The organism is Plantactinospora endophytica, from assembly GCF_016862915.1.
GTDB classification, from domain to species: Bacteria; Actinomycetota; Actinomycetes; order Mycobacteriales; family Micromonosporaceae; genus Plantactinospora; species Plantactinospora endophytica.
In genome coordinates, this window is the sequence record NZ_BONW01000004.1 from 115343 (window position 1) to 173013 (window position 57671).

Genomic DNA, 57671 nt, shown 5'->3' on the forward strand with positions numbered 1-57671 from the left:
GGCCTGGACCAGGCCGAGCAGCGTACGCAGGGTGGTTGTCTTGCCGGACCCGTTCGGGCCGAGGAATCCGTGCACCTGGCCCGGCTCGACGAGCATGTCGAACCCGTCCAGGGCCACCCGGCGGCCCCGGCGCACACCCGTGAACGTCTTGCGTAGGCCGTCGATCTGGATCACCGCCGGCATGCCCCACCTCCCGGCGACGTGACATACGACACGGCGCATCACCCTACGGCCCGGACGCTGCTCGCGGGGGGCGCACCGCTGCGTGGTTGGATGGTCGGGTGCGTGATGATCCGGTTTCCGTCCCTGCCGACACCGGCTCCCCGGCACCGGTACCCCCGGACGTGGTGATCGACTTCCACGGCGTCGGCGTACTCCGCTCCGGTACTCCACTGTTGCGCGACGTGACGTGGCGGGTGTCGGCGGACGAGCGCTGGGTGGTGCTCGGGCCCAACGGTGCGGGCAAGACCACCCTGCTCAACCTGGCCTCCGGGCGGCTGCATCCGACCACCGGCCTGGTGCACGCGCTCGGCGAGCGGATCGGGCGTACCGACCTGGCCGAGCTGCGTACCCGGATCGGGCTCACCACCGCGGCGCTGGCCGAACGGATTCCCGCGGACGAGCGGGTCCGGGACGTGGTGCTGACTGCGGCCTGGTCCGTGGTGGGCCGCTGGCGGGAGCAGTACGACGAGATGGACGAGGCGCGGGCCCGCGGCCTGCTCGCCCAGCTCGGCGTGCTGGCCCTGGCCGACCGGGCGTACGGGACCCTCTCGGAGGGCGAGCGGAAGCGTACCCAGATCGCCCGGGCGTTGATGACCGACCCGGAGCTGCTGCTGCTCGACGAGCCGGCGGCGGGGCTGGACCTCGGCGGCCGGGAAGACCTGGTGGCCCGACTGGCCGGCCTGGCACACGACCCGGACGCTCCGGCGATGGTGCTGGTCACGCACCACGTGGAGGAGATCCCACCGGGCTTCACCCATGCCCTGCTGCTTCGCGAGGGCGGCATCGTGGCGCAGGGGCCGCTGGCCGAGACGGTCACCGGGGAGTACCTCTCCAAGACCTTCGGCGTCCCGCTGCTGGTCGAGCGCTCAGGCGACCGCTTCACCGCCCGCGCCGCCTGACCCCTCCGTCGTCAGCGGGTGGTGGCGGCGCGGATCGTCGGCAGCAGGGTGTCGGCGGCCAGGGTCACCTGGGCCACCGCCGACTGGGCGTCCCGGGGCGGCACGAAGACCACCGCGTCCGCGCTCGCCTCCCGGAGCCGGGTCACCGACGCGGCACACTGCTCGACGCTGCCGGCCGCGGTGAACCGGTCGAGGTAGTGCTCGGGCAGCGCCGCCGCCAGCGCCGCCACGCCGGACGAACCGGCCAGCATGGCGGTGATCTCGTCGGCCAGGTCGACGTCGGCCGGCGGCAGCGCCCAGCCACCGGCGAGTTGGGCGGCGAACTCGCGGCGGGCGCTGGCCCGGCCCTCGTCGAAGTCCAGGTGGGCGTAGACGGTGAGCCGGTGCTCGTCGGTACGGCCGGCCTCCCGGCGCCCCTCGTCGATCAGCCCCCGGGCCCACCGGACGTACGCCGGACTGGCGCCCTCGGCCAGGATGGTGCCGTCCGCCACCCGGCCGGAGAGCCGCAGCGACTTCTCGGCGCGTACGCCGGTGGCGATCGGGGGCGGCTGCTCGGGCGGGAACTCCAACGCCACCTCGTCGAGCCGGGCGTGCCGGCCGGCCACGGTGACCCGCTCCCCGGCCAGCAGGGCGCGTACCGCCGCCACGGTCTCCTCCAGCACCGCCAGCGGAGACGGGTGGGCGGCGCCGACCTGGCGTACCCAGAAGGGCATCCCGTGACCGAACCCGGGCAGGATCCGGCCGGGGAAGAGCCGGGCGAGGTTGGCCAGCTCCATCGCGGCCAGCGCGGGATTGCGGAACGCGGCCGGCAGGATCCCGATGCCGATCCTGAGCTTGTCGGTCACCGCTGCGGCGACGGCGGCGCTGGAGACCGCGCCGCCGAAGAAGCAGTCCTCGACCACCCACAGCTCGTCGTAGCCCAGCCGTTCCACCAGCCGGGCGTACGCCGGAAGCTGCTCCGGGGCGGTGTCACAGCGGTACATCACTCCGATCGGCATCTGTCCCATGTCTGGCAGCCTGCCAGAAGACGCCGACAACGGCGCGGCCTAGACTCGGGCGGTCGCCGAAACGGGAGGTGCCGCCGGTGAGCCGGCCACGGGTCGTAGTCCTGGGCAGCGCGAACATGGACCTGGTGGTCACCACCGCTGCCCTGCCGAAGCCCGGCGAGACCGTCTTCGGCACCGACTTCGTGATGGTGGCCGGCGGCAAGGGCGCCAACCAGGCGATCGCGGCGACCCGGGCCGGTGCCGACGGGGCACTGCTCGGCGCGATCGGCTCGGACTCGTTCGGCGTGACGCTCAAGGCCCGGATCTCGGCCGCCGGAGTGGACACCGAGCGGGTCCGGGTGGTCTACGGCGCCTCCGGGGTGGCGGTGGTCACGGTCGACGCCGATGGCGAGAACACCATCGTGGTCACCCGAGCGGCGAACTCGGCGTTCGTCGGGCTGACCGAGGACGAGCTGACCGCCGTACGCGAGGCGGACGTGCTGGTCGCGCAGTTGGAGGTGCCGCCCGCCACGGTGACCGAGGCGGCCCTGGCGGCCCGGGATGCCGGTACCCGGGTGGTGCTGAACGCGGCCCCCGCCCAGCCGGTACCTGCCGAGCTGCTGGACGCGGTCGACCTGCTGGTGGTCAACGAGGCCGAGGCACGGGCGATCACCGGACGCGGCCGGGAGGACCCGGCGGCGCTGCTCGCGGTGGTGCCCCGCGCCGTGCTGACCCTGGGCCGGCACGGCGCCTGGTACGGCGACCGGGACGGCACCGCCGTGCACGTACCCGCGGTCAAGGTGGACCTGGTCGACTCGACCGGGGCCGGTGACGCCTTCACCGGCGCGCTGGCGGTGGCCTGGGGCGAGGGGCGGGAACCGGTCGACGCGGTCCGCTGGGCGAGCGCGGCCGGTGCCGCCTGCGCACGTCGGCTCGGTGCCTCGGTCTCGCTGCCGCTACGGTCCGAGATCGACGCCCTGTACGTCCCAGCCTGATCGCGAGGGGTCCGCATCGAGATTGATCGGGAGGGCGCGTGGCCCGGCTCGATCGGAGAACACGCGACTCGGCTTGATCGGAGGGCGCACGATGGAGGCATGGTGCGATTTGTTCTCAACCTGCTCTGGCTGATCTTCGGTAGCGGCATCGCCCTCGCCATCGGGTACGGCATCGCCGCGCTGATCTGCTTCGCGCTGATCGTGACCATCCCGTTCGGAGTCGCCGCGCTGCGGTTGGCGTACTACTCGCTCTGGCCGTTCGGGCGGACCCTGGTGGCGAAGCCCGGTGCCGGGCTCGGATCCGGGGTGGCCAACCTGCTCTGGGTGGTACTCGCCGGCTGGTGGCTGGCGCTCGCGCACATCGTCGCCGGGATCGCGCTCTGCGTCACGATCATCGGCATCCCGTTCGGCATCGCCAACTTCAAGCTGGTCCCGGCGGCGTTCTGGCCGCTCGGCCGCGAGGTGGTAGAGGTCGACGACCTGCGTCGCCCGGGTACCACGGCCGCTCCGGTGGGCTGAGACCGGGCGCGGTGTCGGTCAGCGACTCCCGGCGCCGGCGCAGGAACTCCCGCTGCACCGCGTTCCCGGTCAGCGCCTCGGCAGTCGCGTAGGCGAGGGCGGCCTCGGCGGAGCGGCCCAGCCGGCGCAGCAGGTCGGCCCGGACGGCGTGGAACACGTGGTACCCGCCGAGGTCGAGGTCGTCGACCAGGGCCAGTGCCGCCGCCGGCCCGGCGACCTCGGCGACCGCGACCGCGCGGTTCAGCATCACGACCGGGCTCGGGGCGAGCACCAGCAGATGGTCGTAGAGCTGGATGATCTGACCCCAGTCCGTGGCGGCGGCGGTCGCCGCGTCGCTGTGCACCGCGTTTATCGCGGCCTGGATCTGGTACGGCCCCGGCCGGTCCCGCCGCAGGCAACGCCGTACCAGCGCCTGCCCCTCGGCGACGAGCCGGCCGTCCCACCGCGTACGGTCCTGTTCGGACAGCCGTACCAGTCCGCCGGCCGGGTCGGTGCGGCTCGGTCGGCGCGACTCGACCAGCAGCATCAGGGCGAGCAGCCCCAGCGCCTCGGGTTCGTCCGGCATCAGCTCGACGAGCAGCCGACCGAGGCGGATCGCCTCCACCGCCAGATCCGGCCGGCCGAGCTGGTCACCCGAACTGGCGGTGTACCCCTCGTTGAAGACCAGGTACACCACGGCGAGTACGGCATCGAGCCGGTCCGGCAGGTCGGCCTCGTCCGGCACCCGGTACGGGATCCGGGCCGCCCGGATCTTGCCCTTGGCGCGTACCAGCCGTTGGGCCATGGTCGGTTCGGGGACCAGGTAGGCGGCGGCGATCTGCGCGGTGGTCAGCCCGCCCAGCAGGCGCAGCGTCAGCGCCACCCGGGCGGCGGGGGCGAGCGCGGGATGGCAGCAGGTGAAGATCAGGCGTAGCCGCTCGTCCCGCACGGGTCCCTCCTCGGCCGGTTCGCCCCCGGGGTCGGCGGCCGATCCGCCGGGGGCGTGCAACAGGGCTGCCCGGGCATGCCGGTCCGCCTGGGTGGACTCCCGGCGAAGCCGGTCGACGGCCCGGTTCCGGGCGGTGGTGATGATCCAGCCGGCCGGGCTCGGCGGCGTGCCGTCGGCCGGCCAGCGCCGGATCGCCGTGGCGAACGCGTCCTGTACCGCGTCCTCGGCGACGTCGATGTCGCCGAAGGCGCGGATCAGGACGGCGACCGCCCGGCCGTACTCGGCCCGGAACACCCGCTCGACGTCGGCAACGGTCGCCCGTCCCGGCCCGGCCGGTTCAGCCGGTCCAGTCGGTTCAGCGGGTCCAGTCGGTTCAGCGGGTCCAGTCGGTTCAGCGGGTCCAGACGGTTCAGCCGGCCGAGTAGGCCCGGGCGGTTCAGGCACGGGGTGGGTCGCAACTGTCGGCCTCGTCGGCCAGCGGGCGTACCTCGATCGGCAGCAGTCCGATCGCCCGGGCCAGCTTGCCGCCCCACTCCAGCGCGGCGTCGAGGTCGGGAGCCCGGATCACGGTGAACCCGCCGAGGTGCTCCTTGCCCTCGGCGTACGGCCCGTCGGTCATCAGCACCTCGCCGTCGCGCGGCCGGAGCACCGTCGCGGTGCTCGGCGGGTGCAGTCCGGCGGAGAAGACCCAGGCGCCGGCGGCCTTCATCTCCTGGTTCAGGGCGGCGAGGTTCGCCATGACCGGGTCGAGGATCTCCGGGCCCGGCGGCTCCCCGTCCGGCTGGTAGATGCTGAGCAGGTACTGCTGCATGGTCGGAACCTCCTGGTCCGCGCCGCCGGCACCGTACCGGCGGCCTCTCCACCTCTACACGTTCGGCGGCCGGCCGAATCGACACCACCGCCGGTGAAATTTCGTCCCAGCGGGCGGCAGCGTGCCGGCGTCGTCGCGCTGAGCAGGGACGAAACGTTTTCGTAACGGGGTCTTGACGGCTCGCGGCTACCGGAGCAAACTCCCCGGAAACGTTTACAAGTCAGGAGCGGAGGTTCGGTGCATGGGTCGTAAACGTTTACAGCCCTCGCCCGACGGCCGGCCGACCGTGCACACCGTGGCCGCCCGGGCCGGTGTCTCGATCGCCTCGGCCTCCCGCGTGCTGAACGGGATCGGCGGCAGCGCCGAGACCGTCCGCCGGGTTCGCGAGGCGGCTGCCGAGGTCGGTTACGTGCCGAACGCCATCGCCCGGTCCCTCCAGTCGCAACGCACCGGCCTGATCGCGCTGGCCGTTGCCGACATCGGCAACCCGGTCTACGTGGCGATGATGCGGGCGATCGAGGCCGTCGTCGCCTCCTCCGGTCGGCAACTCGTGGTGCACGCCACCGGGGGCGAGATCGACAGCGAGACCGCGCTGCTGCGCCGGCTCGCCAACCGGTACGTGGACGGCATGATCATCTCCCCGATCCGAATCACCGACAGCCACCACGCCGCGATCGTGGGCAGCCCGGTCCCGGTGGTCGTGGTCGGACAGTTGCCCGACGACACGCCGGTGGACAACGTCCGGACCGACTCCCGGGCCGGTGTGGCGCTCGCCGTCGACCACCTGGTCGCGGCCGGCCGGCAACGGATCGGCTTCGTCAACGGCCCGCTCGACACGGTGCCGGGCGCGGCCCGGGACGCCGGATTCCGCGCCGCGCTGGCCCGGCACGGCATCCCGGTCGACGAGGACCTGATCGAGATCGGCGACTTCCAGTACGCCGCCGGCCGGGCCGCCGCCGCCCGGCTGCTCGACCGGGCCGACCCCGACGCACTGCTCTGCGCCAACGACCTGATCGCGGTCGGCGCCCTGCACACGCTGCTCAGCGAGCAGCGCCGGGTACCCGAGGACGTCGCGCTGGTCGGGATGGACGACACCGAACTGGCACAGATGGCCTTTCCACAGCTCTCCAGCGTCTCGCTCGGCTCCGAGGCCCGAGGCCGGCGGGCGGCGGAACTGCTGCTGGAGCGGATCGCCGACCCCGACCTGCCGCCCCGGCGCGAACACGTCGCGCCGAGCCTCGCCGTACGCGCCTCCAGCACCGTCGGCGGCCCGACGGCCGGGAACGGCCCGCCAGCGAGCCGGCGTGCGCCGGCCGACGGCACCGTGGAGGTGATCTCGTGACCACCCTGACCGGACGACCCGACGTCGAGCGGTCCGCCCCGGACAGCCGGTCCCGGCGCCGCCGCTCCGACCGGACCACGGTCTACCTGCTGCTGCTCCCGTCCCTGCTGCCGGTGCTGGTGCTGTCGGTCTTCCCACTGCTGCGCGGCATCTACCTCGGCTTCACCGACGCCCGGGCCGGCCGGAACGTCGAGGTCAGCTTCACCGGCCTGGCGAACTACCAGGAGTTGCTCGGCGACAGCCTGTTCTGGAGTTCGTTCCGGATCGGCCTGCTCTGGGCGTTCGCGGTGACGGTGCTCCAGTTCCTGCTCGCCCTCGGGCTGGCCCTGCTGCTCGACCAGCGGCTGCGGTTCCGAGGTGTGGCCCGGGTGCTCGCCGTGGTGCCGTGGGCGATGCCACCGGTGGTGGTCGGCATCCTGTGGCGGCTGGTCTACCACCCGGACGCGGGACTGCTCAACGAGTTCCTGCACCGGATCGGTGCGGACGGGCTCCGGACCACCTGGCTCGGCGACTTCAACACCGCACTGCCGGCGGTGATCATCGTCGGGGTCTGGGCCGGCATGCCGCAGACCACCGTCGTACTTCTGGCGGGGTTGCAGGGGGTGCCGCGCGAGCTGCACGAGGCGGCGGCGATGGACGGGGCCAACGCGTGGCAGCGGTTCCGCAGCGTGACGCTGCCCTCGCTGATGCCGGTGATCGTCGCCATCACCTCGCTCGACTTCATCTGGAACTTCAACTCGTTCGGCCTGGTCTACGTGCTCACCGCAGGTGGGCCGGGCGGTCGCACGATGCTGCCGATGCTCTTCGCCTACGAGGAGGCGTTCCGGTACGGCAACTACGGCTACGCGGCGGCGCTCGGCAACGTGATGGTGGTGATCGTCGTGGCGTTGCTCGCGGTGTACGTGCGTCGCCGGTTACGGGAGGCGAACTGACGATGACGCGTACCGACATGACGCGGGTCGACGGAACGCGGCGGGGCCAGAATCGGAGCGGCGTGACGCGCAGGCCGCAGCGCCGCCGGCGGGTCGGCCGGGGGCTGCAATACCTGGCGCTCTCGGCGTACCTGGTCTTCCTGGCCTTTCCGCTGGTGTGGCTGGTCTCCACCTCGTTCAAGCCGCCACCCGAACTGGTGCGGCTGCATCCGACGCTGATCCCGGACAACCCGACGCTGGGCAACTTCGTGCAGGCGTTCACCGAGCAGGAACTCGGCCGGGCCGCCTGGAACAGCATCCAGGTGTCGCTCGCCTCGGCGCTGCTCACCGTGCTGATCGCCACCCCGGCGTCGTACGCGCTGGCGCGCTTCCGGACCCGGCTGGGCACGGTCGCGCTGGGCTGGGTACTCCTCTCCCAGCTCTTCCCGTTCGTACTGCTGATCATCCCGATCTTCCTGGTGCTCCGGCAGGCCGGACTGGCCAACACGCACGCCGGGCTGGTGCTGATCTACGTGGTCTGGGCGCTGCCGTTCGCGCTCTGGATGCTCCAGGGCTTCGTCCGCAACATCCCGCGCGAGCTGGAGGAGGCGGCCTCGGTCGACGGCGCCAACCGGCTCCAGACACTGCGCCGGGTGATCTTCCCGCTGCTCACCCCGGGGCTGGTCGCCACCGCGCTGTTCGCGTTCATCTCCGCCTGGAACGAGTTCTTCTTCGCCCTGGTGCTGATCAAGACTCCGGAGCTGGCGACCCTGCCGGTCGCGCTGGCCCGGTTCGTCGGCATCGAGGGCACCGCCCGGCTCGGGCCGCTGGCCGCCGGCTCACTGCTGGCCACCATCCCGAGCCTGGTCTTCTTCGCCGTCATGCAGCGCCGGCTGGCCTCCGGGTCGCTCGCCGGAGCCGTCAAGGGATAAGCACAACCACCACAGGGAGGTACCCCCGTGCTCGATAGAGTCAACCGACGAAGAGTTACCCGACGACTGGCCGCCGCCGCGCTGGCCGGCGTCGTCGGACTGGGCGCGCTCGCCGCCTGCGGCGGCGGAAGCGACGACGGAAGTTCCGGCCCGGTCAAGCTGCGGTTCCTGAGCCTGGCCTGGCAGAAGGAGTCGCTCCAGGCCAACAAGGACCTGGTCGCCAAGTGGAACGCCGAACACCCGGACATCCAGGTCGAGTACGTCCAGGGCGACTGGAACTCCGTACACGACCAGTTGCTGACCGCCTTCGAGGGCGGTGACGCCCCGGACATCGTGCACTACGAGGCGGCGTCGATCGGCGAGTTCAGCAAGCAGGGCTACTTGGCCGACCTCTCCGGCCTGCTCTCCGACGACTTCAAGGGCCAGATCGACAAGGGCATCTGGGACACCGCGACCTTCGACGGCAAGGTCACCGGCGTGCCGTTCCTGCTGGAGTCGCAGGTCGTGATCGCCAACAAGAAGCTGCTGGACGCCGCCGGTGTCGCCGTACCGCCGGCCGACGGCGGCTGGACCTGGGACGAGTTCCAGGCCAACGCGCAGAAGCTGACCGGCCCCGGGAAGTACGGCGTCGCCTGGGCGCTGAAGTCGCCGACGAACCGGGTGCTGAACCTGGCCCTCAACTTCGACGGCAAGTACTTCTACACCGACGGCGGCAGGACCGAGGTCCGGATCGGCGACGCCGAGAAGGAGGTGCCGAAGCGGATCCACGACATGCTCTACGGCAGCAAGACCGCCTCGCCCGAGGCGCTGGGAATGAGCGGCGCCGACACCCTGCCCGGCTTCTTCGCCGGCAAGTACGCGATGCTGCCCGGCTCGGTCTCGCTGCGCCAGCAGATGGTGGAGCAGGCGCCGGCCGGTTTCGAGTGGGTGACGATCCCGCCGGTGAAGGGCGTCTCCGCCAACCAGGCCGCCAACCCGCAGACCCTCTCGGTCGCCGCCGAGTCGGAGCACCAGAAGCAGGCGGCGCAGTTCCTGGAGTACTTCCTCAACCCGGCGAACATGGCCGCGCTGGCCAAGGGCGACTGGCTGGTGCCGACCGGCAAGCAGGCGAACGAGGAACTGGTCAGGGCGACCGGCGGCAAGCAGGGCTGGGACGTCGCGGCGGACAGCGCCAGGGACCTGACCGTGGCGCCGTTCCAGATGGTCGACGGCTATCCGGAGTGGAAGTTGAAGTACGCCACCCCGGCCCTCCAGCAGTACTTCGCCAACAAGATCACGCTCGACCAGCTCGGTACCCAGCTCGTCGACGGTGGGAAGCAGGTCCTGAGGTAACCATGGAACACTTGCTCGACAAGTCGGTCGGCTGCCTGGTCGGCGCCGCCGTGGGTGATGCCCTCGGCGGAGCCACCGAAACGGCGCTGCCCGAGCAGATCCGGGCCCGGTACGGCGACTGGGTGCGGGGGATCGCACCGCCGTTCCACGCCGACTGGGCCACCGCGCGGCCACTGGCGCCGTACCACAAGGGCGACGGGCATCTCACCGACGACACGTTGATGACCCACGCGCTGGTGCGGGCGTACACGAGGAAGCGCGACCACCTCGACGCGTACGACGTGGTGGAGCTGCTCGTGCCCGACCTGCTGGAGCGGGTGGTCTACATCCCGGACCTGGAGCGGGAGGGGGTGACCTTCCACCGCCTCGCCGCCGCCGAGCGGTGGCTGGTCACCCGCCTGCACCACGCGCACGCCGACCCGAGGGAGGGCGGCGTCGGCAACATCGTCAACTGCGGCGCGGCGATGTACATGGCTCCGGTGGGGATCGTGAACGCGGGCGACCCGGCCGGCGCGTACGCCGAGGCGATCGAGATCGCCGGGGCGCACCAGCACAGCTACGGCCGGGAGGCGGCGGCGGTGCTGGCGGCGGCGGTGGCGGCGGCGATGTCGCCCGGCGCCGGCGTGCACGACGTGCTGGCGGCAGTGCTCGACCTGGCCCGGGACGGCACCCGCGCGGCGATCGCCGCCGTGGTCAAGGAGGCCGAGGGGTACGCCGACTGGCGTGACGCCATCGCGCCGCTGCGCGCCGCCGTCGCCCCGTACGACACGGTCGGCGAGGAGTACCGCAGCCCCGGGCTGGGTGCCCGGCGGCCCAGCCGGCTGCACTCGATCGAGGAGTTGCCGGTGGCCCTCGGCATGCTCGTGGTGGCCCGGGGGGACCTGCGCGAGGCGGTGCTCGGGGCGGTCAACTACGGCCGGGACGCCGACTCGACCGCGACGATGGCCGGGGCGATCGCCGGGGCGCTCGGCGGCGCGGCGGCGGTACCGGACGAGTGGTCGACGGTGGTCGCCGAGGCGTCCCGGACCGACCTGGTCGGCCCGGCCCGCGAGTTGGCAGAGGTGGCGGCCGAGGTCTTCGCGCTCGACCGGGAGCGGTTCGCCCGGCGTGCCGAGCGGTTCGCGGGGCTGTCGTGAGCCCCGGCGTCCCGTCGCGAGCGGTGCACCGGGCTGCCGGTGGGCGCCGTGCGGCCGGGAGGCGGCGGTGAGACTCACCTGGGTGCAGCCGGAGGACCTGCTGCCGCACGAACTGGCGGCCGGCGCCGACGAGGGCCGGGACGTCTCGGCGGTGGCGCAGCGCTGGGTGACGGCCGGCGGTTCGGTGCTGCCGCCGGTCGGCGGGGCGTCGGCCGAGCCGGCCGGACCGGAGTTGCGGGCGCTGGCGGCGGAACTGCTCGACGAATGCGACGCGCTGCCACCGGCCGGCTCGGCCGACGAGCCGACCGAGCTGGCCGCGATCCGGGCGAGCTGGCCCACGTCGTACGCGCTGCCGACCGGGCCGGCCGACCAGGACCGGGTGCACGGCGGCTGGCTGGGGCGGTCGGTCGGCTGCCTGCTCGGCAAGCCGGTGGAGAAGATTCCCCGGGCCGGCATCCGGGAGATCCTGACCGCCACCGGGCGGTGGCCGCTGGCCGGCTACTTCACCGGGGTCGGGTTACCGGCCGAGGTCGCGGCCCGCTGGCCGTGGAACCGGCGCAGCGCGCCGACCAGTCTGGCCGAGAACATCGACGGGATGCCGGAGGACGACGACCTCAACTACGCGCTGCTGGCACTGCGGGTGCTGGAGACGCACGGTCGGGAGTTCACCAGCGCCGACGTGGCCCAGGCGTGGCTGGACTGGCTGCCCGGCGGGCGGGTCTTCACCGCCGAGCGGGTCGCGTACCGGAACCTGCTGCTCGGGCTGGCGCCACCGGCGACCGCGCTGCGGCACAACCCGTTCCGGGAGTGGATCGGCGCCCAGATCCGCACCGACGTGTACGGCTGGGTGCACCCGGGCCGGCCCGACCTGGCGGCCGAGCTGGCGTACCGGGACGCGGTGGTCAGCCACGTCCGGGGCGGGGTGCACGGGGCGCTCTGGGTGGCGGCGATGACCTCGGCCGCCGTGGTGGCGTCCGATGTGGACACCGTGCTGGACACGGGTGAGTCCGTGCTGCCGCCGGGGAGCCGCTTCGCGGCCACGGTCCGGGAGGCACGTTCCCTCGGTGCCGAGGCCGCGGCCGGTACGACGGACTGGGAGTCGGTGCTCGACACCCTGTACGCCCGGCACGGCCACCTGCACTGGGTGCACGTACGCAACAACGCCGCCCTGGTGGCGGCGGCGCTGGCGTACGGCCGGGGCGACCTGGTCCGGTCGATCTGCGCGGTGGTCGGCGGCGGCTGGGACACCGACTCCACCGGGGCGACCGTCGGCTCGGTCACCGGGGCGTTGACCGGTGCCGCCGGACTGCCGACGGAGTGGACCGGGCCGCTGCGCGGGCGGCTGCGCAGCAGTATCGCCGGCTTCGACGGCGTGACCTTCGCCGAGCTGGCCGAACGGACCGGACGGCTGTCCGCGAGGCGCCGGGACACCGACGAGCCCGGAGCGGGCGGAATCGTGAGCGCGACGAGTGAGCCGGTCCTGCGAACCCCGCAGGCGCGAACGGAAGGTACCTCGGCATGACGACGGCCGGAGCCGGCGAGGTCCGGGTGGTGGTGGTCGGCAGCGCGAACCTGGACCTGGTGGTGTCGACACCGACGCTGCCCCGGCCCGGCGAGACGGTGCTCGGCGACGCGTTGCGGACCATCCCCGGCGGCAAGGGCGCCAACCAGGCGGTGGCGGCGGTCCGGGCCGGGGCCAGGTGCGACTTCGTCGGCGCGGTCGGCCAGGACGGTTTCGCCGACCAGCTCCGGGCCAACCTGGCCGAGGCGGGGGTGGACCTGCGGCGGCTGCGTACCGTTCCGGGGCCGTCCGGGGTGGCGCTGATCGCGGTGGACGCGCGGGCCGAGAACCTGATCGTGGTGGCGCCGGGCGCCAACGGCGAGCTGACCAGCCTCGGCGCGGACGACCGGGCCGTGGTCGAGGCGGCGGACGTGCTGCTCTGCCAGTTGGAGGTGCCGCTGCCGGCGGTCGCCCAGGCCGCCGAGTGGGGCCGGAACGCCGGTACCACGGTGGTGTTGAACGCCGCGCCGGCCCGTCCGCTGCCGGCGGACCTGCTCGACGTCGTCGACCTGCTGGTGGTCAACCAGGTCGAGGCGGCCGTGGTGGCCGGCGTCGCCGCCGAGACCGACGTGGAGGCGCTGCTGGACGCGCTGCTGGCGCTGGTACCCCGGGTGGTGCTCACGCTGGGCGCCGACGGCGTCCGCTACGCCGACCGGCTCGGCCTGCGGCTGGCGGTGGCGGCGCCGACGATCGAGGCGGTCGACACCACCGCCGCCGGGGACGCGTTCACCGGCGCCCTCGCGGTGGCCTGGGCGCAGCGGCGCGGCCCGGTCGAGCCGGCGGCGGTGACGGCGGTACTGCGCTGGGCGTGCGCGGCCGGCGCCGCCTGCGCGCGGCGGCCCGGCGCCTCCACCGCGCTGCCCACCCGGGCCGAGATCGACGACCTCTACGCACAGAGCTATCCGGAGCCGTCATGACCTTCAACCCCTACGTTCCGAGGCCGATCGACCTGCCCACGGCGGTGCCGCTGGCGCCCGACGCCGACCTGTCGGTGCTGGACGAGGCGAAGATCTTCGCCGCTCCGGACGACCCGGCGGACTGGCCGGCCTGGCGGGACCGGCTCGACCGGTGGCGGGTCGAGGCGCGGCAGCGGGTCGGCTACGACGGCGGGCACTACGCCGAGATCGCCGGGGACTGCTTCACGGTCTGTCTCGCCTGGCTCTGGGACGAGACGCTCTACGACGCCGACCGGGGCGTCTTCACCGTCGACGCCTTCCTGGACGCGGCGGAGCGCGACTTCGGCGGCTTCGACGGGGTGGTGCTCTGGCACGCGTACCCGGTGATCGGGCTGGACGACCGGAACCAGTTCGACTACTACCGGCAGGTACCGGAGCTGCCGGAGGTGGTCCGGGCGTTCCAGGCGCGCGGCGTACGGGTCTTCGTCGACTACAACCCCTGGGACGTCGGTACCCGTCGGGCACAGTGCCCCGATGCCGACGAGGTGGCCGCGCTCGCCGGCTGGCTGGGCGTGGACGGGATCTTCCTGGACACCCTCAAGGAGGGCGCGGGCGAGCTGCGCAAGACCCTGGACGCGGCCCGGCCCGGAATCGTGCTGGAGGGGGAATCGCGGGTACCGCTGCGCCGGATCGCCGACCACGCGATGTCCTGGGCGCAGTGGTTCGCCGACTCGCCGGTGCCGGGAGTGCTCCGGGCCAAGTGGTTCGAGCGGCGGCACATGCTGCACCACACCCGGCGCTGGCACCGCGACCACCTCGACGAGCTGCACTCGGCCTGGCTCAACGGTGCCGGAGTGCTGGTCTGGGAGAGCGTCTTCGGGGTCTGGGTCGGCTGGAACGAGCGGGACCGGTCGGTGTTGCGGGCCATGCGCCGGGTGCAGCGCAGCCACGCCGCCTGGTTGCGCGCCGAGGACTGGACCCCGCTCGCCGACCACGTGGCCGGCACCGAGGTGTACGCCTCCCGCTGGCAGCACCAGGACACTCCGCTGTGGACGGTGGCGAACCGGGGCGGGGCGTACGACGGGCCATGGCTGGTCACCGACGAGCGCCCGGGACACCGCTGGTACGAGCTGACCACCGGTACCGAGTTGACCGCCACCCCGGCCGGCCCCGGTCGGGTGGCGGTCGGCGGGGCGCTGCCGGCGGGTGGCATCGCCGCCGTGCTCGCCACCGTCGAGGAACTGACGCTGCCCCGGCACGCCCCGGCCGGCGGTGACCCGAACTTCCCGGCCCGGGCGGCGGTCCGGGTGCCCGCCCCGGTGCGGCGCCAGGCTGACGTACCGGCGGGAATGCGGGCGGTCGACGGCGGGCGGCGCGACCTGCTGGTCCGGTACCGGCAGCGGGAGACCGGCCTCTACGGCGAGGCGCCGTACGTGGACGAGTGGAAGCCGCTGCCGCCCCGGCTGCACCAGCCGGTGACCCTGCACCGCACCGTCCACCTCGGACGGTTCGCGATCGCCGAACGCGAGGTGAGCAACGCCGAGTACGCCGAGTTCGTCCGGGTCACCGGCTACCGCCCGGTCCGGGTGGAGCGCTGGCCGTGGGCCGACGGCGGGGTGCCGGGGCCGGCCGACGCGCCGGCCACGCACGTGGAGTTGGCTGACGCGCGGGCGTACGCGGCCTGGGCGGGGCTCCGGCTGCCGACCGAGGACGAGTGGCAGGTCGCCGCCGAACTCGGACTGCTGCGTCGGGCCGAGCCGCTGGTCTGGAACCTGACCGAGAGCGAGCACACCGACGGGCGTACCCGATTCGTGCTGCTCAAGGGCGGCGCGGCGTACCGGGCGGACGGCTCGGACTGGTATCTCGACGGCGGACCGCAACCACCGGAGGTGTCGGTGAAGCTGCTGACCCTCGGTGCCGGACTGACCCGCTCGGAGTCGATCGGCTTCCGCTGTGCCGTCGACCTGTAGCCGCCGTCGCGGTGGACCTGACGCCTGTCGTGCCGTGGAGTCGAGGTTGGAGTGCGGCGGTGCCGAGGCTGTCGTGCGGTGCTGCCGAGGCTGTCGTGCGGTGCGGCCGAGGGCGTCCTCGGGAAGCGGACCTGACGCTGTCGTCCGTGTGGTGGGAGTGGGAGAAAGGAACTCGATGAGGAGATTCTGGCGGCTCGGCGGTGCGGCCGGGGTACTGCTGCTCTCGGCCGGCCTGGTCGGCGCGGTGCCCGGCGGCGCGGTGGCAGGCCGGGACCGGGCCGGGACGGTGAGCACCGCCAGCGCGCCGTCGGCGGCGCTCGGCTCGACGATCGACTACACCGTCTACCTGCCGCACGGCTACGCCGACCGGCGCAACGCCACCGTCCGGTACCCGGTGCTGTACCTGCTGCACGGCCGGGGCGACACGATGTCGGCGTGGACCCGGGTGAAGGCCGACCTGGACCGGATGATCGCCGACGGCGAGGTGCCGCCGGTCATCGCGGTACTTCCGGACGCGCCGTGGAGCAGCCGGGGAAGCTGGTACGTCGACTCCGGCTACACCGGAACGGACGATCCGGGCCGACCCGTCGAGACCGCCCTCACCCGTGACCTTGTGTCCTATGTAGACGCCACCTACCGTACGGCAGCTCACCGGGGTGCCCGGCTCGTCGGCGGCTACTCGATGGGCGGGGCCGGTGCACTGCGCTACGCGCTGGCCCACCCGGACCTCTTCGCGAACGCGCTGGTACTCAGCCCGGCGGTCTACAGCCCGCTGCCGCCGGCCGACTCGTCGGCCCGGGAGTACGGCGGCTTCGGCGCGGGCGACGAACGTTTCTCGGCCGAGGTCTACCGCCGGTCGAACTATCCCGCGCTGCTGCCGACCCTCGACTCCGACCTCCCGGTGCGGCTGTACGTCGCGGTCGGCGACGACGAGTGGGCCAACCCGGATCCGGCGGAGGCGGCGCACGACCTCGACTACGAGGCCGCCACGCTCTACAACACCGTCCGGCGGGCCGAGGCGATATCCGCGCAGTTCCGGGTCGTCGACGGGGGCCACGACTGGGACGTCTGGCGTCCGTCCTTCGTGGACGGTCTGCGGCAGCTCGCCCCGACGCTGAGCGTCACCCCGCCGGCCGCGCTGCCCGGACCACTGCACGGTACCCCCGGCACCGACTGGGCCGGTGGCGTTGCGGCGACCCCGGACGGCGGCGCCGTCATCGGGTACGCCGCCTCCGGCCCGGTGGCCGGCCAGCCGTACGCGGGCGGGCTCGACGCCGTACTCACCCGGCTCGGCCCGGACCGGCGTACGCCACAGTGGACGGCGCAGTTCGGCACTCCGGCGAACGAGCGGCTCTACGGTGTCGTACCGGTCGCCGACGGTGGGGTGCTGACCGCCGGCTACACCCGGGGCGACCTGGACGGGGCACATCCGGGCAGCCCGGCCGACGACGGGTTCGTGGCCAAACTGACCGGCACCGGCCAGCGGGCCTGGCTGACCCAGCTCGGCGACCCGACCAAGGCGGACCGGTTCTACGGCGTCGCACCCGCCCCGGACGGCGGCGCCTACGTCGCCGGCTACACCAGCGGCGCGTACGCCGGCACCAGCGCCGGGGACAAGGACGCGATCCTGGTCCGGCTCGGCCCCGACGGGCGGGTCGCGTGGAGCCGACAGTTCGGCGGCAGCGGTGAGGACAAGGCGTACGCGGTCGCGGCCGACGCCTCCGGTGTCTACCTCGCCGGCAGCAGCTCTGCCGGGATGCCCGGCAGTGCTCGCGTCGGTGGCACGGACGGCTGGCTGGCCCGGTTCACCCCGGACGGCACTCGACAGTGGACGGTCGCTGAGGGCGGCACCGGCGACGACCTGCTGACCGGGCTCGCCGTGACCACCACCGGCACCGTGGTCGCCACCGGCGGTACCGGTGGGGACGCCACGGCCGGCGGCACCGACGTGCTGACCGTGGCGTACGACGCGAACGGCCGGCAGCGGTGGCGGACCGTCAGTGGCGGGTCCGGCGACGACGCCGGCGCCGAGGTGCTGGCGCTGCCTGGCGGCGAGGTCGCGGTCGTCGGCTTCACCCACAGTGCGCTCGGCGTACCGGCCGGCGCGGCGGACGTGCTGACCCTGCGCCTCGACTCGCGCGGCCGGCAGACGCTGGCGGCACAGTACGGCACGGCCCGGGACGACGCGGTGGACGCCTTCGGTGAGGAGAACGTCTACGCCACCCGGGCCGACGACGGAAAACTGCTGGTCAGCGGCTTGACGATGGGAAGCGTGGCCAGTGGTGCCGCGCTCGGCAACGGCGACGTCTTCCTGGCGTCGGTCGACTCGACGGGAGGACTGCCGTGACGGTGGAGGGTTCTGGTCCGACCGTGCCGGCGGGGAGTTCGAGTCCGCCCGGGGCGGCGGGCTTCAGTCCGGCCGGGGCGGCGGCGGGCTCCGGTTCGGCCGAGGCGGTGGCGGGCTCCGGTTCGGCCGAGGCGGTGGCGGGCTCCGGTTCGGCTGGGGCGGTGGCGGGCTCCGGTTCGGCCGCGTTGGCCGGGGTGAGGGTGGTGGAGTTGGCGACCCTGTTCGCCGGGCCGCTCGCCACCGCGTTCCTCGGTGACTTCGGGGCCGACGTGGTCAAGGTGGAGCACCCGGCGAAACCCGACCCGTCCCGGGGACATGGGCCGGCGAAGGACGGAATCGGGTTGTGGTGGAAGGTGCTCGGTCGCAACAAGCGGACCGTCACCGCCAACCTCTCCGACCCGGCCGGCGCCGAGGTGCTGCGCCGGCTGGTCGCCGACGCCGACGTACTGGTGGAGAACTTCCGGCCCGGCACCCTGGAACGCTGGGGGATCGGCCCGGCCGAACTGCACGCGGTCAACCCCCGGCTGGTGATCGCCCGGATCAGCGGCTTCGGCCAGTTCGGCCCGTACGCCCGGCGGCCCGGGTTCGGCACCCTGGCGGAGGCGATGAGCGGGTTCGCCGCCGCGACCGGCGAGCCGGACGGCCCGCCGACGCTGCCGCCGTTCGGGCTGGCCGACTCGGTGACCGCGCTGGCCACCGCCTACGCGGTGATGCTGGCGCTGCGCGCCCGGGACGTTACCGGGGCCGGGCAGGTGGTCGACCTGGCGATCATCGAACCGATCATGGCCATGCTCGGCCCGCAGATCACCTGGTACGACCAGCTCGGCTACATACAGCCCCGGCTCGGCAACCGGTCGAACAACAACGCACCCCGGAACACGTACCGGTGCGCGGACGGGCGCTGGGTGGCGGTGTCGACAAGTGCGCAGAGCATCGCCGAACGGGTGCTCCGGCTGGTCGGCCGCCCCGAACTGGTCGACGAGCCGTGGTTCGGCAGCGGCAGCGGCCGGGCCGCGCACGCCGACGTACTCGACGACGCCGTCGGGTCCTGGGTGGCGGCCCGGAACCGGGACGAGGTGGTGGCCGCGTTCGAGGAGGCGCAGGCGGCGGTCGCGCCGATCTACGACGTACCGGACATCCTCGCCGATCCGCAGTACACCGCGTTGGGTACGGCGGTCTCGGTGCCGGACCCCGACCTCGGGCCGGTACGGATGCAGAACGTGCCGTTCCGGATGTCGGCGACGCCGGGGCGGATCCGGCACACCGGCCGGGCGCACGGCCAGGACACCGACGAGGTGTTGACGGCGCTCGGCTTCAGCGCGGAGGAGGTCGCGGAGCTGCGGGCCGGAGGGGCGATCTGATGCTGCTGACCCTGCTCTACGTACCCGGCGACCGGCCGGACCGGTTCGACAAGGCGGTCGACTCCGGTGCCGACGCGGTCATCGTGGACCTGGAGGACGCGGTGGTGGCGGCCCGCAAGGGGTACGCCCGGAAGGCCGCCGCCGAGTTCGTCGGAGCCCGCCATCGGGTGCCGGTTTTCGTCCGGGTCAACGAGCTGACCGGCCCGGATGTGGCCGCAGACCTCGACGCGCTTGCCGGTGTGCCGGGGTTGGCCGGGCTGCGACTGCCCAAAGTGGAGTCTCCAGAGACGGTGCGGAGGGTGGCCGAGCGGGTGTCGGTGCCGCTGCATCCGCTGGTGGAGTCGGCGGTGGGGGTGGAGCGGGCGTACGAGATCGCCGGGGCGCATCCGGCGGTCGCCTCGATCGGGCTCGGGGAGGCAGACCTCCGCTCCGATCTCGGGGTGACCGCCGAGGAGGGGCTGTCCTGGGTACGCGGCCGGATCGTCGTCGCCGCCCGCGCCGCCGGCCTACCTCCACCGCTCCTGCCGGTGTACCCCAACGTCACCGACCTGGCCGGACTTGCCGAGTCCTGCGCGACCGGCCGCCGGATGGGGTTCGTCGGCCGGACCGCGATCCACCCCCGGCAGCTACCGGTGATCGTGACGGCGTTCCGGCCCACTGCCGAGGAGGTGTCCCGGGCCCGCGAACTGCTGGACGCGGTCGCCGAGGCGCAGACCCGGGACTCCGGCACGGTGGTACTCCCGGACGGCCGGTTCGCCGACCGCGCGATGGTGGCGGCGGCCCGCCGTACGGTTCAGCTTGCGCAGCGGTTTGCGGCTGGCCCGTGATCGCGGTGTGTGTGGGCGCTCATCGGATCAGGTTTCGGTGCGCGGCCCACAACCGGTCCGGGTCGACGCCCGCCTTCTCCAGTTGGGCGTCGAAAATGAAGTGGGTGTCCGAGAGGAGCTGCGACCTCCGGCTGAACTCGGTGTAGAGGTCGACGGCCTTCTGACGTCCGCCGACCCGCTCCGCCGCGTGGTAGAACGCCGCCGACAGTTCGTAGTTGAACGAGGTTCGGAGGTCGTCGGAGGAGAAGAAGCGGGGATTCTGCGGCAACGGCACGTCCTGGTCGCCGGTCATCGGGTTGTACCGGGACCAGTTCCGCCTGACGAGGCTCATCCCGGCCTTGGTCTCGGCCGGGCCGCCGGCGATGTTCTCGACCCACTCGGCGAAGCCTTCGGCGGCCCAGGTCGGTGCGTTCAGCCGTTCGGCGTCGTCGCCGTGATAGAAGTTCCGCAGCAGGTGCGGTCCGATCGCGTGCGCCATTTCGTGCACCATCAGGGTGTAGGCGCGGTGGTCGTCGTCGACTGTCGACATCCGGAGCACGATTCGACAGCCGGCAAGCGACTCCTTGTAGGGGATGATCAGCTTCCGCAGCCCGCTCGGCTCGGAGATGTCGGGACAGTTGACGTACCCGGCGTGATCGGTGTCGGGCTCCTCACTCGCGTACGCGAACCATCGGTCGAACTCGCGATCGTCCGCCAGGAAGACGGCGAAACCCTTCGGTGCGGGCCGGCTGCCCCAAAGCTTGCGGACGAAGCTGCTGGCCCGGACGGCGGTGCCGATATATCTCGCCGGGTCCCACCTGCTCTTCTGTGAGGCGAAGACGACCACCTCGCCACGCCGGGCCGCCCGCAGCGGTTCGGTGTCCCAGGGCGCGTCGCGGACGGTGGGGCCGTCCTTCCGGGTGTCATCGGCGAGCGTCTTCGCGTTCGGGGCCAGTACGTCGACGATCTGCACCGCTTCCGCGCTGACGGCGATCTGGTAGTTGTAGGCCGCGAAGTGGGGTTGGACGTCGGACTCAAACTGCATCAGGGCATTGACCCAGGCCCGCCTGGCGACCGGCGGTGCCGTGGTGCTGGTCGGCAGCGACGCGAGGCCGAACTCGCTCCTGACGCCGGAACTGGCCAGATCGAACCTGGTCGGCCGGAGTTGCCGCAGGTTGCGGAACCGCATCCGTTCGCGTTCCCGAACCGCCGGTCGCTGCTGGTCGATGTCCGCGAGCCAGGCATCCTCGTCGCCTCGAAGCATCGCGGCGGATCGCCGGGCGACCATCTCCGCGATCCGTCGGTCCATGCGTTCTTCGGGAAATTCGAACGACACGGGGCCGGTCTGGTCGGCCGTCGGCTGCTGCCGCTCGTGCCCGGTCAGCACGATCACGGTCCCGGCCAGCATCAGGATCAGGACGAGGGCACCCGCACCGATGCCCGCCCACGCCCAGCGCGACAGCCGACGCCTCGGCGCCGGCGGTGGTGCGTACGAAACCGTCGCCCGGCCGGGGCGGATCGGCGGCACCGGCGGCAGCGGTGGGCCCGGCATCGGGTCTGCCGAATTCGGCCACTGCCAGGGCTGCTGCGTGCCGTCGGTCGGCCCTCCCTCTTGGTGACTGTGCACTTTGTCCCCCACGATCGTTACTTGATCTGTTATCGGGCGATTACTCAGCGCGGATCAGGATAGGGGATGATCGATATGCGGGTGGGGTGCCTGTGGATAACTATGTGCGGCAGCCCGGTGCCGCCGCCGGCTACCGCCGTCGGATGTCACGACGGCGGTGGGGCGATATCGTGTCCGCGTGTTGGTGGCAGGTGTGCGAGGCCAGGTGCTGACCGCCTGCGGCGGCGGTGGCTGCCCTTGCCGCTGCCGGATGTCCGGCCAGGATCCGTACGAGCTACTGCCTCGCCCGGTGGTGAGGTGAGGACGCATGGCTGGGATCGGCTCGTCACGATGGGAGGCAACGGCGCCCATCTGCCGTCACTGATTGATGCGCTCGATGATGACGATCCATCGGTCCGTGATCGGGCCTATCGTGATCTGACGCACGATGTCGGCTGGAACGGCAACCTGCTTCCGGCGGCTCCCGCAGTCGTGGGCACGCTCGTCGATCGCCTGCGACGGAATGAGTGCGCGCATCCCGAGGCTGCTCTGGGGATTCTCGAGGGACTGCTGTACGCGCAGTCCGCAGTCGGTGTCACCGAGGTGACTTGGCGCGGTGAGCGGGAGGACCTGGTCCCGTTGGTCCGGAGAATGGTGGAGGGCGAGATCGGCCTCTACGCCAGAATTGCCATTGACGCTTCCTCTTGGCTCGACCGCAAGGCGGCCATCTCGCTTCTCAGGAGCTTCCGGGTCGATCAAGGTCCTGCCCGTTCGGTTCTCGATCAACTTTTTTGCTGCCGCCAGCGACCCCCTCGTGGTCCGGGAGGTCCAGGAGGCCATCCTGAATCTTGACGATATCGTTGCCGAGACGAAGGATTCGGAGCCCGGAGGCTTCCCGGTGGACGTTGATCCGGACTACGTGGCCAGGCGGCTCGAGGAACGGAGCGCCGTGATCTATGCCCTGGTGGGCAGAAGCGTGTCCGGCGTCAGGGCGACGAGGAAAAGGAACTGGCTGCTGAAGCTCTTCCGGCGTTCGTAACGGCGCCTCGGGTGAACAGTCGGAGACCGCTGTCATCTCGACGGATTCGAAGATGCCTTTACTCCTCCGGACTGTGCTGTTCGATGGCGCGCTGGATCGCCCGGTAAATCTGCCCGAACCGCAACGCGTCCGAGCTGCGGAGTAGCAACGCCTCCTCGCCCCGGTACTGCACCCACAGCTCCTGCACCTTCGCGCCGCGCTCGTACGAGCGGTCGAGCCAGTGCAGCGGTATCTCCAGGAACGGGAAGAGGGCCAGCGCACCGACGACACAGACCGCCAGCACGATCAGGGCGAGCCGCCACTCGCCCCGGTCCTGTGCCGAGTACGCGAGCGACAGCACACACACCATCGCGACCAGTGGCGGGATCGACAGCAGGAAGATGAGTACGCCCCGCCCGGCGAGCCGTCCCCGGGTTCGGGCCGTACCCCGGCCTTTGGCGTGCCAGACGTACGACACCTCGGCGACCGGCACGCTGCGCCCGTTGACGTGGATGGTCTCGGAGGTAACCCGTACCGTGTCGTCCCGGTAATAGAGCGTCACCGTTCCAGCAAAGCGCGACGACCCACGGAAGCGCCACCGATCGACACGGTCGGATTCGGGTCAGCCCGAGGACTGGACACGCCGGACACGACCACAGTTGAACCCTCAGCCCTTGTTGGCGCCCAGGGTCAGCCCGGCGACGAACTGCCGTTGCAGTACGAAGAAGACGATCAGTGTCGGCAGCGCGACCAGGATCGATCCGGCCGCCAGCAGGTTGTAGTCGGTGAAGTAGACCGACCGCAGGTTGTTCAGCGCGCTGGTCACCGGCAGCTTGTCGCCGGTGGACATCAGCACCACTGCCCAGAGGAAGTCGTTGTAGATCCAGGCGAACTCCAGCGTGCCGAGCGCGCCGAGCGCGGGCCGGACCAGCGGCAGCACCACCTGCCAGTACTGCCGCCACACCCCGGCCCCGTCCACCGTCGCCGCCTCGATCAGCTCGCGCGGGATGGTGTCCATGTAGTTGCTCAGCACGAAGACGCAGAACCCGGTCTGGAACGCGACGTGGATCGCGATGATCCCCCAGTACGAGTCGTAGACCAGCTCCGACGGCCAGCTCATCCACCACGGCAGCGGGATCTTGGTGTACATCAGGTAGAGCGGGGTCAGCACCACCTGCTGCGGCAGCAGGTTGCCGGCGGTGAAGAGGATCAACAGCAGGCGCCCGCCGGGGAGCCGGCGCCGCGAGATCAGGAACGCCACGAACGAGGCGAAGAAGAGCGTCAACACCACCGCCGGTACGGCCACCAGCAGCGTGTTCAGGAAGTGCCGGGGCAGGTTGCCGCCCTGCCACGCCTGCACGTAGTAGTCGAAGTTCAACGTCTTCGGCAGCGAGAAGTACCCCTCGGCAGCGGTCTCGGCATACGGCCGCAGCGACGCGTAGAGCGGCAACAGCAACGGCACCAGCCACCCCAGCGCCATCGCCCAGAGGAAGACCCGGATCACCACCCGCCACGGGCCGACCGGACGTCGGTTCCGCCTGCCCACCGGCTGCGTATCCCGGTCGCCGCTCATGCCTGGTCCTCCTCCCGGCGGAATACCTGCACCAGATAGGTGGCGATGAAGCCGGTGGAGATGAGCAGCAGGATCACCGCGATCGCCGACCCGTACCCGATCCGGCTGGCCTCCCCGACGATGTTGTCGGTGACCAGCACCGACAGCAGCTCCAGGCCATTGCGCCCCCGGTTGATCGCGTACACGATGTCGAACGCGCGCAGCGCCTCGATGACGGTGATCACCAGCACGATCACGTTGACCGGGCGCAGCGTGGGGAAGACCACCCGGAAGAAGGTCTGCGGCTCGTTCGCCCCGTCGATCGCCGCCGCCTCCTTCAAACCCGGGTCGACGGCTTTCAGCCCGGCGAGGTAGAGCAGCATGACGTACCCGACGTGCCGCCAGCCGACCAGCAGCAGCACCGACCAGAGGTTGATCGACGGGTCGCCGAGCCAGTCGACCGGGTTGTCGGTCCGGCCGAGGAGCGCGTTCGCCGCCCCGTAGTCGCGGGAGAAGATGAGCTGGGCGAGGAAGCCGACCACCGCCAGCGACAGCACCACCGGCAGGTAGAACGCGGTCTGGTAGAAGCGGGTGAACCGCATCTCCCGGTCCAGCAGCACCGCCAGGAAGAGCCCGAACGGGGTGGCGACCAGGCCGAGGAAGGCGAGCCAGAGCAGGTTGTGCCAGACCGCCGGCCAGAACGGCGGATAGTTGCTGACGATGTTGACGTAGTTGTCCAGCCCGACCGGGCGGATCTCGCCCAGCCCGTCCCACGAGGTGAACGACAGCCCGATCGAGGCCAGCGCCGGCCCCCAGATCAGCACCAGGTCGAGCAGCAGCGGCAGGCCGAGCAACAGCCCGATCACCGCGATGTCGCGCGGGGTGAACCGGCCGATCCGCCGCCGCCGCCGTCGAGGCCGGCCTTGCTTTCCGGGTACGTCTGCCGCCCGCCCAGCCTCGACCGGCGGCACCGTCGGAGTCGGTGGCGGAGTCGAAGTCACCGGCAACCGCCGATCAGGAGGCGAAGATGGTCTTCTTCTGCGACTCGATCCGCTTACACAGCCCGTCGACGTCGTCCGGTTTGTTGAGGAAGCTCTGCAACGACGGGATCATGACCGTGGAGGCGAAGTCCGGCCGGGTGTCCCGGTCGAGGAACTGGGAGATCTGCTTTGCCCCGCCGACCAACTCGACCGCCTTCTTCTGCAACGCGCTGTACCCGCTGGTGTCGGCACCGTTGTGCGTGGCGACGTTGTTCGGGTCGCTGCGCAGGTACGCGTTCTGCGCCTTCGCGCTGGCCAGGTAGCGGAGCAGTTCCTTCGCCCCGTCGACGTTCTTCACCTTGCTGGAGATCATGAAGCCGTCGATCGGCGCCTCGACCGCGTCCTGGCCGTGCGCCTCGACGATCTGCGGGAACGGGAAGAAGTCCATGTCGGCCGCGACCTCGCCCTGGAACTGCTGGCCGACGAACATGCCGAGCAGGTACATCCCGGTCTGCTTCTGACCCAGCGACTGCGCCGCCTCCTGCCAGGTCCGCCCGTTCGCCCCCGGCTGGCAGTACGGCAGCAGTTCCCGCCAGAGCGTGAAGACCTGCTTGACCCGGTTGTCCTCCCAGGACTCCTTCCCGGCCATCAGGCTGACGTGGAAGTCGTACCCGTTGCTGCGCATGTTGATGTAGTCGAAGGTGCCCATCGCGGGCCAGCCGTCCTTGTCGGCCATCGCGATCGGGATCAGCCCGTCCGACTTCATCTTCGTGGCCAGCGCCTTGAGGTCGTCCCAGGTCTTCGGGACCTGGTAGCCCTTCTCCTGGAACACGCTCTTCCGGTAGAAGACCGCCCACGGGTAGTAGTAGAACGGCACGAAGTACTGCTTGCCGTCGGTACCGGTCGAAGCCTGTTTCATCGCGGCCGAGAAGTCGCCGCCGATCGACTGCCAGATGTCGGAGATGTCGGTGGCCAGCCCCTGGGCGGCAAAATACTGCATCCGGAAGCCGGAGAACCAGGTGAAGACGTCGTCCGGGGTCGCCTGGAGGTAGCGGGTGATGTTCTCCTGGAAGGTGTTGTGGTCGACCGTGTTGATTTTCACGTCGAGCCCGGACGCCGCGAGTACCTCGGCGACCGCCTTCTTCGGTACCTCGTCGGAGTAGTTGGAGCCGAAGGTCACCGTCCCGCCGCCACCCCCGCCATCGGTCGGCTTCTCGCAGGCCGCCAACCCCACCGGCAGGGCCAGCGCACCGGCCGCGTACGCGGCACCGCCGAGCAGGCGACGCCGGTTGAGCGGACCCGGCGTGGGGCGGGCGCGCATCGCGGGAACGGTTCGGCCGGGCTGCACAGTCGCCATCGTGTCTCCTCGCGCCGCTGCGGGTGGGATCGACCACCGCTCCGCAACGGCCGATCCGCGCACGAAACCTGCTGGCAACAGTAGGAGGGTAGACGGAAGAGGGTCAAGAACTTAGATCAATCGATGCCCGTTCGACGCTCGTCTCAGCGAAGGGCGATGCGGTCAGGAGCGGTTGCCGTCCCCGATGTGGGGGCGACCTATCCGCCGAGAACGTCGTCGACGCTCGTGGCGTTGCCGGCGCGGCGCAGCCAGGTGTCGAGTTGGGGCAGGTCGGTGCAGGCGAGGATCTGCTCACGGGCCTCGGCCGGTACGGCCACGCCACGACCGTCGAGCACGGTCAGGATCGCCCGGGCCTCACCCCGGGCCTCGCCCTGCTTTTCGTATCGGGCGGCAAGCTCCCGCAGCAACTCGCTGCGGAGTTCGTAGTCCGCGGTGGTGGTCATGAAGGCCTCCCAACGAGTCCGGACCGCCGCCGGCAGTCCGGCCAGTACGACGTCATAATACAAGATTGCCGCTCTCGGGCCGACCGAGCGAAGTGCCTCCATCAGCGCCGGAAAAGTGGCTTCCACCTGGGCATTCTGGCCGTGGCAGATGGCCGAGAGGACGGCCAGTGCCGGGTTGGTCCGGGCAAGGTCCACGTCCACGACCAGCGGTACGTCGTTCGGCGTGAAGATGAACGGCCGCAGCGACAGGCTCAACCCGTCGAATTCGAACAGCCCCCGATAACGGCGGGCGGTCCGGGGATCGGGGCAGTAGACCAGCAGCGCCGCGTCGACATCCAACTCGGTTTCGAGCTGGGCCACGTAGAGCTTCCAGGTACGTCGTTTCGTGGCGTCCCAGCGACGCTGGATCTCGAATACCGCCGCGAGCAGTGGCCGGTCGGCCGGGTCGCAGAAGAGCAGCATCCCGTCCGCGTGGTACGTACGCGGGACCAGGACCCGTACGTCCGTGGCGTGCGTGCGGGCGTGATGGTAGTCGGGCACCTTCACGTTGAACACGTGCGTCAGTAGCCAGGCGACCAGGCTCGGATCGAGCTTGGCCAGGGCCACCGGGGACTCGTGCTCGGCACTCGGCATGGTGAGCACCGTACGAGAGGGGTACGACACTGCACGTGACGGCTCGGTGCCCCATCCGCCGGGTCACCGGCTGCGGATGGTCGCCTCAGTGTCGGGCGGTGCCGATCGAGGTCTGCTCGACGGCCCGTTCCAGGGCTCGGTAGACCTGCCCGAACCGCAGTGCGTCACCGGTGCTGAGCAACCGGACCGGCGTACCGCGCCACTGCGCCCAGATCTCCAGCCGGTGCGTGCCGCGCACGTAGCTGCGGTCGACATGTTCCAGCAGGTAGTCGGCGACCGGGGCGGCGGCGAGCCCGACCAGGACGGAGGCGCCGACGATCGCGATGGTGACGGTGAGCGAGGTGTGCAGGCGTACCGCGATCACGATGCCGAGCACGGCGGCGACCAGCGGGCCGGCGAGCCCGGCCAACAGCGCGCCCCGGCCGGCCAGGATGCCCCAGGAGCGGGCGCCTCGGACGTGCCAGACCTGGGCGACCTCGACCAGCGGATAGGCCCGGCCGTCCACCCGGATCGCCTCCGAGGTGATCCGTATCGTCCGATCGTCGTAGTACGTGGTCATCGTCATTCCACCTGGCCGAGTCCGACGTGCTCAGCGTATCCGGAAACGGTACCCCGCAGGGTCCACCCGGAATCCCTCCCGACCTGCCGGGGTCGGCATAACGCCCGTTAGGGTGAGCCTCGCGACTTCGACGTGGAGGTGGGCTGTGGGCGACTTCGTCCGGGTGGAGACCAACGAGGGTATCGGCACGATCCGGCTGGACCGGCCGCCGATGAACGCCCTGAACACCCAGGTGCAGGAGGAGTTGCGGGCCGCCGCGACCACGGTCTCCGCCGATCCGGACGTCCGCGCGGTCATCGTGTACGGCGGGGAGAAGGTCTTCGCCGCCGGCGCCGACATCAAGGAGATGGCCGACATGTCGTACGTCGACATGGCGGAGCGGGCCGCCGACCTGTCCAGTGCGCTCGGCGCGCTCGCCCGGATCCCGAAGCCGGTGGTCGCGGCGATCACCGGGTACGCCCTCGGCGGCGGCTGCGAGCTGGCGCTGGCCTGCGACTGGCGGGTGGTCGCCGAGGACGCGAAACTCGGTCAGCCGGAGATCAAGCTCGGCGTCATCCCGGGCGCCGGCGGCACCCAGCGGCTGGCCCGGCTGATCGGCCCGGCCCGGGCCAAGGACCTGATCATGTCCGGTCGGATGGTCGACGCGGCCGAGGCGCTCCGGATCGGCCTTGCCGACCGGGTGGTCCCGGCCGACCAGGTGTACGCCGAGGCGGTGGCACTGGTCCGGCCCTACCTGCACGGGCCCGCTCAGGCGCTTCGGGCGGCCAAGCAGGCCGTGGACGGCGGGCTGGAGATGGATCTCGCCTCCGGACTGGCCTGGGAGAGCCAGCTCTTCGCGGCACTCTTCGCCACCGACGACCGCCGGGAGGGGATGGCCGCCTTCGTTGAGAAGCGCCGCCCCGACTTCACCGGCCGATGACCTCCGCCCGATGCCCGCGTCGGTGACCCCGGCGAGGGGACGCACCGGTCGATGACATCGACCCGGAATAGGTGAGTGTCGCTCACGTTCTTTCTGACCGGCCGGTAACCTTCGCAGGAACCACGGCGGACGACAGGAGCGGCGATGACGGAACGGATCGAAGGACACGGCGGCGACCTGGCCCTGGCGGCCCTGCGGGCGTACGGCGTGCGGGAGATGTTCACCCTCTCCGGTGGCCACGTCTTCCCGCTGTACGACGCGGCGCACCGTACCGACTTTCCGATCTACGACGTCCGGCACGAGCAGTCGGCCGTCTTCGCCGCCGAGGCGGTCGCCAAGTTGCAGCGCCGGCCGGGGCTGGCCGTGCTCACCGCCGGCCCCGGGGTGACCAACGGGATCTCGGGCCTGACCAGTGCGTACTTCAACGCCTCCCCGGTGCTGGTGCTCGGCGGCCGGGCGCCGGCCTTCCGGTGGGGCTCGGGCAGTCTTCAGGAGATCGACCACGTGCCGCTGGTCGCCCCGGTCACCAAGCACGCGGCCACCGTCTGGTCGCCGGACGACGTACCGGGGGCGGTGGCCGGGGCGCTGACCGAGGCGTTGACCCCGCACCGGGGGCCGGTCTTCCTGGACCTGCCGCTGGAGGTGATCTTCTCCACCGGTGAGGTGGAGCCGCCGGCCGGACCGGCGATCGCGCCCGTCGAGCCGGATCCCGACCAGGTGGCGGAGGCAGCCCGGCTGATCGCCGGAGCCGAGCGCCCGGTCATCATCGCCGGCTCCGACGTGTACGCCGGGAACGCCGTCGACGCGCTGCGGGCCGCTGCCGAGGCACTCCGGGTGCCGGTCTTCACCAACGGGATGGGCCGCGGTGCGCTGCCGCCCGGCCATCCGCTCAGCTTCGCCAAGGCCCGCCGGGCCGCCCTCGGCGGTGCCGACGTGGTCGTGGTGGTCGGCACCCCGCTGGACTTCCGGCTCGGCTTCGGCGACTTCGGCGACGCTCAGGTGGTGCACGTGGTGGACGCGCCGAGCCAGCGGGCGGCACACGTCGAACCGGCCGTCAGCCCGGCCGGCGACCTGCGGCTGATCCTGACCGCGCTCGCCGACCACTCCGGTGACCGGGCCGACCACGAGTCGTGGATCGACGGGCTGCGCACTGCCGAGGACGCCGCCCGGGCCAAGGACGCGGCGGCGATGGCGGCCGAGACCGATCCGATCAAGCCGGCCCGGGTCTATGGCGAACTGCGTCGGGTACTCGCCCCGGACGCGGTCACCATCGGCGACGGCGGCGACTTCGTCTCGTACGCCGGCCGTTACCTGGAGCCCGCCCAGCCTGGTACCTGGCTCGACCCCGGCCCGTACGGCTGCCTCGGCACCGGAATGGGCTACGCGATGGGGGCCAGGGTCAGCTACCCGGACCGGCAGATCTGCGTGTTGATGGGCGACGGTGCGGCCGGCTTCTCGTTGATGGACGTCGAGTCGCTGGTCCGGCAGAAGCTGCCGGTGGTGATCGTGGTCGGCAACAACGGCATCTGGGGCCTGGAGAAGCACCCGATGCGCGGCATGTACGGCTACGACGTCGCCGCCGACCTCCAGCCCGAACTCCGCTACGACCAGGTGGTGACCGCGCTCGGCGGTGCCGGCGAGACGGTGTCGAAGGCGGCCGATCTCGGGCCGGCGCTGGAGCGGGCGTTCGACTCCGGCGTGCCGTACCTGGTCAACGTCCTGACCGACCCGTCCGACGCCTATCCGCGCTCGTCCAACCTGGCCTGACTCTCGGGCCGACGCGCCCACCGCCCCGGGTCGGCGACATCGACCCGGGCGGTCATCGAAACCGGTCAGCGGGGCACGGCAGCCCATCCGGGTCAGCGGGACCGGTCAGCGGGGTCCGTCCACCACTCGGCCGGGCCGATCGGCGGCGCCCGGAATCCCGGCTCGTCCGCCGCGTCGACCTGGTCGTTCCGGTCGGACCAGCCGTCCGACCCGCGCCGCCCCGCCGGCTCGACCTCGTCCGCCGGCTCGACCCGGTAGACCCGCTCGACCTGGTAACCCGGCTCGACCTGGTACGCCGGGTCGGGTCGGCCCGGTGCGTCGGGTGGTCTGGTCGGGGCGAGGGTGTGGTCGGCGAGGTCGGCCGGCCCCCTGCCCCTAGGTTCGGCGACCACCGTCAGGTCGGTGACCCGCAGCGGTGGTTGCCCGCCCGGCGTTGCCGACTCCCTGCCCCACCAGGTCCGCCCCGTGTCCCGCCCGCCCGGCCCGGGCCGACCCGGACCACCCGACGCGAGCAGCGGCAGCAGCAGTACGCCGAGTACGAAGGGTGCGGCCATGTAGCGGGCGGCCTGCGCGTTGTTGACCGCCAGTACCGAGAGTTGGTTGCCGAGGCTCAGCGTGGCCAGCGCCAGCAGGGTCCGGTCCCGGCGGCGCCAGGCCAGCAGTCCGATCGTCAGGTATCCCAGGTAGGCCCAGGTCGCGCCCCGCCACAGCAGCCACTCGGGCTGGCTGACCCGGCTGGACAACACGTCCGCGACCTGGCTGGCCCGCTCGCTGAGCGGCCGGCTGTACGCGACCGCCAGCACCTCCGGGCGCTGGAACCTCGGCTCCCGCTCCAGATAGATCGGCAGCGCCCAGGCGGTCGGGTTGGCGCGCAGCCCGCCGGACGGGGTGGGCCGCCAGGCGATCGAGCCTCGGCAGATTCTCGCCGCCAGCACCGTTGCCGGCGACCGGCGTACCAGGCGCCGCCAGGCGGAGAGCAGTTCCTCGTGGTGCGCCGCCGCGACGGTACGGTCGAAATCGGGGTGGTAGACGGTGGAGTCGACCGTGTGGCAGTCCGCCGACGTGCGCCAGTGGGCCAGCGGGGCCACCTTCGCCAGCAGGGTCAGGTCGGCGGCGGAGAACTCGGCCGGCTGCTCGGCGTACCCGATCGCGAGGTCGGCGAGGAATGCCTCGTAGGCCACGATGGACTCACTGTCGCGTACCCCGAGGGCGGGCAGCAGGGCCCAGTTGGTCAGCAGCGCGGCCGTGGCGGCCAGTACTCCGGCGAGCAGTACCCGGAACGCCATCCCGCGCAGCAGTACGGCCAGCAGTACGGTGACGATCGCCACCACCACGAAGCCGTTCTGCCGGAACAGGCAGATCAGGGTCAGCTCGGCCAGCAGGACGGCGAGCAGTTCCCGGGGTACCGGTCGGATGCCCCGGGCCAGCCGCAGCGCGGTCCATGGTGCGGGGGCGGCGTGTCGGACGACGGCACCCGGAGCACCGCCGGGTTCCGGGCTCCGTCCGCCGCGAGCCGGACGGAGCGGTACACCGGACCAGGCCGCTGCCGGGGCGGTCGAGCCGCCTGGGCCGGTGGCCGACGGCCGGGGGCGGGCGAGCAGCCGGGCCACCGTGCCGAGCAGGAAGACGTGGCAGATGACGTACGGCACGTCCTTCCAGACGCAGACCGCGAAGATGCCGACCGGCGGCAGCGCGACCACGACCACCGCCGCCGTGGCCCAGCCCCAGGCCGGGCCGCCGATCCGACGCAGACCCGTGACCGCGTACGCCAGGCCGGCGGCCAGGGCGGTGGTCTGCACCAGCGTCAGCGCGCCGATCCCGCCGGTGAGCCGCACCGACAGCCAGACCAGCGCGGTGTAGCTGACCGGGTGGTGGGTGTTCCACGGTCCGATGACCGCCTGCCGGACGTGGTCGAGCGAGTCCGGGCTGAACAGGCCGGGATAGCGGGCGGCCCACCAGAACAGCAGCACCGCCTGGACCAGCGCGAAGGTCAGTACGCCGAGCCTGCTCGGCTTTTCCCGGTCCCGCCCCGGCCGGTGGTCGTCGGGCTCCGGCGACCCGTCCGTCGCCGGCCATGTCGGCCCGGTCACCACCCCGTGTGCCATGCCCATCGTCCTTCGCCCCAAGGCGCGCGGCAGCGCCGACCAGCGGTGCGAGGGGTGGTGGCACCGATCGGGGCCATGCTAAGGCCGCCGCCGGCCCCGGGTACCCGGAACGGCGGACTCCGCACCCGCACGGTCGCCGATCCGGCCCCACACGGTCGCCGTTCCGGATCCAGACGGTCGCCGGTGTGCCGTGTCAGCGGGCTGTCAGCGCTGAAAGTGCGGTGTCAGCCCCGTCTCAGAGCGGTTGGACATGGTGGTGGCACCAGCGCAGACCGACGGGAGACAGTTGATGAGTCACGCCATCCGGGCCGAGGGGTTGGTCAGACGCTTCGGCGAGACCACCGCGCTGGCCGGAGTGGATCTGGAGGTCGGGGCCGGCAGGGTCTTCGGCCTGCTCGGTCCGAACGGGGCCGGGAAGACCACGGCGGTACGGGTGCTGGCCACCCTGCTCCGGCCGGACGCCGGCACCGCCACCGTCGGCGGGTACGACGTGCTCCGGCAGGCGCACCAGGTGCGGCAGGTGATCGGCCTGACCGGCCAGTACGCCTCGGTCGACGAGACCCTGACCGGCACCGAGAACCTGCTGCTTATCGGCCGGCTCCTCGGGATGTCCCGGGGCGACGCCCGGGCGCGGGCCCGGCAACTGCTCGCCGAGTTCCACCTCTCCGACGCGGCGGACCGGGCGGCGAAGACGTACTCGGGCGGGATGCGGCGGCGGTTGGACCTGGCGGCGAGTCTGGTCGGCCGGCCCCGGGTGCTCTTCCTGGACGAGCCGACCACCGGGCTGGACCCGCGCAGCCGGACCGAGCTGTGGGGCATCGTCCGGGAACTCGTCGGGTCGGGGGTGACGGTGCTGCTCACCACGCAGTACCTGGAGGAGGCCGACCAGCTCGCCGACGAGATCGCGGTGATCGACCACGGGCGGGTGATCGCCCAGGGCACGTCGGAGGAGTTGAAGGCGAAGGTCGGCGGGCAGGCGCTGATGGTCCGCCCGGCCGACCCCGCCGATCTGGCCGTGGTGCGCAGCGTGCTGCGGGAGGTGACCGGGGTCGAGCCGGACCTGACCCAGTACGCCGCGACGGTGCCGGCGGGCGGCGGCGACGTGCTGCCCACCGTGGTACGCCGGCTCGACGACGCCGAGGTCACCATCGCCGAACTCGCGCTGCGCGGTGCGAGCCTGGACGAGGTCTTCCTGTCGCTGACCGGACACCGGGCCGACGACGGCACCGGCAGCGACACCGGCACCGGCGCCGGCACCGAGAAGGGAACCGGTTCCGGTGCCGGAACCGGGGACGGGACCGAGTTGGCGGAGGTGTCGGCATGACGACGATCAGCGCACCCGCGCCGCTGCCCACCCGCCGGGTCAGCCCGCTGGTCGGGCTCCGGCACACCATGACCCTGGCCTGGCGGAGCCTGGTGCAGATCAAGCACAACCCGATGGAACTGCTCGACCTGAGCATCCAGCCGTTGATGTTCGTGCTGCTCTTCACGTACGTCTTCGGTGGCGCGATCGCGGACAGTCCGAGTGACTACCTGCGGTTCATGCTGCCGGGGATCATGGTGCAGAACGCGCTCTTCGCCACCATGACCACCGGGTTCGGGTTGAACATGGACCTGACCAAGGGAGTCTTCGACCGGCTCCGGTCGCTGCCGATCGCCCGGTGGGCGCCGCTGGCCGGGCGGATCATCGCCGACACGGTGAAGCAGGCATGGTCGATCGCGCTGCTGCTGGCCATCGGCATGGTGCTCGGCTTCCGGATCGGCACCGGCCCGCTCGGCGTACTCGGCGCGTTCGCGCTGCTGCTCGTCTTCTCGCTGGCCGCCGCCTGGATCTCGGTGCTGGTCGGCGTACTGGTCAGCGAGCCGGACAAGGTGCAGATCTTCGGCTTCATGGTGATCTTCCCGCTGACCTTCACCAGCAACGTCTTCGTGCCGACCGAGAGCATGCCCGGCTGGCTCCAGGCGTGGGTGAAGGTGAACCCGGTCTCCACCCTGGCCGACGCGCTACGTGGGCTGCTGGTCTCCGGCCCGGAGTCTGGGCCGATCGTGACCTCGCTGCTCTGGGGGCTCGGCATCGCGCTGGTCTTCGCCCCGCTGGCCGTCCGGGCGGTACGGCGACGGGTGTGAACCGGCCCCACCCCGCCGGTATCTCGGTCGAGCGGGTGGTGGCGGGTCAGCCGACCGTCTCGTGGATCAGTTCGGGCAGGGCCGCCGGCGGTCCGGCGGTCAGCCGACCCTGCCGGAACGCCTCGGCGAAGGCCGCGTCGCCGAGCGCGTTCCGGGCGGCGGTCTCGACCCGGGCCCCGTCGAGCAGCGAGCGGTCCGGCCCGCCCCGGATGTCGTGCGCGGCGCCGAGCAGGCGGGCCGCCTGGGCCGGTCGGCCGAGCCGGAGCGCCAGGTCGGCGAAGCCCGCCAGTACTCCGCCGAGCACCGGGGCGTCGTAGAACTCCAGCGCGAAGCCGAGTGCCCGGTCGTGGTGCTGCCGGGAGTCGGGAAGGTCGCCGAGCGCGGCGCTCACCGCACCGTACGAGGAGGCGAGCATCGCCCGCCACTGCGGGGCCATCCTGCACTCGCTGACCAGCGCGGTGGCCCGGTCGAGCCGTTGGCGGGCACCGACGAGGTCGCCCCGGACCCGCAGGATCTCGGCGTACTCGTGCGCGACCGCCGCCCGGCACTCGTCCGAGCCGATCCGTTCGGCCTGCCGGTCGGCGTCGACCACCAGATCGAGCGCCCGGCCGTGCTCGCCGAGCTGCCACAGCTCGTGTGCCAGTCGTACCTGCATAACCGGCAGGTCCTCGGCGGCCCCGACCAGGCGGATCAGCTCCAGCGCCTCGACCTGGAGACCGGCCGCCCGGGCGTGGTCACCGCCGCGCCCGGCCAGGTCGGCGAGGGCCGCGAGGGCGTACGCGGCGCCCCACCGCTCGCCGATCGACCGGAAGCCATCGAGCGCGGCGGTCATGTTGGCCTCGGCGGCGTCGACGGACCCGCCGCCGTTCAGTTCGGCGTGGGCGTGCGACATCCGGGCGGTCGCCCGGACCCACGGGTCGGGATCGTCGAACCGGGTGGCGAGGACGTCCAGCGCCGGTTCGGTCAGGTACGACTCGAACATCACCGAGATCGGTTTGATCAGGCGGAGCAGCGGATGGTCCGGCTCGTGCCCCTCGGCGGTCCGGGCCGCCCGGGCCAGCCACTCCCCGCCCCTGACGAACTCGCCGTTCGCCGCGAGCAGGTTCATCCCGGTCAGCAGTTCGGCGATGGCGACCTCGGCCGGGGGCAGCCGGTCGACCCCGGGCAGGGCCATCGCCGACACGGCCAACTCGACGCCCTCGACCCGCATGCCGCGCATCCACCAGTACCAGCCGAGGGCGGCGACCAGACCGACCGCGTGCGCGGTGGAACCGGTGCCGATCGCCCAGCGCAGCGCGGCGTGCAGGTTGTCGTGTTCGGCGGCGAGCCAGCCGAGCCAGCGAAGCTGCTCCGCGCCGCGCAGTTCGGCGTCGGCGACCCGGGCGACCGCGAGGAAGTCGTCCGCGTGCGCCCGCCGGAACCGGTCCGCCTCGCCGGCCTCGGCCAGCCGGCGCAGGCCGTACTCGCGGATGGTCTCCAGCATCCGGTAGCGCGGCTCACCGTCGCCGCTCACCACCACCACCAGCGACTTGTCGACCAGCGCGGAGAGCCGGTCGAGCACGTCGGCCCGGTCGAGCACGTCGGCCCGGTCGAGCGCGTCGGCCCGGTCGAGCACGTCAGCCTGGTCGAACACGTGGACCCGGTCGAGTACGTCCGTCGGTCCGACGTCGGCGGGTGCGCAGATTCGCTCGATCGCGTCCAGCGTCGCCCCGCCGCTGAACACCGCCAGCCGGCGCCACAGGGCCCGCTCGGCGTCGTCGAGCAGGTCCCAGCTCCAGTCGAAGACCGCCCGCAGGGTCTGGTGCCGGGGCAGCGCGGTGCGACTGCCGCCGGTCAGCAGCCGGAACCGGTCGTCCAGCCGGGCGGCGACCTGGGCGGCGGTCATGCTGCGCAGCCGGGCGGCGGCCAGCTCGATGGCCAGCGGCATGCCGTCGAGGGACCGGCAGATCCGGACGACCGCGGCGACGGTGTCGTCGTTCACCGTGAAGTCCGGGCGTACCGCGCCGGCCCGGTCGGCGAGCAGCCGGACCGCCGGGTACGTCAGCGCGCGTACCGGGTCGGCCGGCGGGGGCGGCAGCGGGAGCGAGTCGACCGGGTGGAGCGTCTCGCCGGTGATGCCGAGCGGCTCCCGGCTGGTGGCCAGCACCCGCAGTTCCGGGCAGGCGCCGAGCAGCCGGTCGGCGAGGGTGGCGGCAGCATCGATGACGTGTTCGCAGTTGTCCAGCAGGAGCAGCATCGGGCGGGATCCGATCGCGCCGGCCAATCGGCTGGTCGGGTCCGTCGCCTCGGTGGCCGGTACCCGACTGCGGGTGGCGGCGAGGAGGCCCTGCTCGCGCAGCCCGAGTACCTGGAGGATGGTCTGCGGCACCTCGGCGCCGTCGGTCACCGGGGCGAGTTCGACCAGCCACAGGCCGTCGCGGACGCGGCCGGAGAGGGTACGCGCCGACTCGATCGCCAGCCGGGTCTTGCCGGCGCCGCCCGGACCGGTCAGGGTCACCAGCCGCGACCCGGCGAGGAGTTCGGTGACCCGCCTGATCTCCAGCTCCCGGCCGACGAAGCTGGTCAGCGGCGTCGGCAGGTTGTCGGCCGCCCTGCCACCGGGCCGCGCCCCGCCATCCCGAAGCTGCTCGCCGTCGTGGTCCGGGCGCCCTCCGGTGTCCTCCCGGAGCAGTTCGAGGTGCAGCGCGGCGAGTTCGGGGGCGGGTTCGGTGCCGAGGGTCTCCGCCAGGATCCGCCGCAGCCGGGCGTACGCGGCCAGCGCCTCGGCGGGGCGGCCGGTGGCCCGCAGTGCCTGGATGAGCTGCCCGGTGAAGCGTTCCCGGACCGGATGAGCCTCGGTCAGGGCGCGCAGTTCCGGTACCAGCACGGCGGCCTCGCCGGTGGCCAGTCGGGCGTCGATCCGCTCCTCGATCGCGGTCAGCCGCAGTTCGTCGAGCCGGGCCGCCGGCCCCCGGGCGAACCCGGACTGCGCGACGTCGACCAGCGCGGGCCCCCGCCAGAGGCCGAGCGCCTCGGCCAGCACCTCGGCGGCACCCGGCGGATCGGAGCGGAGCAGCGTACGCCCGGCGCCGAGCAGCCGTTCGAACCTGCGTACGTCCACCGCGTCCGGTCCGACCGCCAGCCGGTAGCCGGTCGGGTGCGACTCGATCGCCGCCTCCGGCACGGTACGCCGGAGCCGGGAGACCAGTGCCTGCAGGGCGTTCGCCGCTCCCGCCGGTGGTTCGCCCTCCCACAGCCCGTCGATCAGCCGGCCGGTGTCGACGACCCGGTCGGTGTCCAGCGCGAGCAGGATCAGCAGCCGGCGTAGCCGCGGACCGCTGACCGGCACCGGTGCCCCGCTGTCGGCCGTGACCTCCAGCGGCCCGAGCATGGCGATCTGCACGCGGTCGATTGTGCCTGGCGCGGTCACCGGACAGCTTCCGATATCAGCCGGCGCTCCCGGCCACCCGCCGCCCAGGCGCCCCTCGATCAGCGGTCAGACGTCCGGCTTGTCGCCCTCCCGGGGTGGTTCGCTGTCCCGGCGCCGCAGCTCGTCCTCCCGTCGGCGGAGGTCCTGTTCCCAGCGGTCGAGCAGCTCGCGGTCCCGCTTCGACCGCTCGTTGTCCAGCGAGCGCAGGAACTCCGGGTCGTCGTCGGGAGCGAGTGGCGCCCGGCTGTCCCGGCCGCCGGCCGGACGGCCGCCGGCCACCGGCCGCTCGGCGCTGACCGGGCGGCCGGCGACGAACCAGGCGATCGATCCGATCAGCGGGAAGAACAGGATGATCAATACCCAGGCGAACCGGGGCAGTGCGCGGATCTCGTCGTCCTCGGCCGAGAGGCAACTGATCAGTGCGAAGACGGCAAGGATGAGTTGCCCGATGGCGAGGAGCGCGTAGAGGCGGACCATCTCGCCATGATGACGCACCCGGTCCCGTCAGCGCATCGACGCCAGCACCAGCAGCAGGCCGAGTACGGCGAAACCGGCGGTGACCAGGGCGGTCACCGGCAGCGCCCGACCCGGGTGGCTCCGCCGGCCGGCCACCTTCGGAAAGGTCGCCACCAGTACGCCGGCCCAGCCCAGTCCGGCCAGTACGACGACCACCGCGCCGACCGTCCCGTACGGCAGCGCCAGCCGGGCGGTGAGTACGGCCACCACGCCGACCGCCAGTGCGGTACGCCGCCAGGCCAGTCGGGTCCGCTCACCGGCCAGCCCGACGTCCCGCCCCGGCGGCGTGGACTTCCCGCTCACCGCCAGCAGCTCACGGGTTCCGGACGCCCTGCACCACCACCGCCACCATGAGCAGTACGGCGCCGAGCCCGACCAGCAGGGCGAGTACGGCGGGGAACCGCGAGGCGGGCAGTTCGTCGCCGAGTCGGATGGCCCGCTCGGTACGGGCCCAGTGGTCGACCGCGCGGACCGCCACCGTGCCGCCGAGCAGCAGCAGGGCGATGGCGAGCGCCTCGCGCAGGTGCGGGACCGGCATCGGCGGCAGGAACTGCGCGACGGCGAGCCCACCGGCGATCAGCGCCAGCCCGGTACGCAGCCAGGCCAGGAAGGTGCGCTCGTTGGCGAGCGAGAAGCGGTAGTCCGGCGTCTCGCCGACCTCCCGCAGCTCGCGCGGGTCGAACCACCGCCGGACCGCCTCGTACACGTTCGGAGATTATCCGGTGGACGTCGGCCGTAGCCTGGGCGGGTGACAGACCTCGACGCCGATCTGCTGCGTACGGCCTACGACAACCAGTTGCGGGCCCGCCCGCCGGAGCCGGTACCGCCGGGGGTGACGCTGGAGCAGGACGGTCCGCTGCTGCGGATCGAAGGGCTGGACCGGGGCGGCTTCCTCACCTACCGCGACCTCGGCGGGCTGACCGGGGCGGCACTGGACGAGTTGATCGCCCGGCAGCGGGACCACTTCGCCGGGCTGGGCCAGTCGGTCGAGTGGAAGCTGCACGGCCACGACCAGCCGGCCGACCTGCCTGACCGGCTGGCCGCCGCCGGGTTCGTGCCGGAGGAGCGGGAGACCGTCGTGATCGGTCCGGTCGCGTCGCTGGCGGCGACGCTGCCGGTGCCACCAGAGGGGGTACGCCTGCGTGAGGTGACCGACCGCGCGGACCTGGACCGGATCGCGGAGCTGAAGTTGCGGGTCTGGGGTGGTGACGACGACGGGAGCTGGCTGGCCGACGGGCTGGAGCGGGAGTTGGCCGCCGGTGCCGAGCTGGACCAGCCGCCGCTGACCATCGTGGTCGCCGAGACCGACGACGAGCTGGTCAGCGCCGCCTGGGTACGGTTCGTGCCCGGGACCCGGTTCGCCACCCTGTGGGGCGGGGCGACGTTGCCGCACTGGCGCCGCCGGGGCATCTACCGGTCGCTGTTGGCCCACCGGGCCCGACTGGCCGACGCCCGGGGCTTCAACCTGTTGCAGGTGGACGCCTCCGAGGACAGTCGGCCGATCCTCCAGCGGCTCGGCTTCGTCGCGGTCACCACCACCACGCCGTACGTCTACACTCCGAATTCGTGACGCAACCGCTGACCGAGGAGGAGCGGGCGACCCTGAAGGGCGCCGCGTTCGGTGCGGTCTTCCTGGTGTCGAGTGCCGAACCGGGCGCGTTCTCCATGATCAAGGAGAGTCTCGCCGCGTCCAACGCGTTTGCCGGCACCACCGGCCTGGTCCGGGAGCTGCTCACCACCGGTGGTCTGCCCCGGCTCCCCGGCGGGTCGCCGGCCGAGGTGCCGGCGACGGTGCTGCCGGCGCTGCGCCGGTCGGTCGAGATCCTCCGGTCGAAGGCTCCGGACGAGGTGGCCAGTTTCCGGTCGGCGGTGTTGCGGGCGACCGAGGAGGTGGCCCGGGCGCACGACGGGATCAGCCCGAGCGAGGCGGCGATGATGGCGACCGTCCGCGAGGCGCTCGACGCGGCGGGCTGACTCCACGGGTACGGTCCGGGTGGGTCGGGCGACGGTGAGCCGGGTCACTCCGGCACGGCCGGAGCCCTAAGCTACTTGCGGGTAACATTGGCCGTAAGTAACGCCACACCTTCTCGTACGCCAGGGCGTCGGTCGTCAGTTGACCGATCGTTAAGGAACGCGGGAGGCTGCTCCCGAGCAATCGTGCAACCGGTCGGGATCGCCACGAACAGCGGGGATCGCCAACAACAGGAGGGTCGTCGAAGCGCGATGAACATCGTCGTACTCGTCAAGCAGGTGCCCGACTCGGGCGCGGACCGCAACCTGCGCAGTGACGACAACACCGTCGACCGGGGGTCGGCAAACAACGTCATCAACGAGATGGACGAGTACGCCATCGAGGAGGCGTTGCGGATCAAGGAGGCGCACGGCGGCGAGGTGACCGTGCTGACCATGGGCCCGGAGAAGGCCGCCGAGTCGATCCGCAAGGCGCTGTCGATGGGGCCGGACAAGGCCGTGCACGTGCTCGACGACGCCCTGCACGGCTCCTGCGCGGTGGCCACCTCCAAGGTGCTCGCCGCGGCGCTCGGCCAGCTCGGCGCCGACCTGGTCCTCTGCGGTGCCGAGTCGACCGACGGCCGGGTGCAGGTGATGCCGCACATGCTGGCCGAGCGGCTGGGCATCGCCGCGCTGACCGGCGCCCGCAAGCTGACCGTGGACGGCGACAACCTCACGGTGGAGCGGCAGACCGAGGAGGGCTACGAGGTGGTCGCCGCCGCGACCCCGGCCGTGGTCTCGGTCTGGGACACCATCAACGAGCCCCGCTACCCCTCCTTCAAGGGCATCATGGCGGCCAAGAAGAAGCCGGTGCAGACGCTCTCCCTCGCCGAGCTGGGCATCGGAGCCGACGAGGTGGGCCTGGCCGGGGCCACCAGCACGGTGCTCGCGCACAGCCGCCGTCCGGAGCGGTCCGGTGGCGAGCGGTTCACCGACGACGGCAGCGGCGGTACGAGGCTGGTCGAGTTCCTCGCCACCGAGAAGTTCGTCTGAGTACGACCGGGAATCAGGAGGAATGATCATGTCTGAGGTTCTCGTCGTCGTCGAGGCGACCCGCGAATTCGGCGTCAAGAAGGTCACGCTCGAACTGCTCACCCTCGCCCGCGAGCTGGGTACGCCGGCCGCGGTGGTGCTCGGCGGTCCCGGTGCCGCCGCCGCGCTCGGCGACAAGCTGGGCGAGTACGGCGCGGAGAAGATCTACGCGGCCGAGCACGAGGAGATCGACGGCTACCTGGTGGCGCCGAAGGCGACCGTACTGGCCGAGCTGGTCCGCCGGGTACAGCCGGCCGCCGTACTGCTCGCCGCCAGCCAGGAGGGCAAGGAGATCGCCGCCCGACTGGCGGTCAAGCTGGACAACGGCGTACTCACCGACGTGGTCGGACTGGCCGCCGACGGCACCGCCACCCAGGTCGCCTTCGCCGGCTCGACCATCGTCACCTCGAAGGTCACCCGAGGGCTGCCGCTGGTCGCCCTGCGGCCGAACTCGGTCACCCCGAGCCCGGCCGCCGCCACGCCCACCGTCGAGCAGCTCGACGTCGCGCTCGGCGGCGCCGACAAGCTCGCCCGGGTGGTGGAGCGGGTGGCCGAGCAGAAGGGCAGCCGGCCGGAGCTGACCGAGGCGTCGGTGGTGGTCTCCGGCGGGCGCGGTGTCGGCAACGCCGACAACTTCAAGCTGGTGGAGGAGCTGGCCGACCTGCTCGGCGGCGCGGTCGGCGCGTCCCGGGCGGCCGTCGACTCCGGCTTCTACCCGCACCAGTTCCAGGTCGGCCAGACCGGCAAGACCGTCTCGCCGCAGCTCTACGTGGCGCTCGGCATCTCCGGCGCGATCCAGCACCGGGCCGGCATGCAGACCTCGAAGACGATCGTCGCGGTGAACAAGGACGCCGAGGCGCCGATCTTCGAGCTGGCCGACTTCGGCGTGGTCGGCGACCTCTTCAAGGTCGTACCGCAGGCCGCCGAGGAGATCCGCAAGCGGCGGTAGCCGGCGGGCGCCGTCGGCGGTGACCACGTCGGCGGCGACTGTGTGACCTGCGATACCCGGCCGGGGCGCCCCAGGGGCACCCGGCCGGGTTCCGTTGCTGGTTGGGCCGGGTCGGGTCGGCCTGCCCCGGGCGGCGATCCGGCAGGGCCGGCCCGGCCGGCCGAGTGAGCGGCCCATTTCCTGGCATTAGGCTGGACGCTGATGACTTACCTTGATCACGCGGCCACCACTCCGATGCTCGAAGAGGCGTTGGAGGCGTACGCCGCGACCGCTCGCGAGGTCGGCAACCCCTCGTCACTGCACGCTGCCGGACGGTGTGCCCGGCGCCGGGTGGAGGAGTCCCGCGAGCGGGTCGCCGCGGCCCTGGGCGCCCGGCCGTCCGAGGTCGTCTTCACCGGCGGCGGCACCGAGAGCGACAACCTCGCGGTCAAGGGCATCTTCTGGGCGCGGCGGGCCGCCGACCCGGGCCGGAGCCGGGTGGTGGCCAGCGCTGTCGAGCACCACGCGGTGCTGGACTCGGTCGAGTGGCTGGCCGGCCGGGAGGGCGCGACCGCGCACTGGCTGCCGGTCGACCAGACGGGCCGGCTCGACCCCGACCGGCTGGCCGCCGAGCTCGACGCGCACGCCGCCGAGGTCGCCCTGGTCACCGCCATGTGGGCGAACAACGAGGTGGGCAGCGTCCAGCCGGTGGCCGCGCTCGCCGAGGTGGCCGCCGCGTACGGGATTCCGTTCCACACCGACGCGGTGCAGGCGGTCGGCCAGGTGCCGGTCGACTTCGCCGCCAGCGGGGTGGCCGCACTGACCGTCACCGGGCACAAGCTCGGCGGACCGGTCGGGGTGGGCGCGCTGCTGCTCGGCCGGGACGTCGCCTGCACCCCGGTGCTGCACGGCGGCGGGCAGGAGCGGGACGTCCGGTCCGGCACCCTCGACGCCGCCGGGATCGTCGCGTTCGCCGTCGCGGTGGAGATCGCGGTCAAGGCCCAGCAGGAATACTCGGCCCGGGTCGCCGCGCTCCGCGACGACCTGGTGGCCCGGGTCCGGCAGGCGGTGCCGGAGGCGCTCTACAACGGCGACCCGACCGACCGGCTGCCCGGCAACGCGCACTTCTCCTTCCCCGGCTGCGAGGGGGACGCCCTGCTCATGCTGCTGGACGCGCAGGGGATCGCCTGCTCGACCGGGTCGGCCTGCTCGGCCGGGGTGGCCCAGCCCTCGCACGTACTGCTGGCGATGGGTGCCGACGACGACCGGGCCCGGTCGTCGCTGCGCTTCTCGCTCGGGCACACCTCGACCGCCGAGGACGTCGACGCGCTGGTCGCCGCGCTGCCCGGGGTCGTCGAGCGGGCCCGCCGGGCCGGTGCGATCAAGTCCGCCCGGGGCTGACTCGTCCCGGCCGGTGCCTGCTGTCCCGGCCCGTCCGTCCGGGTGCTGTAGGGCTCGACCGGCCTGCCTCGGTGCTGACCGTCCCGACCGGGCCTGCCTCGGTGCTGACCGTTCCGGCTCTTCTCGCCGCTCGGGCTCGACCTCCGGCTGCGGCCCGCCGGGGTGGTGGCCGGCAGGGTCCGGCGGCCGGGCCGGCTACGCTCGTCGGGTGGAGGGGATGGACCGGTGAGGGTACTGGCAGCGATGTCCGGCGGGGTCGACTCGGCGGTCGCCGCCGCGCGGGCGGTGGAGGCGGGTCACGACGTCACCGGCGTGCACCTGGCGTTGGCCCGTAATCCGCAGACGTACCGGACCGGGGCCCGGGGCTGTTGCACCCTGGAGGACTCCCGGGACGCCCGGCGGGCGGCTGACGTGCTCGGCATCCCGTTCTACGTGTGGGACCTGGCCGACCGGTTCCACGAGGATGTGGTGGAGACCTTCGTCGCCGAGTACGCGGCGGGGCGTACCCCGAACCCCTGCCTGCGCTGCAACGAGAAGATCAAGTTCGCCGCCGTACTGGACCGGGCGGTGGCGCTCGGCTTCGACGCGGTGGTCACCGGTCACCACGCCCGGCTCGGCCCGGACGGGCTGCTCCGGCGAAGCGTCGACCTGGCCAAGGACCAGTCGTACGTGCTGGCGGTGCTCACCCGCGAGCAACTCGACCGGTCGATCTTCCCGCTCGGCGACTCGACCAAGGCACAGGTACGCGAGGAGGCGGCCCGCCGGGGCCTCGCCGTCGCCGACAAGCCCGACTCGCACGACATCTGCTTCATCGCCGACGGCGACACCCGGGGCTTCCTCGCCGACCGGCTGGGCGAGGCGCCCGGCGAGATCGTCGACGCCCGCACCGGTGCGGTGGTCGGCGCGCACAGCGGCGCGTACGCCTACACGGTGGGCCAGCGCAAGGGGCTGTCGCTCGGGGTACCGGCCCCGGACGGGAAGCCCCGGTACGTCCTCTCGATCACCCCGAAGACCAACACCGTGACGGTCGGCCCGGCCGAGGCGCTGGAGGTGTCCACGGTGGCCGCCGAGCGTCCGGTCTGGACCGGCGGTCCCGCCCCGGACGCCGCGCTCGACTGCGAGGTGCAGTTGCGGGCACACGGCCAGGTGGTGCCGGCCACCGTCCGGCTCGACGGTGCGGAGCTGCGCGCCGAGCTGCGCGAGCCGGTCCGGGGGGTGGCGGCCGGGCAGGCGATCGTGGCGTACCGGCCCGATCCGGCCGGCGACGTGGTACTCGGCTCGGCCACCATCAGCGCGACCGCCTGAGCAGCCGGCCCGGCCGGCGTCACCGGACCCGTGGACCCTCCGGGGCGTCGACCTGACCAGCCCGCTCGGTCGGTCGAAGTGGCGGCGGTGGTCGGCGGATGACCGCCGGTCGCACTCGTCCGCCGGGCCGCTGCGCGACGCTTCCCGGGAATGTTCGTTCGGCCCGAACCCCGGCGTCGCCCCGTGATACGAATACCGGGGCGGACCAGGCAAGGCGGATGAATTGGCGGAGGGGCGGCGACCGGAACGGTCGGGACCGGCACGGCTGCTCCGCCAGCGCGAGCACTCCCGTCAGGCGTCCTTCCTCGAACTCTTCTTCGACCTGGCCTTCATCGTCTCGTTCACCCTGCTCTCCACCCGCCTGGTCGGTGACCTCGACTGGCGCAACACCGGGCAGACGCTGATCCTGCTGGCCGCCATCTGGTGGTTGTGGGTGGCCACCGCCTGGTCGACGGACTGGTTCAACCCGAACGAGCCGCTGATCCGGCTCCTCGTCGTCAGCATCATGTTCGTGGGCCTGGTGGCGTCCGCCGCCATCCCGGAGGCGTACGGCCGGCACGGGCTGCTGTTCGCCGGGGCGTACGTCCTGGTCCACCTCGGCCGGGCCGCGCTGCTGCTGCCGGCGCTGCGCGGTCATCCGATCCAACGCCGGAGCATGCTGGTCGCGGTCTGGTTCACGGTCTCGGCGGTTCCGTGGATGGCCGGGGCGGTCCTGACCGGGGCGGCCCGGGAGATCCTCTGGCTGGTGGCGATCCTGATGGACTACTTCATCGCCTCGCAGGGCTGGCCGGTGCCCTGGCTCGGGCGCCTGCAACCGGCGCAGTTGCGGGTGGTCGGCGAGCACCTCTCCGAGCGGTACCAGCAGATCTACATCGTCGCGCTGGGCGAGATCATCCTGGTCGGCGGCCTGACGTACGCCCGGGAGGGGGCGGGGCTGACCCAGACCGTGGCACTCGCCCTCGCCTTCGGCAACGCCGGACTGATGCTGTGGATGTACTTCGTGCCGGTCGGCGGGCGGCTCAGCGGGGCGATCGAACGCAACCAGCCCCGGGGTGCCGTCTACGCGGCGTACTTCCACGCGATCATGATCGCCGGAACGGTGCACACCGCGGTCGGTGCCGAGCTGATGATCATGCACCCGCTCGACGAGACCCGGGCCTCCTGGTCGCTGACGATCGTCGCCGGTGCCGTGCTGTTCCTGGTCGGGCGGACGCTGATGGGCCGCCTGGTCTACGCCCATCCGATCCGGCGCAGCGTCGCGGCGTTGGTTCTCCTGCTGGCCGCCGTCCCGGGCCTGGTCCGGCTCCCGCCCCTGGCGGTGGGTGCGGTGACCTTCACCGTGCTGTTCTGCGTGCTCGTCGTCTACGTCTACCTGCCCAGCCGCAACGAGCGCGTCGCCCGGCGCCGGGAGGCACGGCGCCAGGAGCGCGAGACCGAGCAGGAGGAGCGGGACGTCGAGCGCGAGGAGCGGGCGGCGGAACGGGAGGAGCGGGAAACGGAACGGCAGGAGGACGAGGACGAGCGCCGGTAGGCCGTGGCGGAGCGGCGAGCGGACGAGGAGACGCGGGAACAGCGGCGGGTGGACGAAGTGCAGCGGGAGCAGCGGCGGGACGGCGCTGGCGTGGGGCCGGACGGGGAGGAGGCCGACGGCCGCCCGGCGCCGGGATAACCTGCCGACGTGACCGATCAACAGCAGACGGCGGAAGCGGCGGGGACGACCGGACCAGGATGGCCGTGGCCGGCCGGAGCGGCGACCGGCATCGGGTCGATGCCCGGTACCGAGATCGCCGAGGCGCAGCGGATCGTGCTCGGCGAGCTGCCCGTACCGCACCTGCCCGAGCTGCCTGGCCGAGGGCCCGGCGCCGACCTGGTGGGCCGGAGCGCCGGGCTGCTGGTGGACCTGCCGGTCGAGCTGTACGCCGCCCGGTGGCGGATCGCCGGCCGCCCGGGGCGGGACCTGCGCAACGCCCTCGACCTGCTGGAACGTGACCTGGACCAGATGACCGAGCAGGCCGGTGAGTTCACCGGCACGTTCAAGGTCCAGGCGGCCGGTCCGCTCACCCTGGCGGCCAGCGTCGAGTTGCCGGTCGGCGGCCGGATGCTCCGCGACCCGGGCGCGGTCAGGGAACTCGCCGAGTCGCTCGCCGACGGGCTGCGCGAACACGTGGCGCAGGTCCGCCGCCGGCTGCCCCGGGCCACGGTTCTGCTGCAACTGGACGAGCCGGCGCTGCCGGCCGTACTGGCCGGGCGGATTCCGACCGAGAGCGGGCTGGGGGCGTACCGGCCGGTCGAGTCGGGGACGGCGACCGGACTGCTCCGTCGGGTGGTGTCGGCGGCCGGAGCGCCGGTCGTGCTGCACTGCTGCGCCCGGGACGTACCCCTGGAACTTGTCCGGTCCACCGGCGCGGTCGCGGTCGCGCTCGACCTGGCCCTGCTGGACAAGCTGGATCCGGTCGGCGAGGCGATCGACGCGGGGCTCGGCCTCTTCGCCGGGGCCGCGCCGACGCTGCCGCCGACGGCCGGGCGCGGGCCGTCGTCGGCCCAGGTCGCCGACCGGGTACGCCAGCTCTGGGACCGGCTCGGCTTCCCTCGGGCCCGGCTGGCGGAGCAGGTGGTGGTGACCCCCGCCTGCGGGCTGGCCGGCGCCACCGACGAGTACGCCCGGACCGTGCTGACCGCCTGCCGGGACGCGGGCCGCCGACTCGCCGAGGAGTAGGTTTTTCTGTCACATTCCATGGGCAGGATGGACCCATGATTGGTCAACTGCGTTCTGTGGTCATCGACTGCCCGGACCCGCGGGCCCTGGCCGGCTTCTATTCCGAGGTGCTCGGGCTGCCGATCGACGATCGCGGTGCCGACGACGAGGACGGCTGGGTGGTGCTCGGCGGCGGTCCCGGGCAACATCCCCGGCTGGCCTTCCAGCGCGCGGTCAACCTGCGCGAGCCGCGCTGGCCCGATCCGGACCGCCCGCAGCAGTTCCATCTCGACGTCACCGTCGAGGACGTCGACGCGGCCGAGGCGAAGGTGCTGGCGCTCGGCGCCACCCGGTTGCCCGGCTCGGGCGAGGGCTTCCGGGTCTACGCCGACCCGGCCGGCCACCCGTTCTGCCTCTGCTGGGACGACTGAGCGGTCCGTCGGGCGGGTGGCGGCTCCGGGACCGCTCGGGGAGGATGGCCGCCATGCACGATCAGGTTGCCGCGCCGACCCCCGCCCGCGCCTCCGGTTCGCTGTTCGGGCTGGCCTACGGTGACGCGCTCGGCGGGCCGACCGAGTTCCTGCCGGTCGCCGAGATCCAGCGGCGGTACGGCCCGGACGGTCCCCGCGAGCTGACCGGGCAGCCGGCGCGGGTCACCGACGACACCCAGATGGGACTGGCGGTCGGCTGGGCCCTGCACGACGCCGGCCCGGCGGTCACCCCCGAGGTGCTGGAGCCGCTGCTCCGGCAGCGCTTCGTCGCCTGGGCACAGAGCCCGGAGAACAACCGCGCCCCCGGGATGACCTGTCTGCGTGCCTGCGGCGGACTGGCCGACGGGCTGCGCTGGCAGGCGGCGACGGTGGCCGACTCGAAGGGGTGCGGCGCCAACATGCGGGTCACCCCGGTCGGCCTGATCCCCGGGTACGACCTGGACACGCTCGCCGGAGTCGCCCAGTTGCAGGCCGGGCTGACCCACGGTCATCCGACCGGGCTGGCCGCGAGCGAGTTGACCGCGTACGCGGTCCGGGTGCTGCGGGACGGTGCCGCGCTGACCGAGTTGCCCGGCCTGCTGCGGGATCGGGCGCAGCGGCAGCGCGCCGTCTACCGGGCGGACTGGCTCGGCGACCTGTGGCAGCGGCCGGCGGTCGACGACCCGGTCACCTTCATCAGCCGAGGCTGGGACGAGTGCCTCGGCGTGCTCGACGCGCTCGACGCGGCACTGGCGTCGCCCGACGACGGGACCGACGCGTGCGCGGCCACCGGTGCGGGCTGGATCGCCGAGGAGGCGCTGGCCACCGCCCTGTTCTGCGCGATCCGGCACCACGACGACCCGGTGTCGGCCCTGGCCAGGGCGGCCACCACCTCCGGCGACTCCGACTCGATCGCCTGCCTGGCCGGCGCGTTCGTCGGCGCGGCGTACGGGATGTCGGCCTGGCCCGCCGACTGGCGCGACCGGATCGAGTACGCCGACCAGCTCGCCGCCCTCGGCGCCGCCTGGGACTGAACCGCCCCGTCCCGGCCCGCTTATCCCGGTACGACGGCGTCGGCCGGGGACTCGGTCGGCCGCGTTTCCGGCTGCCCCGATCCGAGCTGCCCCGGAGCGGGTTGTTCCGGGTCGGGTTGCCGGGGCAGTTCGCGGCGGGTACGGACCGGTGAGACGAAGACGGGTAGGAAGGCCGTGGCCAGCAGCGCGGCACCCACCCACAGGGTGACCCGTACGCCGACCAACTCGCCGAGCAGTCCGGCCACGGCCGCGCCGAGGGCGAGGGCGCCGGTGAGCAGGAACCGGAAGGTGGCGTTCACCCGGCCGAGCAGGGCGTCCGTGGTCATCCGCTGCCGCAGGCTGACCCCGAGCACGTTGTCCAGACCGATCTTGGACATCGCCAGCAGCCAACCGGCGCCGGCCAGCCACCACCACGGTCCCCGGTCGACGGTCGGCACCAGCAGGGCTGCGGGCGCCATGCAGATTCCGGCGAGCCCGAGGGCGCGACCGTGGCCGAGTCGGCGGGCGACCGGCCGGGCGCACCGGGCGCCGAGCAGCAGGCCGACCCCGCCGGCCGCCCAGAACAGGCCGAGTGCGCCGGCCGGCAGGTCGAGGTCGCGGACGAACAGTACCGGCAGCATGGTGTTGATCATTTGTGAGCCGAGGTTGCCGACCGCTGCGGTGAGCGCGAGGGCCCGGAGTTCCGGGTTGCCGAAGACGTGCCGGAGTCCCTCTCCGATCTGCCTGCCCAGCCCGGCGGGTCGGTCCGGTCGGGGCGGCGGCGGAACAGGGCCGATGGCGGTGAGCCGGAGCGCCGACCCGAGGTGGCTGACGGCGGCGCAGGCCACCGCGACGGGTGCGGTGAGGAGCTGGACGAGGCCGCCGCCCGCGCCCCGCCCGGCGACGTTGGCGACGGCGATCAGGCTCACCACGGCGGCGTTCGCCTGCACCAGGCCCGCGCGGCCGACCAGCCGGGGGAGCACGCTCTGCGAGCCGACGTCGAAGAAGACGGTCGCGGCGCCGGTGAGCAGTACGACGACGTAGAGCTGACCGAGCGTGAGGGCGTCCAGCCACCAGGCCAGCGGGATCGAGCCGAGCAGCCCGGCGCGGGCCAGGTCCGCCGCGATCAGCACCCGTCGTTGGCGCATCCGGTCCAGCCAGGCTCCGGCGGGCAGGCCGATGAGCAGGAAGGCGGCGGTGCCGAGGGTGGCGAGCGCCCCGACCTCGCCGGGGCTGGCGTGCAGCGCGGCGACGGCGATGAGCGGGACGGCGACGTACCCGACGTTGGTGCCGAGCTGGCTCAGCGTGGTGGCGGTGAACAGGGTACGGAAGGCGGCGATCCGCCACGGGGAGTGCGGGTGCATGGTCCGTTCGTCCGGCGCGTTCGTTCGGTGTGTGTTCAGTTCGCGTGTTCGGTCGAGGCGGGGACGGGCACCGTGCGGCCGGGCTGGTGCGTGCCGTCCGGGGTCCGGGGCCGGAACCGGGTGAGACCGACCCCGAGGAGTACGACGGTCATGCCGGTGACGACCCGCGCGCTGAGCTGTTCGGCGAGCACGATCGCGCCCAGCGCCACCGAGACCACCGGGAGCAGGTACCCGACGGTGGCGGCGGTGGTCGGCCCCTCCTCGGCGATCAGTCGGTAGTTGAGGTGGAACGTGATCCCGGTACCGAAGACGCCCAGCACGACCACGGCGGCCAGCGCGGTCGGGGTGGGTGCGGTCGGTGCCGTCGGCGCGGCGGCCAGCGCCGGCACGGCCAGCCCGGTCGCGGCGAGGAGTTGGGCGGCGGAGAGCGCGAGCGGACCGGTCCGCCGCCCGGTGAGGTGTCGGGCCATGTAGGCGAACGCGACGGCGTAGCTGGCCGCCGCGCCGAGCAGGGCAAGGGCGCCCGGGCTGGTCAGCCCGTGTTGCCGCCAGGGCGCGAAGATCAGCAGGGTACCGGCGAAGCCGAGCAGCAGACCGGCGAGCCGGAGCGGGTGACCGGCCCGCTCGCTGCCGAGCACGAGCCCGATCAGCAGTGACCAGAGCGGCGTGGTGGCGTTGAGTACGCCGGCCACGCCGGAGTCGACCGTCTGCTCGCCGACGCCGAAGAGGAAGAACGGCAGGGCGTTGCAGAACAGCGCCGCCACCACGAGATGTCCCCAGGTCCGGCGGTCACGCGGCAACCGTTGGCGGGCGGCACGGGCCAGCAGGAGCAGGACGGTGGCGCCGAGGGCGCAGCGGGCGGCGGTGATCTGGATCGGGGTCAGGCCGCCGTTGAGGGCGAGTTTGATCCAGAGGAAGCCGGAGCCCCAGAGCAGGGCGAGGACGGCCATCCGGAGAACGGTCCTGAGCTGGCCGCTGCGCACGTACGCCTCCTGTCGGGTGGTCGGGTTCCACCGTGGCCCGGACCGCTGTTGTTAGACAAGAGAAAAGATCTGCACGCGGTGTTAAGCTGCCCTACATGCTCGACGTACGCCGGTTGCAGGTGCTGCGGGCGGTGGTGACCAGCGGATCCGTCACCGCCGCCGCACGCGGGCTGGGTTACACGCCGTCGGCGGTCAGCCAGCAGATGGCGGCGCTGGAGAAGGAGGCCGGGATCGCGCTGCTGGAGCGGACCGGGCGGGGCGTCCGGCCCACCGAGGCCGGCCGGGTGCTCACCGAGCACGCCGCCGAGATCGACCGGCACGTCGCCGAGGCGGAGAGCGCGCTGGCCGACCTGCGGGCTGGCCGGGCCGGGCGGGTCACGGTCGGCTACTTCGCCACCGCCGGAGCCGCCCTGGTGGCCCCCGCGCTGGCCGAACTACGCCGCGACCACCCCGGCGTACGGGTCGAGCTGCGGCTGACCGACCCCGAGGATCCACTGCTGGAGGTACGCGCCGGCCGGGCCGACCTGGCGCTCGTGGTCCGCCCGCCGGACCGGCCGCCGGTGGACGGGATCCGTTTCCTGCGGCTGTGCGACGACGGCTACCGGGCGGTGTTGCCCGCCCGGCATCCGCTGGCGAGTCGCCGGGTCCTCGACCTGGCCGAGTTGGCCGGCGAGCCGTGGGTCGGCAGCGAGTGGCCGGGTCCGTGCCTGGACACCATCCTGGACGCCTGCGCCTCGGCCGGCTTCCGCCCCGAGTTCGCGGTGCAGAGCGAGGACTACGCCACCGCCCAGGGTTTCGTCGCCGCCGGGCTCGGCGTCAGCCTGGTGCCGGAACTGGGGCTGGGCAACCGACATCCGGCCGTGGCCGTCCGCCGGGTCCGCAACCCCGAGCCGGTACGGGCGATCTACGCTGCGATCCGCGAGTCGGCGCCGGCCCAACCCGCCGTGCACGGACTGCTCGACGCGCTGCGCCGGGCCGCCGCCCCGGAGCCGGCCACGAGCTGACGGCACCGGACCGGCCGTGGTCGGGGGTGGCGGAGCAGCGGTCGGGCCGGGGCGGTTCGGGCCGGCTGCGGTGTGCGTACCGGGGGCGGCGGTTACGTTTGCGGGGAGGTCGAGGAGGTCGAGGTGTCCGAGGAAAGCATTCCGCAGCAGGTCAGCGCCGAGCAGGAGGCGGCGGCCGGCGAGGAGCCGACGGCCGGGGCGCGGGACCGGCACGCCGAGCTGAGCACCGAGATCACCGACCACCAGTACCGCTACTACGTGCTCGACGCGCCGATCGTCTCGGACGCCGAGTTCGACACGCTGCTGCGCGAGTTGGAGGCGCTGGAGGAGCGCTATCCGGCGCTGCGTACCCCGGAGTCGCCGACCCAGCGGGTGGGCGGCACCTTCTCCACGCTGTTCACCCCGGTGCCGCACGTCGAGCGGATGATGTCGCTGGACAACGCGTTCACCCAGGAGCAGTTGACCGGCTGGGTGGAGCGGATCGAGCGGGACGCCGGAGGTCCGGTGGACTTCCTCTGCGAGCTGAAGGTCGACGGCCTGGCGATCAACCTCACCTACGAGCGGGGTCGGCTGGTCCGGGCCGCCACCCGGGGCGACACCCGGATCGGCGAGGACGTCACCGCGAACGTACGCACCCTGAAGGAGGTGCCGGAGCGGCTGACCGACGGCACCGAACCCGTACCCGAGCTGCTGGAGGTGCGGGGCGAGATCTACTTCCCGGTGGCCGCCTTCGCCGACCTGAACGCAGGACTTGTCGAGCAGGGGAAGGCGCCGTTCGCCAACCCCCGCAACGCGGCGGCGGGCAGCCTCCGGCAGAAGGACCCGAGGATCACCGCGAGCCGGCCGCTGCGGCTGGTCGTACACGGGCTGGGGGCGCGGGAGGGGTTCGCCCCGGTCACCCAGTCCGAGGCGTACGCGGCGCTGCGCGGCTGGGGGCTGCCGACCAGCGACCGCTGGCGGGTGGTGCCGGACCTGGCCGGCGTCCAGGACTACGTCGACCACTACGCCAAGCACCGGCACGACGTCGAGCACGAGATCGACGGGGTGGTGGTCAAGGTCGACCCGGTCGCCATCCAGGGCCGGCTCGGCTCCACCAGCCGGGCGCCCCGCTGGGCGATCGCCTTCAAGTACCCGCCGGAGGAGGTCACCACCGAACTGCTCGGCATCGAGGTGAACGTCGGCCGGACCGGCCGGGTCACCCCGTTCGCCGACCTGCGACCGGTGAAGGTGGCCGGCTCGACGGTGGCCCGGGCCACCCTGCACAACGCGCACGAGGTGGAGCGCAAGGGCGTGCTGATCGGCGACACGGTGGTGGTACGCAAGGCCGGTGACGTGATCCCGGAGGTGCTCGGCCCGATCGTCGAACTGCGGCCCGAGGGCGCCCGGAAGTTCGTGATGCCGACCCGCTGCCCGGCCTGCGGCACCGCGCTGGCGCCGTCCCGGGAGGCGGACGTGGACATCCGCTGCCCGAACACCCGGACCTGCCCGGCCCAGCTCCGGGAGCGGATCTTCTATCTGGCCAGCCGGGAGGCGCTGGACATCGAGGTGCTCGGCTTCAAGGCGGTCGGTGCGCTGCTCGACGCCGGGGTGATCGCCGACGAGGGGGACATCTTCGACCTGGACGCCGAGCGGCTGGGGCAGGTGCCGTTCTTCGTGAAGAAGGACGGCAGCCTCGGCCGGAACGCGCAGAAGCTGCTGGAGAGCCTCGCCGCCGCGAAGGACCGGCCGCTGGCCCGGGTGCTGGTGGCGCTCTCGATCCGGCACGTCGGCCCGACCGCCGCCGAGGCGCTGGCCCGGGAGTTCGGTTCGGTCGCGGCGATCGAGGCGGCCGGCGAGGAGGAACTGTCGGCGGTGGACGGTGTCGGCCCGACGATCGCGGTCAGCCTGCGTGAGTGGTTCGAGGTGGACTGGCACCGGGAGGTGCTGCGCAAGTGGGCCGAGGCGGGCGTACGGATGGCCGAGGAGCGGGTCGAGGCGGGTCCGCGCCCGCTGGAGGGGCTGACCGTGGTGGTGACCGGGACACTGTCGGAGTACACCCGGGACCGGGCGGCCGAGGAGGTGCGGGTCAGGGGTGGCAAGGTCAGCGGGTCGGTATCGAAGAAGACCGACTTCGTGGTGGTCGGCGACAACCCGGGATCGAAGGCGGAGAAGGCCGCCGCACTGAAGGTGCCTATGCTCGACGAGACCGGCTTCGCGGCGCTGCTCACGGAGGGCCCGGAGGCGGCGGGTAGGCTCGCAATCAGTGACGATTAGTAATGGATCGATCAGCAATCTGTAACTGAAATCGTCGGGCAAGATGCGCAGTATTTCAAGTTAGTCACGACTAGACCCGATTCGCGTCTGTCGCCCCCCACGCGGCCCGGGTCAGGGCGTTTCATGGGAGGCACGCCGCGCGGCAGCCGCCGCGCCCTGACCGGAAGGCTCGGGAGGTCCCATGGAGGCCGCCGCGCTGCGGAACTCCGTCCCTCCAGATCGGACGGCGCCGTTCTTCGGCTTCGTCTGGGCGGTCGTCGGCCTGGCCGTCGGGGTCTCCGCCGGGTCGCTGCTGACCCTGCCCGGCGAACTGGCCCGGCTGCCGCTGGCGTTCTGGCTGATGGCGGCGCTCGCGGTCACCTTCGACGCCCGCCCGTTCAGCCCGCACGCCGAGCGGCGGAGCATGTCCGTCTTCCCGTCGATCTGCTTCACCTTCGCCATCGCGCTGGAGTGGGGCCCGGGGCCGGCCATCGTGGTCCAGGCCGCCGCCGTGGTCGTCTCCGGCTGGCGGATGGGGTACGCCCCCTGGCGCACCGTCTTCAACATCGCCCAGTACGCCTGCGCGCTCGCCGCCGCCGACGCGGTGGTCCGGCTCGCCCCAGGCGCCGGCTTCGGAGTGACCGGTCGGCTCCGGCCGGTCGACGTCCTCCTCGCGATCGGTGCGGCCGGCGCCTGGCTGACCGTCAACCACGGCCTGGTCGCCAGCGCGGTACGGCTGCGCTTCGGCGGCCGGTGGTGGGCCCGGATCCGGCAGGGGCTCGGCTTCGAGCTGCTGGCCACCGGATCGCTGCTGCTGCTCGGCCCGGTGCTGGTCGCCGCCGCCCGGACCAGCCCGGCGCTGGTGCCGATGATGGTGCTGCCGCTCTACGCGGTCTCCCGGATGGCCCGGCTCTCCGCCGAACGCGAGCAACTCGCCCGGCTCGACCCGCTGACCGGCCTGGCCAACCGCGAGGCACTGCGCGCCGAGGTGACCGAGCAGGTGGCGATGCACGCCGAACTGGCCGGCAAACAGGCGCCGGGCGGCCAACTCGCGCTGCTGCTGCTCGACCTGGACCGCTTCAAGCACGTCAACGACGCCCTCGGGCACGCCGTCGGAGACCGGCTGCTGGTCGAGGTCGCCGCCCGGCTGACCGTGGCCGTACGGCCGCCGGACGTGATCGCCCGGCTCGGCGGGGACGAGTTCGCCATCCTGGCCACCCGGCTCGACGGGGTGGCGGACGCCCGGCGGGTCGCCGACCGGGTGGTCGGGGAACTGACCGATCCCGTACCGCTCGACGGGCTGCCGCTGGACGTCGGCGGCTCGATCGGGATCGCCCTCTATCCGGAGCACGGTGCCGACTTCGCCACCCTGATGCGGCACGCCGACGTGGCGATGTACGACGCGAAGCACCGGGGCGACCCGGTCGCGGTCTACGCCGCCGAGTCCGACCACAACTCGGCGGAGCGGCTGAGCCTCCTCGCCGACCTGCGTCGGGTACTGGAGAACGGCGCCGACGACGCAGGTGAGATCACCCTCTACTACCAGCCGCAGATCGCCATCGCCACCGGTGAGGTGGTCGGGGTGGAGGCGCTGCTGCGCTGGCGGCACCCCCGGCGCGGCATGGTCGACCCGGAGGAGCTGATCCGGGTCGCCGAGCAGAGCGCGGTGATGCGGCTGCTGACCCGTCGGGTCGTCGACGACGTGGTGGAGCAACTCGCCAAGTGGTCCGCCGCCGGGCTGGACCTGCGGGCGGCGGTCAACGTCAGCGTCCGCGACCTGCACACCGGGGAGATCGCCGACCAGATCGCGGAACGGCTCGCCCAGTACGGCGTACCACCGTCGCGGATCCAGTTGGAGATGACCGAGGGGGCGCTGATGGCCGACCCACGTCGGGTGCTGGCCACCATCACCCGACTGGACCGGATCGGGGTGGCGATCTCGCTCGACGACTTCGGCACCGGCTACTCGTCGATGCAACACCTGCGCCGGCTGCCGCTGGCGGAGGTGAAGGTCGACCGCTCGTTCGTACTCGGGATGACGGCCGACGCCGACGACGCGGCGATCGTCCGGTCGGTGATCGAGCTGGCCGGTGCCCTGGGATTGCGGGTCGTGGCCGAGGGGGTGGAGGACGAGCGCACCTGGCGGCTGCTGCACGAGGCCGGCTGCGAGGCCGCGCAGGGCTGGTTCTTCGCCCGTCCGATGCCGGCCGAGGACCTGGTCGCCTGGCTCGCCCGGTACCGGCCGGTCAGTCCCGCCGCCCGGATCGGTGCCGGCGGTGCCGGTCCCGG

General features: G+C 72.6%; 50 protein-coding genes and 1 pseudogene (1 of these 51 cut by a window edge). 32 read left to right on the forward strand and 19 right to left on the reverse strand.

Annotation, left to right across the window (positions count from 1 at the left end; all coding sequences use genetic code 11):
* Positions 1 to 183, reverse strand: partial view of an ATP-binding cassette domain-containing protein gene (locus tag Pen02_RS06235; protein WP_203864964.1) — the 5' portion only. It extends 864 nt beyond the left edge of the window; only the first 183 of its 1047 coding nucleotides appear in the window; the start codon lies at positions 181 to 183; its stop codon lies beyond the left edge, outside the window.
* A 98-nt stretch (positions 184 to 281) separates the two neighbouring features.
* Here Pen02_RS06235 and Pen02_RS06240 point away from each other — a divergent pair, with 98 nt between their 5' ends.
* Positions 282 to 1121 carry an ABC transporter ATP-binding protein gene (locus Pen02_RS06240; RefSeq protein WP_239140140.1) on the forward strand — a complete coding sequence of 280 codons (840 nt, stop codon included), beginning with the start codon at positions 282 to 284 and terminating at the stop codon, positions 1119 to 1121.
* A gap of 11 nt (positions 1122 to 1132) precedes the next feature.
* On the opposite strand, the gene Pen02_RS06245 is transcribed toward Pen02_RS06240, so the two are convergent.
* The gene (locus Pen02_RS06245; RefSeq protein WP_203864966.1) at positions 1133 to 2128 is read right to left on the reverse strand and encodes an LLM class flavin-dependent oxidoreductase; all 996 of its coding nucleotides are present in this window, start codon (positions 2126 to 2128) and stop codon (positions 1133 to 1135) included.
* A gap of 77 nt (positions 2129 to 2205) precedes the next feature.
* On the opposite strand from Pen02_RS06245, the gene Pen02_RS06250 reads away from it, so the two are divergent.
* On the forward strand, positions 2206 to 3102 hold the full coding sequence (locus Pen02_RS06250) for a ribokinase (protein WP_203864967.1): 897 nt from the start codon (positions 2206 to 2208) through the stop codon (positions 3100 to 3102).
* Positions 3103 to 3201: 99 nt separating this feature from the next.
* A complete protein-coding gene (locus tag Pen02_RS06255; RefSeq protein ID WP_203864968.1) occupies positions 3202 to 3621 on the forward strand; it encodes a YccF domain-containing protein in 420 nt (139 codons plus the stop codon).
* Here Pen02_RS06255 and Pen02_RS06260 read toward each other — a convergent pair.
* The gene (locus tag Pen02_RS06260; RefSeq protein ID WP_203864969.1) at positions 3524 to 4843 is read right to left on the reverse strand and encodes an RNA polymerase sigma factor; all 1320 of its coding nucleotides are present in this window, start codon (positions 4841 to 4843) and stop codon (positions 3524 to 3526) included. The genes Pen02_RS06255 and Pen02_RS06260 overlap by 98 nt on opposite strands.
* A gap of 142 nt (positions 4844 to 4985) precedes the next feature.
* Positions 4986 to 5360, reverse strand: a complete 375-nt coding sequence (locus Pen02_RS06265) for a YciI family protein (RefSeq protein ID WP_203864970.1) — start codon at positions 5358 to 5360, stop codon at positions 4986 to 4988.
* A gap of 241 nt (positions 5361 to 5601) precedes the next feature.
* Between Pen02_RS06265 and Pen02_RS06270 the strand changes: the two genes are divergently transcribed.
* The 11 genes from Pen02_RS06270 to Pen02_RS06320 all read left to right on the forward strand — a co-directional run bounded on the left by Pen02_RS06270 (position 5602) and on the right by Pen02_RS06320 (position 19975).
* Positions 5602 to 6702, forward strand: a complete 1101-nt coding sequence (locus Pen02_RS06270; RefSeq protein ID WP_239140143.1) for a LacI family DNA-binding transcriptional regulator — start codon at positions 5602 to 5604, stop codon at positions 6700 to 6702.
* Positions 6699 to 7634, forward strand: a complete 936-nt coding sequence (locus Pen02_RS06275) for a carbohydrate ABC transporter permease (RefSeq protein WP_239140145.1) — start codon at positions 6699 to 6701, stop codon at positions 7632 to 7634. Before Pen02_RS06270 ends, Pen02_RS06275 begins: the two co-directional genes overlap by 4 nt.
* Positions 7635 to 7696: 62 nt before the next feature.
* Positions 7697 to 8545: a carbohydrate ABC transporter permease gene (locus Pen02_RS06280; protein ID WP_239140147.1), complete on the forward strand. Its 849-nt coding sequence runs from the start codon at positions 7697 to 7699 to the stop codon at positions 8543 to 8545.
* Positions 8546 to 8572: 27 nt separating this feature from the next.
* Entirely contained in the window at positions 8573 to 9877 is a 1305-nt protein-coding gene (locus Pen02_RS06285) for an ABC transporter substrate-binding protein (protein WP_203864971.1), read from the forward strand.
* 2 nt (positions 9878 to 9879) lie between these two features.
* On the forward strand, positions 9880 to 11013 hold the full coding sequence (locus Pen02_RS06290; protein WP_203864972.1) for an ADP-ribosylglycohydrolase family protein: 1134 nt from the start codon (positions 9880 to 9882) through the stop codon (positions 11011 to 11013).
* Between the two features lie 67 nt (positions 11014 to 11080).
* Entirely contained in the window at positions 11081 to 12535 is a 1455-nt protein-coding gene (locus tag Pen02_RS06295; RefSeq protein ID WP_203864973.1) for an ADP-ribosylglycohydrolase family protein, read from the forward strand.
* Positions 12532 to 13491 (forward strand): ribokinase, encoded by a 960-nt coding sequence (locus tag Pen02_RS06300; RefSeq protein WP_203864974.1) that lies wholly within the window; start codon positions 12532 to 12534, stop codon positions 13489 to 13491. Before Pen02_RS06295 ends, Pen02_RS06300 begins: the two co-directional genes overlap by 4 nt.
* Positions 13488 to 15440, forward strand: a complete 1953-nt coding sequence (locus Pen02_RS41570; protein ID WP_239140148.1) for an SUMF1/EgtB/PvdO family nonheme iron enzyme — start codon at positions 13488 to 13490, stop codon at positions 15438 to 15440. Before Pen02_RS06300 ends, Pen02_RS41570 begins: the two co-directional genes overlap by 4 nt.
* A 175-nt stretch (positions 15441 to 15615) precedes the next feature.
* Positions 15616 to 17787: an alpha/beta hydrolase-fold protein gene (locus Pen02_RS06310; RefSeq protein ID WP_203864975.1), complete on the forward strand. Its 2172-nt coding sequence runs from the start codon at positions 15616 to 15618 to the stop codon at positions 17785 to 17787.
* 2 nt (positions 17788 to 17789) lie between these two features.
* Positions 17790 to 19148, forward strand: coding sequence for a CaiB/BaiF CoA transferase family protein (locus Pen02_RS06315; RefSeq protein WP_239140149.1), 1359 nt, complete (start codon positions 17790 to 17792; stop codon positions 19146 to 19148).
* On the forward strand, positions 19148 to 19975 hold the full coding sequence (locus Pen02_RS06320) for an HpcH/HpaI aldolase/citrate lyase family protein (RefSeq protein ID WP_203864976.1): 828 nt from the start codon (positions 19148 to 19150) through the stop codon (positions 19973 to 19975). Before Pen02_RS06315 ends, Pen02_RS06320 begins: the two co-directional genes overlap by 1 nt.
* A gap of 19 nt (positions 19976 to 19994) precedes the next feature.
* Here Pen02_RS06320 and Pen02_RS06325 read toward each other — a convergent pair whose 3' ends face one another.
* Positions 19995 to 21506 (reverse strand): hypothetical protein, encoded by a 1512-nt coding sequence (locus Pen02_RS06325; protein WP_203864977.1) that lies wholly within the window; start codon positions 21504 to 21506, stop codon positions 19995 to 19997.
* Between the two features lie 432 nt (positions 21507 to 21938).
* Positions 21939 to 22346 carry a hypothetical protein gene (locus Pen02_RS06330; RefSeq protein WP_203864978.1) on the reverse strand — a complete coding sequence of 136 codons (408 nt, stop codon included), beginning with the start codon at positions 22344 to 22346 and terminating at the stop codon, positions 21939 to 21941.
* 28 nt (positions 22347 to 22374) lie between these two features.
* Between Pen02_RS06330 and Pen02_RS06335 the strand changes: the two genes are divergently transcribed.
* Complete coding sequence (locus Pen02_RS06335; RefSeq protein WP_203864979.1) at positions 22375 to 22599, forward strand: hypothetical protein; 225 nt, start codon at positions 22375 to 22377, stop codon at positions 22597 to 22599.
* 58 nt (positions 22600 to 22657) lie between these two features.
* Here Pen02_RS06335 and Pen02_RS06340 read toward each other — a convergent pair whose 3' ends face one another.
* The 6 genes from Pen02_RS06340 to Pen02_RS06365 all read right to left on the reverse strand — a co-directional run bounded on the left by Pen02_RS06340 (position 22658) and on the right by Pen02_RS06365 (position 28102).
* Positions 22658 to 23140: a DUF6232 family protein gene (locus Pen02_RS06340; RefSeq protein ID WP_203864980.1), complete on the reverse strand. Its 483-nt coding sequence runs from the start codon at positions 23138 to 23140 to the stop codon at positions 22658 to 22660.
* A gap of 105 nt (positions 23141 to 23245) precedes the next feature.
* Complete coding sequence (locus tag Pen02_RS06345) at positions 23246 to 24151, reverse strand: carbohydrate ABC transporter permease (protein ID WP_203864981.1); 906 nt, start codon at positions 24149 to 24151, stop codon at positions 23246 to 23248.
* Complete coding sequence (locus Pen02_RS06350; protein WP_239140151.1) at positions 24148 to 25131, reverse strand: carbohydrate ABC transporter permease; 984 nt, start codon at positions 25129 to 25131, stop codon at positions 24148 to 24150. The genes Pen02_RS06345 and Pen02_RS06350 overlap by 4 nt, the downstream gene beginning before the upstream one ends.
* 13 nt (positions 25132 to 25144) lie before the next feature.
* Positions 25145 to 26467, reverse strand: a complete 1323-nt coding sequence (locus Pen02_RS06355) for an ABC transporter substrate-binding protein (protein WP_203864982.1) — start codon at positions 26465 to 26467, stop codon at positions 25145 to 25147.
* A 197-nt stretch (positions 26468 to 26664) separates the two neighbouring features.
* Positions 26665 to 27543 (reverse strand): hypothetical protein, encoded by an 879-nt coding sequence (locus Pen02_RS06360; RefSeq protein WP_203864983.1) that lies wholly within the window; start codon positions 27541 to 27543, stop codon positions 26665 to 26667.
* Between the two features lie 85 nt (positions 27544 to 27628).
* Entirely contained in the window at positions 27629 to 28102 is a 474-nt protein-coding gene (locus tag Pen02_RS06365; protein ID WP_203864984.1) for a DUF6232 family protein, read from the reverse strand.
* A gap of 145 nt (positions 28103 to 28247) precedes the next feature.
* On the opposite strand from Pen02_RS06365, the gene Pen02_RS06370 reads away from it, so the two are divergent.
* Together Pen02_RS06370 and Pen02_RS06375 are read left to right on the forward strand one after the other, a co-directional pair.
* Positions 28248 to 29021 carry an enoyl-CoA hydratase-related protein gene (locus tag Pen02_RS06370; protein WP_203864985.1) on the forward strand — a complete coding sequence of 258 codons (774 nt, stop codon included), beginning with the start codon at positions 28248 to 28250 and terminating at the stop codon, positions 29019 to 29021.
* Positions 29022 to 29165: 144 nt separating this feature from the next.
* Entirely contained in the window at positions 29166 to 30788 is a 1623-nt protein-coding gene (locus tag Pen02_RS06375; RefSeq protein ID WP_203864986.1) for an acetolactate synthase, read from the forward strand.
* A gap of 92 nt (positions 30789 to 30880) precedes the next feature.
* On the opposite strand, the gene Pen02_RS06380 is transcribed toward Pen02_RS06375, so the two are convergent.
* Positions 30881 to 32893 (reverse strand): hypothetical protein, encoded by a 2013-nt coding sequence (locus Pen02_RS06380; RefSeq protein WP_203864987.1) that lies wholly within the window; start codon positions 32891 to 32893, stop codon positions 30881 to 30883.
* A 289-nt stretch (positions 32894 to 33182) separates the two neighbouring features.
* Between Pen02_RS06380 and Pen02_RS06385 the strand changes: the two genes are divergently transcribed.
* Together Pen02_RS06385 and Pen02_RS06390 are read left to right on the forward strand one after the other, a co-directional pair.
* Complete coding sequence (locus tag Pen02_RS06385; RefSeq protein ID WP_203864988.1) at positions 33183 to 34217, forward strand: ATP-binding cassette domain-containing protein; 1035 nt, start codon at positions 33183 to 33185, stop codon at positions 34215 to 34217.
* Entirely contained in the window at positions 34214 to 35020 is an 807-nt protein-coding gene (locus Pen02_RS06390; RefSeq protein WP_203864989.1) for an ABC transporter permease, read from the forward strand. The genes Pen02_RS06385 and Pen02_RS06390 overlap by 4 nt, the downstream gene beginning before the upstream one ends.
* Positions 35021 to 35066: 46 nt before the next feature.
* Here Pen02_RS06390 and Pen02_RS42465 read toward each other — a convergent pair whose 3' ends face one another.
* From Pen02_RS42465 to Pen02_RS06410, 4 genes are all read right to left on the reverse strand, one after another.
* The gene (locus tag Pen02_RS42465; protein WP_203864990.1) at positions 35067 to 38402 is read right to left on the reverse strand and encodes an AfsR/SARP family transcriptional regulator; all 3336 of its coding nucleotides are present in this window, start codon (positions 38400 to 38402) and stop codon (positions 35067 to 35069) included.
* A 93-nt stretch (positions 38403 to 38495) separates the two neighbouring features.
* On the reverse strand, positions 38496 to 38906 hold the full coding sequence (locus Pen02_RS06400; protein ID WP_203864991.1) for a PLD nuclease N-terminal domain-containing protein: 411 nt from the start codon (positions 38904 to 38906) through the stop codon (positions 38496 to 38498).
* A 27-nt stretch (positions 38907 to 38933) separates the two neighbouring features.
* Complete coding sequence (locus Pen02_RS06405; protein WP_203864992.1) at positions 38934 to 39248, reverse strand: DUF202 domain-containing protein; 315 nt, start codon at positions 39246 to 39248, stop codon at positions 38934 to 38936.
* A gap of 10 nt (positions 39249 to 39258) precedes the next feature.
* Positions 39259 to 39651 (reverse strand): YidH family protein, encoded by a 393-nt coding sequence (locus Pen02_RS06410; protein ID WP_203864993.1) that lies wholly within the window; start codon positions 39649 to 39651, stop codon positions 39259 to 39261.
* Positions 39652 to 39693: 42 nt separating this feature from the next.
* On the opposite strand from Pen02_RS06410, the gene Pen02_RS06415 reads away from it, so the two are divergent.
* From Pen02_RS06415 to Pen02_RS06460, 10 genes are all read left to right on the forward strand, one after another.
* Complete coding sequence (locus tag Pen02_RS06415; protein ID WP_203864994.1) at positions 39694 to 40515, forward strand: GNAT family N-acetyltransferase; 822 nt, start codon at positions 39694 to 39696, stop codon at positions 40513 to 40515.
* Positions 40512 to 40919 (forward strand): hypothetical protein, encoded by a 408-nt coding sequence (locus Pen02_RS06420; protein ID WP_203864995.1) that lies wholly within the window; start codon positions 40512 to 40514, stop codon positions 40917 to 40919. The genes Pen02_RS06415 and Pen02_RS06420 overlap by 4 nt, the downstream gene beginning before the upstream one ends.
* A 249-nt stretch (positions 40920 to 41168) precedes the next feature.
* Positions 41169 to 41948, forward strand: a complete 780-nt coding sequence (locus Pen02_RS06425; protein ID WP_203864996.1) for an electron transfer flavoprotein subunit beta/FixA family protein — start codon at positions 41169 to 41171, stop codon at positions 41946 to 41948.
* Between the two features lie 28 nt (positions 41949 to 41976).
* On the forward strand, positions 41977 to 42936 hold the full coding sequence (locus tag Pen02_RS06430) for an electron transfer flavoprotein subunit alpha/FixB family protein (RefSeq protein WP_203864997.1): 960 nt from the start codon (positions 41977 to 41979) through the stop codon (positions 42934 to 42936).
* Positions 42937 to 43137: 201 nt separating this feature from the next.
* A complete protein-coding gene (locus Pen02_RS06435) occupies positions 43138 to 44316 on the forward strand; it encodes a cysteine desulfurase family protein (RefSeq protein ID WP_203864998.1) in 1179 nt (392 codons plus the stop codon).
* 225 nt (positions 44317 to 44541) lie between these two features.
* The gene (gene mnmA, locus Pen02_RS06440) at positions 44542 to 45621 is read left to right on the forward strand and encodes a tRNA 2-thiouridine(34) synthase MnmA (protein WP_203864999.1); all 1080 of its coding nucleotides are present in this window, start codon (positions 44542 to 44544) and stop codon (positions 45619 to 45621) included.
* A gap of 223 nt (positions 45622 to 45844) precedes the next feature.
* Positions 45845 to 47152, forward strand: a complete 1308-nt coding sequence (locus tag Pen02_RS06445) for a low temperature requirement protein A (RefSeq protein ID WP_203865000.1) — start codon at positions 45845 to 45847, stop codon at positions 47150 to 47152.
* 147 nt (positions 47153 to 47299) lie between these two features.
* A complete protein-coding gene (locus Pen02_RS06450) occupies positions 47300 to 48337 on the forward strand; it encodes a methionine synthase (protein ID WP_275413556.1) in 1038 nt (345 codons plus the stop codon).
* A 35-nt stretch (positions 48338 to 48372) separates the two neighbouring features.
* Positions 48373 to 48747, forward strand: coding sequence for a VOC family protein (locus Pen02_RS06455; protein ID WP_203865001.1), 375 nt, complete (start codon positions 48373 to 48375; stop codon positions 48745 to 48747).
* Between the two features lie 53 nt (positions 48748 to 48800).
* Entirely contained in the window at positions 48801 to 49820 is a 1020-nt protein-coding gene (locus Pen02_RS06460; RefSeq protein ID WP_203865002.1) for an ADP-ribosylglycohydrolase family protein, read from the forward strand.
* A gap of 20 nt (positions 49821 to 49840) precedes the next feature.
* Here the strand turns inward: Pen02_RS06460 and Pen02_RS06465 are convergent, their stop codons facing one another.
* Together Pen02_RS06465 and Pen02_RS06470 are read right to left on the reverse strand one after the other, a co-directional pair.
* Positions 49841 to 51163, reverse strand: a complete 1323-nt coding sequence (locus Pen02_RS06465) for an MFS transporter (protein WP_203865003.1) — start codon at positions 51161 to 51163, stop codon at positions 49841 to 49843.
* Between the two features lie 35 nt (positions 51164 to 51198).
* Positions 51199 to 52113, reverse strand: coding sequence for a DMT family transporter (locus Pen02_RS06470; protein WP_203865004.1), 915 nt, complete (start codon positions 52111 to 52113; stop codon positions 51199 to 51201).
* A 128-nt stretch (positions 52114 to 52241) separates the two neighbouring features.
* Between Pen02_RS06470 and Pen02_RS06475 the strand changes: the two genes are divergently transcribed.
* The 3 genes and pseudogenes from Pen02_RS06475 to Pen02_RS06485 all read left to right on the forward strand — a co-directional run.
* Positions 52242 to 53150: a LysR family transcriptional regulator gene (locus Pen02_RS06475; RefSeq protein ID WP_203865005.1), complete on the forward strand. Its 909-nt coding sequence runs from the start codon at positions 52242 to 52244 to the stop codon at positions 53148 to 53150.
* 123 nt (positions 53151 to 53273) lie between these two features.
* Positions 53274 to 55403 (forward strand): NAD-dependent DNA ligase LigA, encoded by a 2130-nt coding sequence (gene ligA / locus Pen02_RS06480; protein WP_203865006.1) that lies wholly within the window; start codon positions 53274 to 53276, stop codon positions 55401 to 55403.
* A 181-nt stretch (positions 55404 to 55584) separates the two neighbouring features.
* Positions 55585 to 57645: pseudogene (locus Pen02_RS06485) on the forward strand (putative bifunctional diguanylate cyclase/phosphodiesterase); the annotation flags it as partial.
* Positions 57646 to 57671: the final 26 nt, after the last annotated feature.

Excerpts from the sequence above, each read along its gene's own strand:
- Pen02_RS06360 (WP_203864983.1), bottom strand. The coding sequence starts at position 27,543 with ATGCCGAGTGCCGAGCACGAGTCCCCGGTGGCCCTGGCCAAGCTCGAT.
- Pen02_RS41570 (WP_239140148.1), top strand. The coding sequence starts at position 13,488 with ATGACCTTCAACCCCTACGTTCCGAGGCCGATCGACCTGCCCACGGCG.
- Pen02_RS06365 (WP_203864984.1), bottom strand. The coding sequence starts at position 28,102 with ATGACCACGTACTACGACGATCGGACGATACGGATCACCTCGGAGGCG.
- Pen02_RS06455 (WP_203865001.1), top strand. The coding sequence starts at position 48,373 with ATGATTGGTCAACTGCGTTCTGTGGTCATCGACTGCCCGGACCCGCGG.
- Pen02_RS06320 (WP_203864976.1), top strand. The coding sequence starts at position 19,148 with ATGCTGCTGACCCTGCTCTACGTACCCGGCGACCGGCCGGACCGGTTC.
- Pen02_RS06435 (WP_203864998.1), top strand. The coding sequence starts at position 43,138 with ATGACTTACCTTGATCACGCGGCCACCACTCCGATGCTCGAAGAGGCG.
- Pen02_RS06255 (WP_203864968.1), top strand. The coding sequence starts at position 3,202 with ATGGTGCGATTTGTTCTCAACCTGCTCTGGCTGATCTTCGGTAGCGGC.
- Pen02_RS06300 (WP_203864974.1), top strand. The coding sequence starts at position 12,532 with ATGACGACGGCCGGAGCCGGCGAGGTCCGGGTGGTGGTGGTCGGCAGC.
- Pen02_RS06385 (WP_203864988.1), top strand. The coding sequence starts at position 33,183 with ATGAGTCACGCCATCCGGGCCGAGGGGTTGGTCAGACGCTTCGGCGAG.
- Pen02_RS06465 (WP_203865003.1), bottom strand. The coding sequence starts at position 51,163 with ATGCACCCGCACTCCCCGTGGCGGATCGCCGCCTTCCGTACCCTGTTC.
- Pen02_RS06380 (WP_203864987.1), bottom strand. The coding sequence starts at position 32,893 with ATGGCACACGGGGTGGTGACCGGGCCGACATGGCCGGCGACGGACGGG.
- Pen02_RS06375 (WP_203864986.1), top strand. The coding sequence starts at position 29,166 with ATGACGGAACGGATCGAAGGACACGGCGGCGACCTGGCCCTGGCGGCC.
- Pen02_RS06310 (WP_203864975.1), top strand. The coding sequence starts at position 15,616 with ATGAGGAGATTCTGGCGGCTCGGCGGTGCGGCCGGGGTACTGCTGCTC.
- Pen02_RS06430 (WP_203864997.1), top strand. The coding sequence starts at position 41,977 with ATGTCTGAGGTTCTCGTCGTCGTCGAGGCGACCCGCGAATTCGGCGTC.
- Pen02_RS06325 (WP_203864977.1), bottom strand. The coding sequence starts at position 21,506 with ATGCCGGGCCCACCGCTGCCGCCGGTGCCGCCGATCCGCCCCGGCCGG.
- Pen02_RS06345 (WP_203864981.1), bottom strand. The coding sequence starts at position 24,151 with ATGAGCGGCGACCGGGATACGCAGCCGGTGGGCAGGCGGAACCGACGT.
- Pen02_RS06400 (WP_203864991.1), bottom strand. The coding sequence starts at position 38,906 with ATGGTCCGCCTCTACGCGCTCCTCGCCATCGGGCAACTCATCCTTGCC.
- Pen02_RS06470 (WP_203865004.1), bottom strand. The coding sequence starts at position 52,113 with ATGGCCGTCCTCGCCCTGCTCTGGGGCTCCGGCTTCCTCTGGATCAAA.
- Pen02_RS06355 (WP_203864982.1), bottom strand. The coding sequence starts at position 26,467 with ATGGCGACTGTGCAGCCCGGCCGAACCGTTCCCGCGATGCGCGCCCGC.
- Pen02_RS06270 (WP_239140143.1), top strand. The coding sequence starts at position 5,602 with ATGGGTCGTAAACGTTTACAGCCCTCGCCCGACGGCCGGCCGACCGTG.
- Pen02_RS06390 (WP_203864989.1), top strand. The coding sequence starts at position 34,214 with ATGACGACGATCAGCGCACCCGCGCCGCTGCCCACCCGCCGGGTCAGC.
- Pen02_RS06425 (WP_203864996.1), top strand. The coding sequence starts at position 41,169 with ATGAACATCGTCGTACTCGTCAAGCAGGTGCCCGACTCGGGCGCGGAC.
- Pen02_RS06245 (WP_203864966.1), bottom strand. The coding sequence starts at position 2,128 with ATGGGACAGATGCCGATCGGAGTGATGTACCGCTGTGACACCGCCCCG.
- Pen02_RS06290 (WP_203864972.1), top strand. The coding sequence starts at position 9,880 with ATGGAACACTTGCTCGACAAGTCGGTCGGCTGCCTGGTCGGCGCCGCC.
- Pen02_RS06265 (WP_203864970.1), bottom strand. The coding sequence starts at position 5,360 with ATGCAGCAGTACCTGCTCAGCATCTACCAGCCGGACGGGGAGCCGCCG.
- Pen02_RS06460 (WP_203865002.1), top strand. The coding sequence starts at position 48,801 with ATGCACGATCAGGTTGCCGCGCCGACCCCCGCCCGCGCCTCCGGTTCG.
- Pen02_RS06475 (WP_203865005.1), top strand. The coding sequence starts at position 52,242 with ATGCTCGACGTACGCCGGTTGCAGGTGCTGCGGGCGGTGGTGACCAGC.